Annotated in this window: 43 protein-coding genes (1 of these 43 running past the window's edge); 4 read left to right on the top strand and 39 right to left on the bottom strand. The window is 60.0% G+C overall.

The window, feature by feature from the left end:
• From FHT28_RS28150 to FHT28_RS28035, 24 genes are all read right to left on the bottom strand, one after another.
• The coding region (locus FHT28_RS28150) for a tetrahydrofolate dehydrogenase/cyclohydrolase catalytic domain-containing protein (protein WP_348645031.1) at positions 1-190 on the bottom strand (190 nt) is incomplete at its 3' end.
• Positions 191-307: 117 nt separating this feature from the next.
• Positions 308-2224, bottom strand: coding sequence for a succinoglycan biosynthesis transport protein (locus FHT28_RS28145; protein WP_168597992.1), 1917 nt, complete (start codon positions 2222-2224; stop codon positions 308-310).
• A 100-nt stretch (positions 2225-2324) separates the two neighbouring features.
• Complete coding sequence (locus tag FHT28_RS28140; RefSeq protein WP_037203344.1) at positions 2325-3164, bottom strand: WecB/TagA/CpsF family glycosyltransferase; 840 nt, start codon at positions 3162-3164, stop codon at positions 2325-2327.
• Positions 3165-3424: 260 nt separating this feature from the next.
• Positions 3425-3952 carry a hypothetical protein gene (locus tag FHT28_RS28135; RefSeq protein WP_037203301.1) on the bottom strand — a complete coding sequence of 176 codons (528 nt, stop codon included), beginning with the start codon at positions 3950-3952 and terminating at the stop codon, positions 3425-3427.
• Positions 3949-4317, bottom strand: a complete 369-nt coding sequence (locus tag FHT28_RS28130; protein ID WP_037203300.1) for a hypothetical protein — start codon at positions 4315-4317, stop codon at positions 3949-3951. The genes FHT28_RS28135 and FHT28_RS28130 overlap by 4 nt, the downstream gene beginning before the upstream one ends.
• Positions 4318-4330: 13 nt before the next feature.
• Positions 4331-4927, bottom strand: a complete 597-nt coding sequence (locus FHT28_RS28125) for a rod-binding protein (RefSeq protein WP_168597991.1) — start codon at positions 4925-4927, stop codon at positions 4331-4333.
• 132 nt (positions 4928-5059) lie between these two features.
• Positions 5060-5479, bottom strand: coding sequence for a hypothetical protein (locus tag FHT28_RS28120; protein WP_037203296.1), 420 nt, complete (start codon positions 5477-5479; stop codon positions 5060-5062).
• 72 nt (positions 5480-5551) lie between these two features.
• Entirely contained in the window at positions 5552-6304 is a 753-nt protein-coding gene (fliR, locus tag FHT28_RS28115) for a flagellar biosynthetic protein FliR (RefSeq protein ID WP_037203295.1), read from the bottom strand.
• Positions 6301-8388 (bottom strand): flagellar biosynthesis protein FlhA, encoded by a 2088-nt coding sequence (gene flhA / locus FHT28_RS28110; protein WP_037203293.1) that lies wholly within the window; start codon positions 8386-8388, stop codon positions 6301-6303. Before flhA ends, fliR begins: the two co-directional genes overlap by 4 nt.
• A 149-nt stretch (positions 8389-8537) precedes the next feature.
• Positions 8538-8804 (bottom strand): flagellar biosynthesis protein FliQ, encoded by a 267-nt coding sequence (gene fliQ, locus FHT28_RS28105; protein WP_037203292.1) that lies wholly within the window; start codon positions 8802-8804, stop codon positions 8538-8540.
• 45 nt (positions 8805-8849) lie between these two features.
• Positions 8850-9326, bottom strand: a complete 477-nt coding sequence (gene flgD / locus FHT28_RS28100; protein WP_037203290.1) for a flagellar hook assembly protein FlgD — start codon at positions 9324-9326, stop codon at positions 8850-8852.
• Positions 9314-9766, bottom strand: coding sequence for a flagellar biosynthesis repressor FlbT (gene flbT, locus FHT28_RS28095; RefSeq protein WP_037203289.1), 453 nt, complete (start codon positions 9764-9766; stop codon positions 9314-9316). The genes flgD and flbT overlap by 13 nt, the downstream gene beginning before the upstream one ends.
• Entirely contained in the window at positions 9763-10110 is a 348-nt protein-coding gene (flaF, locus tag FHT28_RS28090; protein ID WP_037203287.1) for a flagellar biosynthesis regulator FlaF, read from the bottom strand. Before flaF ends, flbT begins: the two co-directional genes overlap by 4 nt.
• Positions 10111-10147: 37 nt before the next feature.
• The gene (locus FHT28_RS28085; RefSeq protein WP_047555963.1) at positions 10148-11191 is read right to left on the bottom strand and encodes a flagellar hook-associated family protein; all 1044 of its coding nucleotides are present in this window, start codon (positions 11189-11191) and stop codon (positions 10148-10150) included.
• Between the two features lie 3 nt (positions 11192-11194).
• Positions 11195-12670, bottom strand: a complete 1476-nt coding sequence (gene flgK, locus FHT28_RS28080) for a flagellar hook-associated protein FlgK (RefSeq protein ID WP_047555967.1) — start codon at positions 12668-12670, stop codon at positions 11195-11197.
• A 37-nt stretch (positions 12671-12707) separates the two neighbouring features.
• The gene (locus FHT28_RS28075; protein ID WP_037203282.1) at positions 12708-13973 is read right to left on the bottom strand and encodes a flagellar hook protein FlgE; all 1266 of its coding nucleotides are present in this window, start codon (positions 13971-13973) and stop codon (positions 12708-12710) included.
• A gap of 272 nt (positions 13974-14245) precedes the next feature.
• Positions 14246-14917: a winged helix-turn-helix domain-containing protein gene (locus tag FHT28_RS28070; RefSeq protein ID WP_037203280.1), complete on the bottom strand. Its 672-nt coding sequence runs from the start codon at positions 14915-14917 to the stop codon at positions 14246-14248.
• A gap of 280 nt (positions 14918-15197) precedes the next feature.
• Positions 15198-15785 carry a transglycosylase SLT domain-containing protein gene (locus tag FHT28_RS28065; protein ID WP_210255893.1) on the bottom strand — a complete coding sequence of 196 codons (588 nt, stop codon included), beginning with the start codon at positions 15783-15785 and terminating at the stop codon, positions 15198-15200.
• Complete coding sequence (locus FHT28_RS28060) at positions 15733-17352, bottom strand: flagellar hook-length control protein FliK (protein WP_168597990.1); 1620 nt, start codon at positions 17350-17352, stop codon at positions 15733-15735. Before FHT28_RS28060 ends, FHT28_RS28065 begins: the two co-directional genes overlap by 53 nt.
• 2 nt (positions 17353-17354) lie before the next feature.
• Positions 17355-18659 (bottom strand): chemotaxis protein MotC, encoded by a 1305-nt coding sequence (gene motC / locus FHT28_RS28055; protein WP_168597989.1) that lies wholly within the window; start codon positions 18657-18659, stop codon positions 17355-17357.
• A 3-nt stretch (positions 18660-18662) separates the two neighbouring features.
• Entirely contained in the window at positions 18663-20099 is a 1437-nt protein-coding gene (locus tag FHT28_RS28050) for a MotB family protein (RefSeq protein ID WP_037203276.1), read from the bottom strand.
• Positions 20096-20728 carry a hypothetical protein gene (locus tag FHT28_RS28045; protein WP_168597988.1) on the bottom strand — a complete coding sequence of 211 codons (633 nt, stop codon included), beginning with the start codon at positions 20726-20728 and terminating at the stop codon, positions 20096-20098. Before FHT28_RS28045 ends, FHT28_RS28050 begins: the two co-directional genes overlap by 4 nt.
• A gap of 247 nt (positions 20729-20975) precedes the next feature.
• A complete protein-coding gene (locus tag FHT28_RS28040) occupies positions 20976-21956 on the bottom strand; it encodes a flagellin (RefSeq protein WP_113118245.1) in 981 nt (326 codons plus the stop codon).
• 257 nt (positions 21957-22213) lie between these two features.
• Complete coding sequence (locus FHT28_RS28035) at positions 22214-23134, bottom strand: flagellin (protein WP_047555981.1); 921 nt, start codon at positions 23132-23134, stop codon at positions 22214-22216.
• 438 nt (positions 23135-23572) lie between these two features.
• Here FHT28_RS28035 and FHT28_RS28030 point away from each other — a divergent pair, with 438 nt between their 5' ends.
• Together FHT28_RS28030 and FHT28_RS28025 are read left to right on the top strand one after the other, a co-directional pair.
• The gene (locus FHT28_RS28030) at positions 23573-25060 is read left to right on the top strand and encodes a pyridoxal-dependent decarboxylase (RefSeq protein ID WP_168597993.1); all 1488 of its coding nucleotides are present in this window, start codon (positions 23573-23575) and stop codon (positions 25058-25060) included.
• Complete coding sequence (locus FHT28_RS28025; protein ID WP_037203270.1) at positions 25054-26316, top strand: glutathione synthase; 1263 nt, start codon at positions 25054-25056, stop codon at positions 26314-26316. Before FHT28_RS28030 ends, FHT28_RS28025 begins: the two co-directional genes overlap by 7 nt.
• A gap of 107 nt (positions 26317-26423) precedes the next feature.
• On the opposite strand, the gene FHT28_RS28020 is transcribed toward FHT28_RS28025, so the two are convergent.
• Both FHT28_RS28020 and FHT28_RS28015 read right to left on the bottom strand, forming a co-directional pair.
• On the bottom strand, positions 26424-27332 hold the full coding sequence (locus FHT28_RS28020; protein ID WP_113118244.1) for a flagellin: 909 nt from the start codon (positions 27330-27332) through the stop codon (positions 26424-26426).
• Between the two features lie 254 nt (positions 27333-27586).
• A complete protein-coding gene (locus tag FHT28_RS28015) occupies positions 27587-28495 on the bottom strand; it encodes a flagellin (protein WP_145675919.1) in 909 nt (302 codons plus the stop codon).
• 333 nt (positions 28496-28828) lie between these two features.
• Here FHT28_RS28015 and FHT28_RS28010 point away from each other — a divergent pair, with 333 nt between their 5' ends.
• Positions 28829-30772 (top strand): glycosyl transferase, encoded by a 1944-nt coding sequence (locus FHT28_RS28010; RefSeq protein WP_168597987.1) that lies wholly within the window; start codon positions 28829-28831, stop codon positions 30770-30772.
• 53 nt (positions 30773-30825) lie between these two features.
• Here FHT28_RS28010 and fliP read toward each other — a convergent pair whose 3' ends face one another.
• The 13 genes from fliP to flgF all read right to left on the bottom strand — a co-directional run bounded on the left by fliP (position 30826) and on the right by flgF (position 39973).
• Positions 30826-31584 carry a flagellar type III secretion system pore protein FliP gene (gene fliP / locus FHT28_RS28005; protein WP_168597986.1) on the bottom strand — a complete coding sequence of 253 codons (759 nt, stop codon included), beginning with the start codon at positions 31582-31584 and terminating at the stop codon, positions 30826-30828.
• The gene (locus tag FHT28_RS28000; protein ID WP_037203263.1) at positions 31581-32075 is read right to left on the bottom strand and encodes a flagellar basal body-associated FliL family protein; all 495 of its coding nucleotides are present in this window, start codon (positions 32073-32075) and stop codon (positions 31581-31583) included. The genes fliP and FHT28_RS28000 overlap by 4 nt, the downstream gene beginning before the upstream one ends.
• 43 nt (positions 32076-32118) lie before the next feature.
• A complete protein-coding gene (gene flgH / locus FHT28_RS27995; RefSeq protein ID WP_037203261.1) occupies positions 32119-32832 on the bottom strand; it encodes a flagellar basal body L-ring protein FlgH in 714 nt (237 codons plus the stop codon).
• Complete coding sequence (locus FHT28_RS27990; RefSeq protein WP_244655112.1) at positions 32829-33356, bottom strand: MotE family protein; 528 nt, start codon at positions 33354-33356, stop codon at positions 32829-32831. Before FHT28_RS27990 ends, flgH begins: the two co-directional genes overlap by 4 nt.
• A 23-nt stretch (positions 33357-33379) precedes the next feature.
• On the bottom strand, positions 33380-34498 hold the full coding sequence (locus FHT28_RS27985; RefSeq protein ID WP_168597985.1) for a flagellar basal body P-ring protein FlgI: 1119 nt from the start codon (positions 34496-34498) through the stop codon (positions 33380-33382).
• Positions 34495-34995 (bottom strand): flagellar basal body P-ring formation chaperone FlgA, encoded by a 501-nt coding sequence (gene flgA, locus FHT28_RS27980; protein ID WP_037203255.1) that lies wholly within the window; start codon positions 34993-34995, stop codon positions 34495-34497. The genes FHT28_RS27985 and flgA overlap by 4 nt, the downstream gene beginning before the upstream one ends.
• A gap of 19 nt (positions 34996-35014) precedes the next feature.
• Positions 35015-35803 (bottom strand): flagellar basal-body rod protein FlgG, encoded by a 789-nt coding sequence (gene flgG / locus FHT28_RS27975; protein ID WP_037203253.1) that lies wholly within the window; start codon positions 35801-35803, stop codon positions 35015-35017.
• Between the two features lie 96 nt (positions 35804-35899).
• Positions 35900-36250, bottom strand: a complete 351-nt coding sequence (locus tag FHT28_RS27970) for a flagellar hook-basal body complex protein FliE (protein WP_037203251.1) — start codon at positions 36248-36250, stop codon at positions 35900-35902.
• Positions 36250-36666, bottom strand: coding sequence for a flagellar basal body rod protein FlgC (gene flgC / locus FHT28_RS27965; protein WP_037203249.1), 417 nt, complete (start codon positions 36664-36666; stop codon positions 36250-36252). The genes FHT28_RS27970 and flgC overlap by 1 nt, the downstream gene beginning before the upstream one ends.
• Before the next feature lie 16 nt (positions 36667-36682).
• Complete coding sequence (gene flgB / locus FHT28_RS27960) at positions 36683-37075, bottom strand: flagellar basal body rod protein FlgB (RefSeq protein WP_037203248.1); 393 nt, start codon at positions 37073-37075, stop codon at positions 36683-36685.
• 116 nt (positions 37076-37191) lie between these two features.
• Positions 37192-37737 (bottom strand): hypothetical protein, encoded by a 546-nt coding sequence (locus FHT28_RS27955; protein WP_037203247.1) that lies wholly within the window; start codon positions 37735-37737, stop codon positions 37192-37194.
• 100 nt (positions 37738-37837) lie between these two features.
• On the bottom strand, positions 37838-39226 hold the full coding sequence (fliI, locus tag FHT28_RS27950) for a flagellar protein export ATPase FliI (RefSeq protein WP_168597984.1): 1389 nt from the start codon (positions 39224-39226) through the stop codon (positions 37838-37840).
• Between the two features lie 12 nt (positions 39227-39238).
• Positions 39239-39973: a flagellar basal-body rod protein FlgF gene (gene flgF / locus FHT28_RS27945; RefSeq protein WP_168597983.1), complete on the bottom strand. Its 735-nt coding sequence runs from the start codon at positions 39971-39973 to the stop codon at positions 39239-39241.
• A gap of 223 nt (positions 39974-40196) precedes the next feature.
• Here flgF and motA point away from each other — a divergent pair, with 223 nt between their 5' ends.
• Positions 40197-40545, top strand: partial view of a flagellar motor stator protein MotA gene (gene motA, locus FHT28_RS27940; protein WP_037203242.1) — the 5' end (the start) only. 524 nt of this gene lie beyond the right edge of the window; the window shows 349 of its 873 coding nt (coding positions 1-349); it begins with the start codon at positions 40197-40199; its stop codon lies beyond the right edge, outside the window.

Raw genomic sequence — 40545 nt, 5'->3', positions numbered from 1 at the left:
AGTTGAAGCCGCATTCCTTGGCCATCTTGCTCTTGGAGTTCACATAGGCGTGGCTGGCCGGATCGTCGCCGACGATGACGACGGCAAGCCCGGTCCGAACACCGGTCTCCGTCTCTAGCCCGCCGGCGGCAACCTTCACCGCCTCGATCACCGAAGCCGCCGCAATCTTTCCGTCGATCACTGTCGTCACGCTCGTCTCCCGATATGAATTCGGCAGCAATCTACAAGCCGTCAGCCTGATCGAATTGCCTGCAAACGCCCTATGGTGTCTGAAAGTGGTAATTGCAAGGAGAAAACGGCGGGCCGATCAACCGCGGCCGACATGCCTGTGCGCGGCATAGGTTTGAACCTTGGCACGCAGGAACGCCAGTTCCTGACGGACACGCGTCCATTCATCGGCGCCGGCCGGTTGGCTTCCCATTTCCGGCATAGGGGCCGCAACAGGTTCGTCGGGAGCATCGTGCGTTGACGGAAACTCCAGCTCGATATCGTGCTGAAGAGCGGTGGTGGTATCGACGACCGTATCGTCCTCCGTCGGCGCGGCACCAGTAAGCCATTTACGCAGGAAAACCAGGCAAAGAGCCAGGCAGAGCCCTCCCAGGAAGCCGATCGCCTGATTGCCGACAAGACCGTCGTCCAGCGGCGCTGCGGCTGCGACGGCCTGCGACACCACGGTCAACGGCGCCCCGGCTTCTGGCGGAGCAATAACGGGATTTTGCTGATCGGCCTCGTAGCGGCTTTGCGCGGCGGCAACGGCATCCTGCAATTGCGCGAGACGGACGACGTCAATATCGACGCTCTTCTGGCTGAGAGCGGTCATACGCGCAGAAAGGGCCTGCTGGTCTTCAAGGGCGGTCTTCAAGGCTGCATCGCTGCTGACGACGAGCCGTTGCAGCTGGCTGCGGATGCCGGCCGTGAGATCATCGACGGTTGCCTGCTGCGCGAGCAGGCGGGGATGGCGGGGACCAAGCTGCGTCGAGAGCTGCGTAAGCTGCGCCTTGGCGGCGTTGTAACGGCTGCGCAGATCATCGAGGGCGGCCGATGCCAGATCGCCCGGCAATGCACCGCCGAGGACGGAAGCAGGTGTCGCGGATTTGACCGCCGAAACGCGCGCCTTGGCGCTACGCACCGCCAGACCGGCCGCTTTGATGTCGCCATCCAACTGCTGCCGCTGCTCCTGCAACGCCAGTGCCGCCGCGATCCTGTCTTCGCCATACTGCGCCTTGAAGCCGGCGAGTGCGGCCGAGGCACGCTCGAGCTCCTTGCGACTGTTATCGGCTGCCATATCGCCAACGGCTGGTGTTCCCGCCGCCTGCGCGACGGCGGCATCATGCGTGGTGGCCACAGCCAGCCGATTGGCGATCTCGGCGGACCTGACCGGATCGCCCGTGGTGACAGCCAAGCGCAGGAGGCCGGCCGAGCCATCGACGCTCACGGCGACGCCCTTGCGAAGAGCGGCTTGCGCGCGCGACGGCGCATCGGAGGCATTGCCGTTGCCGGAAAGGAGTTCGACGGCAACGCCAAGAGCGCCCGCCCGGCTGCCGGTAAATTCCGGATCGCGATCCAGCTTCAGCCTGGCGACGACGTCGGAAAGGGCTGAAGGGGCGACCGCGCGCTTTGCCGCTACATCCAGCAATGCCTGGCGCGCGCTGCCCTCCTTCCCTTCAACATGCAGGACGGTCTGCGACATATAGAGCGGCGGTGGCGCGAGCATCGTCGGAATGGCCGCTCCCGCCAGCGAAGCTGCGATGACAAAACCGATGGAGCCAACACCAAAAGTCCGAGGACGCGGGGGGATTTGCTCGCGCGAGACTGGTGTGGCGATCTGAGCCGACAGCCCGGTTCCGCCATCGAGCAGGTCGGGCACGAATTCCAGTAGATCGACGTCGGCCTCCGATGACGGATGACTGACCGGCTCGTCGATGTAGCGATGGCTCAGAATGCTGGTGATATGCTCGGTCAGGGACTGGGCCTGCTGCGCACCTTCCTCCACGAATGCCTTTCGACCCGAGACAGGATAGGGATCGCCGCGGAGCATTCTGCGCAGGATCGCGCGCAGCTCCGCATCGCGTGGATCGTCAGAGTTGGCCGCACGCAGATGGGAGGCAACAGAGGGTATATTGTCTTCCCGATCGGAGGCGACACGCCGGTGCGGCCGGCGCGAAACCTCGAAGGCTTCCGCATCGTCAGGGTAAAATCCGAGCCTTGCTTTGCTTTCCGACATGGCAGGTCATCTCGCGCGCATGGTCGGGGACCGATGCGAATGGTTAACCCACTCTAAATTTTCATGCCAAAGAAAAGGTTAACGCCACGTCAGCGCGTGATCAACTCGCGAGTTTATCTCGCGATACGAGCAGCGGCTGCGGCGCTTCCTGTGGTTCTGCGCGAAGGATACGCTCCTTGCGGCCGAACTGGTGCCGAATCACTTGGTAGAAGAACAGCGGCACGCCGAGGACATAGCGCCGCCACAGCCTGTTCGGTTCCAACAGCAGGCGGAACATCCATTCGCTGCGCAATGCGCGTACCAGCCCCGGAGCGCGCGGCACCGTTCCGGAAAAGAAATCGAACAGCGCGCCAACGGTCAGCACCAACCGCGCATGCTGCGGACCGACATTTTCGGCAACCCATTTTTCCTGCAGCGGCGTTCCCATGCCGACGATCAGCACATCGATCTTCTGTCGGCTGATTTCCCTGGTTACCGCGTCGCTTCTCGCCGGATCGAAGAAGCCGTCCGAGATGACGATGAATTCATGCCAAGGCGCGTGTCGCCGCATTCTCTCCGCGGCCTTCTCAACGATCGCGCGACGGCCACCCACGAGACCGATGCGCTTCGGCCGCTCCATGAAAGTCAGCAGCGCCGGTACAAAATCGGTGCCGTTCAAATTGGCGGGAAAGGGCTCTCCGTGGGCAACCCGGGAGGCGATATCGAGACCCACGCCATCAGGCAAAACGAGATTGCGCTCCAGAACCTCGCGATAGCTCTCGTCGCGCAGCATCACCAGCATGTTGTGGGCATTGACGAAGGAAATCGCGGTATGTCCGACCGGCAGGGACGCGAGCTCATCGATGAAGGTCAGCGCGTCTTCCCAATCAAGATCGCAGACCGGCAGATCGAAAATCATGCGGCGTGACGCGAGTACGGCAAAATCAGCGACCGGATTCAATCCAACAACCTCCTGCCGGCAGCGCTCAACCATATCCGGCGCCGGCGATACAAGGCACGCCTCCCCGGCCGTTCGTCGGCGCGGCAACTAGAGAGGCATGCACAGGAGGTGCTTATAGCAAGGCAATTCCAACCTTCCGTTAGAATAAATCCTTTAAATTGCTTGAAATTATCAGGGGTTTGTTAACTTTGTCGTCGGGCGGCAAATCGTTGTTGCCGCCGCTCGGATGGGGCGGCGCTATCGCCTTGGCAGGCTGATATCTAGTGAGCAGTCGCGCTGTCGGTCGTGGCATCCTTCACGATCTTCACCGGCTTGACCGTTTTCCTGCCGATGCTTTCGCCGCCATGAGTTTCCTCCTTGGAGAGGTAGTCGAGCTGTTCGATCAGCACGTCGGCAACATAGTCGCCGCCGAGCCGTTCGTTCATCCGCTTCTTCAGATCGCTGCGAAAAGCAGCGACATCGAAGCTCTCGACGTGGGCGATATCGATCGCCTTGTTGCCGATCAGCAGCGAAAAGAGCTCGTCGGTCGTCAGTTCCGGCAAGGGTATCTGCAGTGCGTTTACCTTGCCCTTCTCCATCATGAAGGAGATACGGGTCAGGAAATAGCCGGTCACCTGGCCGTTGGCGATGACGGGAACATTGATCGATTCGCCCTTGACCAATTCCTGCTGTGCCTTCTTGGCATCGTCAGGACTGGTCGCGGGCGCCGTCGCCGTCTGCACCGAAAAATAGACCGAGGCCAATGTTACGGCGCAGACCCACAGGCCGGTGAGAACGAGCTTGATCATCCAGCCTCACGGACGCGGAATTGCTCTTGCGAATAGGTGCCGTCCGCATCGGCGTTCTGCACCGCGTTCCGCAGAATGTCGGCGACCGCGCGCACGGCCTCGAGATGAGCCTCGACGCGACGCGCGTTCACAACCAGTTTCTTCTTCAGGCCATGAAGCTGCTCGATATGAGCGACGGCGAGTTCCGCCGGATCGGTATCCCGAAACAGCATCGACAATTCGTAGAGGCAGCGGCTCTTGTGAGCGTTCGACACCTTCAGATCGAACTCCGGGTCGGTGCCGATCCGATTGTTCTCGTTATCGATAATCATCTCCAGGCGGCCAAGGACCGATTTGATCCGATAGTCTTGCGACATCACTTCCATGGTATTACCTCGCTTATGCTTTCTGGGACGTCAGCGTGTTCTGATTGGTGATGCTGGTATCGCTATCGCTACTGTCGTCAGCGGCGGCCAGCGTCTTGCGCTGAAAATCCGTGACGGCGCTCAAGGCCATCTTCTTGTCGTTCTCATTGGTCGCGGAATTGATGGCGCCGGTATTGCGCATCTTGGTGACCTGTTCCTGATACATCTTTTCGGCGATGCCGACGCCGCCATTCTTGGCGATCGTGTTGCCCAGCTGCTCGGCCATCATGCCTTTCCAGATCTCGCCAGCCGAACCCTTGCCGTAGAGCGTCTCGCTGCTCGGCAGCATGTTCTTCACGAAATTCTGCAGCATCATGGCTTCGAACTTGCGATAGACCTGCGGTACCTTCGTCGGGCCAGTGTGGGTATTGGCGTTGCTGAGGCCGGCCTGGGTTGCAGCGCTATTAAGGGCATCGAATGCCGCGCCGAAGCCATTGCCGTTTTCGGCGAGGCTGGTGGCGGCGAAAGCGGCCTTGTTGGCGGCGAGCTTGGCCTGGGCGGCCTCGACATCGGTCGGATTGGCGGCCTTGACGACATCCAGAACCAAATCACTCGGAGGCGAAATAGCCACGTCACGTCTCCTTCTGCTATCGCATGCCCCGGAAACACACGATGCATCGATCGCGTGGAGGGCATGTCGAATCAAACGGTCAGAGCAGGCGGGCAACCCAACGATGCACATCCTGCTCCATGATCGCGGTGATTATGGTTTTTGAACCTTGCTGGAGGCTGGCGTTGCAGCGGCGAAGTGCTGATCGACGATGTCGTAGACCGCATTATCGTCAGCTTCGCGCGTTTCGAGCTCCCGAGCGTCCTTCATATGCTCTTCCAGCCGGTCAGCCTTGGTGCGTTCCTGCTGGACCTTCATCTGAATCAGCTCCTGAATGCCTTCAAGCTGCTGATCCCTGATCGTCAGGCGGCCATAGCGGTCGGCATACTGTATGGAGAACGCCATATGAATGGGGTCGGCGGAGCTGATCGCATCCATCACCCTTTCCATCGATGCGGTGACATCGTCGCGCTGACGCGTCGTATCGGCAAGCTCGTTTTCGGCTATCCGTTCCAGATGCCGCTGCACCGCGACGAGGCGCTTCAGTTTTTCAGAACGACTTCTTTCCGCCATGGCCTACCTGCCCACCGTCTGTGCGTTCCCGAGCCCGTCCAAGGTGCCATGCGCAGCCTTTCCGCTCATCCGCTAATGCCCGTTGAAAACAGTGAGGAACGCATTGGAGAACTGGCTGATCATCGTCGCCATACTGAGATAGAGCATGAACAAACCGCCCATCAGAAGATAGGGCGTGGAAATGAAATAGATCGGTATCTGCGGCGCCAGCTTGTTGATGAAGCCGATCGAGATCTGGAACATCAGGCCGTAAAGCAGAAAAGGGCTCGCCAGCCGCAGCATGATGAAGAAAGTTGCTTCCAGCGCGTCCGTAATGGAGATCAGCGCGGTCCGAGGCTCGATATGCCCGCCGAAGGGAATGAGGGAATAGGAATCGACCAACGCCTGCAGAACGTAGTGATGAAAATCCAGGATGAAGAGAATCATCAGCCCGCAAAAGCTGATGAGGCTGGTCATCGAGGTCTCGCTTGAATCCTCGATCATATCAGCGCCGGCCGGAGCGTTGAAGCCGATCATCATTGATATGACCGTACCGGCGAACTGCAGGCCCAGCGTATAGATCCGGGCCATCATGCCGTACATCAGACCGATGATCGCTTCGGTGAAGATCAACGCTATATAGCTCGCGCCGCTCTTCGACACTTCGGGATAGATCGTATTCCAGAGCAGCGGCAGGATCGCCATCGACAAGGCCACCGAGATAAGCAGCCGAATCTGCGTCGGCACCCGGCCCGACGAAAACCCCGGAAGCACCATCATGCAGCCGCCGATGCGGCAGAAGGCGACGAACAGCGCCAGAATGGTACCCTGGGGGTCAGATATCATGAAATGGAACCTAGAATCTTGATCTCGATCCCCTTGGCCAATTCCACATGCGACAGAACCGGAAGTGTCGCGAACAAGCGTTCGATGATCATGCGCACATAGGAGCGCGTTTCCGGCGACGTGACAAGAACGAAGGGCATGCCTCGGTCCATATATTCACGGATAACTTTGCCTGCCTGCTCGCTGAACTCCTCGAGGCTGCGCGGATCGATGTCAAACTCGACGACCTCGCCCTTCTGATCGCGCTTAAGCGCCTGGTGGAAGACCAGGTCCCATTTGCTGCCGAGGCGCAGCACTCGCAATACGCCGTTGTCGGCCAGATCGCCGCAGAGCTGCTGCGCCATGCGCACGCGGACATGCTCGACGATCTGCTCCGTCTTGCGCACGTGCGGCGCAAGTTCGGCCACGGCTTCAAGGATGAGATGCAGGTTGCGGATCGAGACGCGCTCGGCAAGCAGCAGCTTCAGCACCGCCTGCAAGCCCGAATAGGACATATGCGACGAGCAGATCTCGTCGGCGAGCTTCTTGTACTCGGGATCGAGACGTTCGATCAATATCTTCACGTCCTTGTAGGACAGAAGTGCGGGCAAGTTGTTGCGAATGACCTCGCTCATATGGGTGAGCACGACGGAAACATTGTCGATCGGCTGGAAGCCTTCGCGCTTCAGATCCTCCGTGAAGGCTTCGAGAACGGACACGGCCGGCATGCCGAAGGCGGGTTCGCGGATGTCATCGCCCGGAACGGTGGGTTTGCGGCCCGCGCCGGTGACGACAAGCACTTCGCCGACGCGCAGCACGTTGGAGGCGATCGTCGTGCCGTGGATGCGGATCTGATACGACTTGTCGGCGATGGCCATGTCGTCGATCACCTTGATCTCCGGCACGACGAAGCCGTATTGCGTCGCGAACTTCTTGCGCATCTTGCCGACGCGGAAGGCCAGTTCCTGATGGGCGCCGAGCAGGCGGGTGGAGACGATCTTGCCAAGCGCCAGCTCGATCTCGGCGGTCTTCAGAACCGACTTGACCGAATCCTTCTCCATCTCCTTCGTCTGCATCACCTTCTGCTCTTCGGCGTCGCGGCGAAGCTTGTTCTCGGCTTCGACCTGGCGCGGAATGAACCAGGCGCCGGCCGCCATCAGGCCGCCAAGGAACACGAAGGGCACGAATGGCATGCCAGGCATGATGGCCAGAATGCCCATCAGGACCGCCGAGACGGCGAGCGCGCGCGGATAGCCGCTCAACTGGTTGATGACGGCCTGATCGGTGGAGCCGGAGGTGCCGCCGCGCGAAACGAGGAGGCCGGCGGCCAGAGACACGATCAGCGCCGGCATCTGCGACACCAGACCATCGCCGACCGAAAGCTTGACGAAGACGTCCGCAGCCTGGCCGATCGGCATGCTGTGACGGAAATAGCCGATGATGATGCCGCCAAAGATATTGATGCAAGTGATCAAAAGGCCGGCAACCGCGTCACCGCGCACGAACTTCGAGGCACCGTCCATGGCGCCGAAAAAGGAGCTTTCCTCTTCCAGTTCCCGACGGCGTCGCTGCGCCTCCTTCTCATCGATCAGGCCCGCCGAAAGATCGGCGTCGATCGCCATCTGCTTGCCGGGGATGGCATCCAGGGTGAAGCGGGCGCCGACTTCGGCGATACGCGTCGCGCCCTTTGTGATGACGATGAAGTTGATGGTGATCAGGATCATGAAGACGATCAGACCGATGACGAAATCGCCCGACATCACCAGGCTGGCGAAGCCCGCAATGACGCCGCCCGCGGCGTCATGCCCCTCATAACCATGCGAGAGGATGACACGCGTCGTCGCGATGTTCAGCGCCAGACGCGTCATCGTGGCAATCAGAAGGATCGTCGGGAAGGACGAAAACTCCAGCGGCTTCTTGATCCACAATGCCACCATGAGGATCAGCACCGAAAGCGCGATCGAAAAGGCGAGCCCGAGATCGATCAGGAACGGCGGGATCGGCAGGAACAGCACGCAAAGAATGACCATGATACCGAGGGCGAACCCGATATCACGAACGCTTGGATTGGCTTTGGGGAGTGCTAATGCGGGTGGTTGTGCCATCGACCGGTTCCGTCTCTTCATGAGAGGGGGCAAACGGCTGATCCGCCTGCCCTATTCGAACCGATCTTTAAGAGGCGAAGCTTGTGCGAGAATGGCCTACAGCCAGCGAAACATATGAGCCGAAAGCCATTTCGGCCTTCGGCCCCGATCTAGAAGCCCGATTGGATTCGGGAAAAGACAAGATTGGTGAAGATCGAGATCTGCGAGCCGACGAAAGGGGCCGTGATGCCGATGGTCACCATGACGGCGACGATCTTCGGCACGAAGGTCAATGTCGCCTCCTGCACCTGGGTCAGCGCCTGAATCAAGGCGATCACCAGACCGACAATCATGGCCGCGAGAACCGCCGGGCCGGAAGCCACGAGCACCGTCCGGATCGCCGCCTGGAAGATATCCAATGCATCGGCTTCATTCATGACATCTTCACCTCAGGTTCAGCCAGCTCCTCATGAGCTGCTGCTCTAGTTCGTACTCGACGAATCGCCGGTGCCAGTATCGCTCGATGATGTCGTCGTATCAATGGCCGTGCCAGCCGGGGCAATCGTCACACCGGCCTGGATCAGGACCTTGTCGCCCGCCGTGGTCTGGGCGATGACACCGTCCGAATAGACGGTTACTTCCTTGATCGTGCCCGTGACCTTGCCGTCGGCGCTCTGGATTTGCTTGCCGATATAGTCGGACGCCTGCGAGATCCATTGGTTCTGCAACACCGTTTCGAGGTGTGAGTTCGTCTGGATCTGCTGCTCGACCTGAGAGAAGCTGGCAAGCTGTGAGATCTGCTGGGTGGCATCCATCGGAGAGGTCGGATCCTGGTTCTTCATCTGTGCGATGAGGAGCTGCAGGAAGTCGTTATAATTCAGGGTGGCGCTCGCCGAGGCTGCGGCAGCGGTTTTGGAGGAACCGCTCGTGCTGCTGTTGACGGCATCTACCGCTGCCATGGGGCAATCTCCCGGCGAATGTGTTCGATCGTGGCCGCGGGCATCTCCTGATTGTTCAGAATATTGTCCTCGACCGGATAGAGCCCGCGGATCGCCTTCAATGCATCGAAGGCGCGGCCGGTGGCCACGAGGCCGTCGATACGCTTCAACTCGGCCAGCACTTCCTCATTATGGAAGCAGGACAGCAGCATGACGATCGACTTGCGGAACATCGTCGTCGACTGTTCCTTGCCCTCGGGATTGATGAGGATCATCTGCGCGATGAAATAGAGCTGGCGCAGCGGGGTGTTGGCGTCCTCCGGCTGAAGCACGTGGTTTTCAAGGAGGAAGGTCACATCATTCAGGAATTCCAGGGCGACCTTGCGATCGACACGCAGAACAGCCCCATTGATAAAGATCTTTTCCCCGGCTTTAAGCGATATGCGAAGCGTACTTTTCATTTAAGTCCATCCCTGATGATGGTGGTGACATCGATGATGCCTTGATAGTTTTCCGACTGGCGCCGCCGGATCCGATCGCATTCCTTCAATATCCAGATGGCGATCGAAATTAAGTTGGCGCGCAGTTCGACATTGAGCTGGTTCTCCGGACTTTTCAGGTCCTCGACGAAGCTGACCCATACGCGCCGCGTATAGAACAGGGCTTCAATCGCTTCACGGCCATATTTCCCCGCATCACGGGCCGCAGAGAGAAGGGCAATCGACCGGTCCAGAACTTGTCGTTCTCGCTCTTTGGCGTCGGCCACTGCATCCTGCATGACTTCCGCATATGAGAACTGATACATTCATGCATCCTTCCTGGTCATTACTTCCCTTTGATCATCAAAGGTAATTTACAAGGCTTAACTGTTGGATCTTCGAGACGATGGTGTAAGCGGTCTGGAGCTGCGTCTCGAGGCTATTGACCTTGGTGGAAGCCTCGTAGGGATCCACTCCCGTCAGGTCGCCAATATTGGTATTGAGAATGGTCTTCTGGGCATTCAGAGCGGTGTTTGCATCCGTCAGGCGCGACTGAGAGAGGCCGAGCTGGCTCGCCTGGGTGTTAAGTCCGTCGATCGCCTGGCGCGCATAGCTGGTCGCCTGGTCGGTGACTGCATTCAATGCATCCTGACCAAGACTGGGCGTCGTACTCATCAGCGAATTGGCAACGGTCGTTGCGAGTGCCAGATAGCGCATACCCGACGAATTCGCATTTGTCGACGAATCGATGACTTCAGAGTTACTAATCCGGTTCGTCATGTTCTGATCCGACGCACTCGACCAGCTGGACCAACTACTGTCGGACGTGACCATCGGCTCGACAATGGTCGTGATGAAGTCCTTCATCTGGGCGCCGCTGAGCTGGTCAACGGTTGTGCCATTGTCCGTGGCATACTGCGTCAACGCTGTCTGGATCGCCGTGGTCGCCGCCGCGGAGTTGTCTGTCACTGGCTGCACGTCGGTGTTGGTGCCGGCAAAAAGATATTCGCCGTTGACCATGGTATTGGCGTCCGCAATGAAGCTGGACATGGTCGCCGTGGCCGTCTGCTGCGTCAGCGACACGCTACTACCGTCGGTATTGCCGCGCAGCGCCACCAGCTGATCCATGAACTTCTGGGCCTGGGAGCTCATGTCGCTCAAGGCAGTCTGCGACGACGTCATTCGCTGGTTTGCGATCGAGTTGCTGCTGAGGATCGAATCGATGCGCGTCACTTCCCTCGTCAGATTAACGTTCTGCGTCGTGCCGCTGCCCAACGAAACGCCAATATCCGCATAGGTACCTGTCGTGGCCTCAGTCGATGCATCCGTCATCTCGTTCTGCGCTTGACGGATCGTCTGACGCATGGAGTTCTGAATGGCTGTGCTCGAAATGAAAGAAAGTTTCATGGCTTAGCTCGCAATATCCAGTACCGATTGAAGCATCTCGTTGACTGCATTCAATATCTTGGTTCCAGCCTTGTAGGACTGTTCGATATCCATCATCAGCGTCAGCTCTTCGTCGAGATTGACACCGGTCGCGTTTGAATAGGCGCTTGAGGAGCGCGACAGTGCTGCAGACGTGTTTTCACCCGCCGTCGTCGCCGCGCTGCGCTGCCCCTCGAGCCAGCCGATAGAGCTGGACGAGTAATCCATAAGGCTGGCGCTGGTGTCGGAGCCCGCAGTGGAGTCGAAATCCATCTTCGTGTTCATGGCGGTGATGTAGGCATCCAGCTGGGTGGAATAACCGCTATCGCCGCTGGCGTTGACGACATAGTCCGTCCCGTTGATACCGCCGTCGCGCAGGAGGTTCGGATTGCCGCCCTGCGACGCGATCAATGCCGGGTTGACGGTGATCGAGCCGGCCATACCAGTGACGACGGATGCGCTGGTTGGAACAGTGCCGTCGCTCCAGGTAAACAAACCGGTCTGCGCCGCTGCGGTAGGATCCGTCTGGTTCTTCTCCGAGAAGACCGTTACCAGACCGCGCGCGATTTCATCGAGTTGTTTCTGGTAGGTCGGAGCGACGTCGTCTCGAACCTGCAACGACGCCTGGAGGCTACCCTGCGCCGTGGTGGCGGCGCCCTGACCCGCAGGCAATGCAACACCGTCGATGTAGACATTGTTGCCGGGAGTGCCTGCCGTGTAGGAATTCGTCGGCGTAAAGGTCACCGAGCGCGGAATGGTCTCGAAGAGGGTCGCACCGTTTGTGGTGTAGAGCGCCACGTCGTTGTTGGCGCGCGTCACCGTCGTCACACCGACAATCTGCGAGATCTGCTTCAAGACGGAATCGCGTTGATCGAGCGCATCGGCGACCGCGCTCGATGTAGGCCCGGCGGTTGCCGTCGCGGACTTGACCGCGTCGTTTGCCGTCTGGAACTGATTCAACAGACCGTTCAGCGTATCGACATCGGACGCGATCTGCTTGTCGGCATCGGCCCGGGTGCTCTGCACCACGGTCGTGGCGTCGTTGAGCCCTGTAGCAAGGCTTTGAGCTGCATTGATGGCGGATTGAGCCGCCGTGGTGCTGGACGGCGACCCCGCATAAGTCTGCATCGCAGTCTGAAAGGCAGACAGGTAGGTCGCAGGTGCGGTCTCGTTGTCGTTGCCGCCAATCGTCGCTGACTGAAGGCTGTTATAGGCCTTCAGAAGCAGCTGTTGCGCAGCGTCGGCCGACGCGTTGCCGAGATAGGCCTTCTGCAGCGCCGGCTCATCGGCGCGAGCGATCTTCACCACCTGCGCGCCAGACATGTCGGTCGTCAGCATCGCCTGGCGACGCGAATAATCCGCGTTGCTAGCATTGGAGATATTGTTCGATACGACGCTGCTCTGCGCGCCGGTATTGTTGAATATCGCCTGTGCGTTATTGAGTGCTGTTGTGAGCGACATGACTGACTCGATACCCTATCCGTTTTAACGTTGGAGTTTAACGTTGGAGGTTGACGAGAACGTCGAGAAGATCGGAACCGGCCTGGAAGACCTTCGAGTTCGCGGTGTAGCTCTTCTGCGATACGATCATATTCGTCAGCTCGGTTGCGAGGTCGACATTGGATTCCTCCAGTGCGTTGGACTGGATGTAACCGAACCCGCCGCTCTGAGGCCAACCGCTGACCGTTACGCCGGACACACCATTCGCCGAATAGACGTTTCCGGTTTCCACGGTCAGATTGTCCGGGCTTGACACGGTGGCGAGCGGAATGCGGTAGAGTGCCTTGGTCGAGCTGTCCTTGTAGACGGCGTTGACAGTGCCATCCTTACCGACGGTCACGCTCGTCACCGGGTTGGGAGCCTGACCGTTCATCTTGCCGGTGGCGCTGAAATCGGTGGCTACCTGGGAGAAGCCGGTCATATCCATGGCAATCGTCTGCGAGTTGGATCCGAAGGTGACGTCGAACGTCCCGCCCGATGTCAGCGCGCCATTGCTGTCGAACGTCAGGGTCGTGCTGCCGACGGGGCCTGAAGAATAGGGGAACGGCGTGTCGCCCGAAGCGGCGTCAGCCTTGTTGTAGATCGAGACATCCCAGGTGTTGTCCGCAGTCTTGGTGTAATAGACGTCGAAGGTGACGGCGTTGCCCTGACTGTCGTAGCCTGTGATCGACGCCTTGCTCGTGTCGGTGGTGACCGGCGCCTGGTTTTCGGACGGCAGATATCCGGTCGCGCTGCTGGTGGCGATCTTGGCATTGGAATTGAGATTGCCCGACATGGTGCCGGTCGTCGTTGCGACCGCTGTTACGCCACTCTGGGTGACATTGATCGGCACCATGCCACCAAAGCCGTTGACAACAACCGAGGGGGAGCCAGCGGCGGCGGAATAGCCCATCAGCGTAAAGCCGGCGGAATTGACCAGGTTGCCGCTGGCATCGGGCGAGAAGTCGCCGGCGCGGGTCAGAAACGTTTGTCCCGCCGCGCTCTGAACGACGAAAAAGCCGTTACCCTGGATTGCAAGGTCGGAGCTCGAAGTGGTGGCCGACACGTTGCCCTGTTGCGAAATCGCATAGTGAACCGAAGTCTCCACGCCGCCGGAATTGTAGCTGCCGCCGGAAGAAGGCAGCACGAGCGAGGAGAAGCTCGTCGACGCCTCTTTGTAACCTGTCGTGCTGGAGTTGGCGATGTTGTCCGAAACGGTCCCCAAACGATTCGCCTGTGCGTTCATCCCTGAAACCGCGGTTTTCATGCTACCGAAAATGCTCATCTGGAATCCTCGTTTTCCTTCTTGCGACTGAGAGTAGGTGGCGGGCCTTGCGTGAAGCTGTCTGAGAGGAGGAAAAGTCATTCGTCGCGAGGTGACTTTTCGAAGAGCGTCGCCTTGTGTCCGCCCGCGCATCAGCGAGACGCCAAATGGTAAGAGACGACGCACCTTAGAAAGAAAACACAGCCTGACGACTGCTCAAGCAAAAGCCCGAGAATCGCTGGATTCTCGGGCTTCTGCTTGAATTCAACTGACTGGAGGCAGGATCGGGAGCTTCAGCTCCAATCGATGCAGTAACCCAGGAAGCGCTTGGAATCGACCGGATCGAAACCGAGCTTCTTGCGCAGCTTCTTGCGCAGCTTCGAGATATGGCTCTCCACCACATTTTCTTCGACTTCCTCATCGAAGATGCCGTAGATCGCATTGAAGATTTGTGTCTTGGTCACCCGGCGGCCGCGATTGGCGATCAAGTATTCCAGGATGCGCCGCTCACGCCGCGGCAATGCAAAAACATCACCGTTGATTTCCGGGTCGCGACCATCGGCAAAGATGCGAATCGCGCCGATATCGGTATAGTTGGTGATCGCCTTGAGCCTACGGCGGATTGCCGCGGCCCGTGCCAGGATCTCCCGCGGATGCACCGGCTTGCGGACCACATCGTCGACGCCACAATCAAAAAGCGCAAGAGTCGATTCGAGCGAGGGATGATCGCTGACCGCGATGACGGGTGCCATCGTCCGATCACGGATCGCCCTGGGAAGCTCGTATACGTGCTGTCCCTGCCCGATCAGAAATGCTTCGACTGCCGCAATATCGCCCTCTGCCGCCGTCGTGACCCATTCGCCAAATTCGCGAGGATCAAATCCCGTGGATGGGATGCCTTCCCGTCCAAAAAGTGAAGTATATCCGTCTTTAACAAGCTCTCGCTCATCAACCACTACGATCATTCGTCCGCCTCCGAATCAGTGTGGTGTTTCGATGAACTATGGGTACGAATCGGGCGAATCACGAACAACTGTCGGAAATGAGTGACGGGAATTAATAATTGATTAACTTTCGAGGGGCGATTTGCACTAGATATAGTAGGTGCTCGGCAATTTACACCGATAAAAAAGTAGTTAGTTATTACATTATTAATATATGTAATTCAGGCCATCTCGCGGCTGTCAACTCCATCGAAAGAGTTAGTGACGGCTAACCGGAAGGGGTATGCAACCTATAGGTTGTCTAGTCCCGGCAGAAGGTCGCCGCGTTGGGCGTCCATTTTCCATAGCCGGTGGCAACCAGATTGGCGATCACGCGACAGACATAGACCTTCTGGGCGGGGTTATTGTTCGGACCGGCATGGTATCTAGCTACCGCCATCGTCCATGTCTCATGCTGGTCATGGAGATTGCGGAGAAACTTTGCGGCATACTCGACGTTACTGCGAGGATCGAACATAGCGGCAACAGAGGGAAAATTCTCGCCGTGGAAATACTGGTTTATCTGCATGCAGCCGATATCGATAAGCTTTGCGCCGTTCTGTCGCGCTGCGGCGAAAGCTTGCAGGGCGGCATTTTCGGACGGCGGGAAGACCGGCCGGCCTTCAATATTGAGGGCGTAAGGATAGAGCGAACCCTTTCGTCCCGTTTCCGTCAACCCGACCGAGTAAAGAATTCCTTCCGGTATTCCGTATTTCGCGGCGGCCGACTGAATTTCACGTTCGCAGAGGCCGGCGGCACCGTTATCGGGTGGCGTCGCGTTTCCGGATGCGAACGCCTCACAGGTAAACTGCGCCAGAGCGAGAACGCTGAGCGTTGCCAGCAGCGCCATCTTCCACGCCGCGCTCACCCGAGCTGCGATTGCCGTCATTGCCATTTGCCTGCTGTCCCGAATAGTTCTGGCCCTTCGGACGTGCATCGCCGCCTTGCCCCTGGTTCAAGAGGGATTGCTGTTGCGACTGCCCCGATCCGGATTGCCGGCTGCCGCTGTCGGACTGCTGATCCGCATTCGAAGCCATGGTCACCGTGATGCTGTCGACCTGATAGCCCTGGGCCCGCAGCGCATCGACCATGCGGCTCTGATCGGCATGGAGCTGTCTGTAGGCCTCGCCCGTCTGCACCTTCAGGTCGACGCTCAACTGGTCGCCGGAGAGCCGCATGGTGGCCGTGACATCTCCGAGATTGTCGGGGCGCAGCTGGATCTTGAGGGTGTTGACGACCTTGCCGGTGCTCGTCAAGCTTGCTGCGTTGGAGAGCGCCGAGCCCGGCTGCATCGCAGCCGACCATTCGCGATCGCCGGCAAGCGAACCGGCAACGAGCGCCGAGTTGGGGCTGGCGGTCAGGCCCAGATAGCGGCGACTTTCGAGCACTGTGACCGCCTGCCCATCGCCGTTCGCGGAGGCCGCCGCCACATTGACATCTGCCGCGTCGTGACCATTCTTGGTGATCGACATGTCGAGCGCGCCGCCTCGCCCGTCCGCGCGCGTCAGCCGAAAGGTCTGCGCTGCATCCGCTCCATTGCCGTCGCTAGGCAACGCCGCCGTATTGTCCGACGAGTCTTGCGTCAGCGCCGCATTGCCGAGCACAGCTCCCTGAACCTTCGTATCGCCGCCTGCAGCCTGACTATCTGGGACCGTTACGCCTTGCACCGCGGCAACGGTCTGCGGAGCGTTGAGGAGCGACAAGGCGTCAGAGATCGTGCCAGCCGCATGAGCGGATTGCGTTAGTGAAGACTTACCGTCATCCGTCGTCGAGGTGCCTTTGCCGCCCTTTACGACCGGTGCCTTGCCGTCACCTTCGGCTGGCACCGGCTGGTCAGCGGCTGCGGCCACCTCGACCAGCTGCTGCGCGATATCCGCAAACTGATCCAGGACCTTGGGCTGCGCCGGCACGTCACGCGCCTCGGGAGAAGGCATAGCTGGATCAGTCGTCGCTGCGGTCGGATCGGTCGTTGCCGCGGCCGGGTCGGTATCGGAACCGGCCGAGATGGCTTTTTGAAGCTCTATCAGAGATTTAGAGAGGGTCGCCGTCCCGGCACCCTGCCCGAGCTTGGCGCCCTTGGGAAGGCTGGGAAGATTGGCAAGATCGGCGGCGGAAGTATCGATCATTCCAGCCCCGGCATTGATGCTTTCATCGATAGCCGGAGTGCTGGGAGCCGGAGCGTCAGGCGCCTGATCGCCCGATGCCGCCTTCCCGGTGTCCGCATTCCCGTTCATATCGGCAGCGGCTTTCGCGTCCGTGCCGGCACTCGTCCCGGACGTGTTACGTCCGTTGCCGAGTGAGCCGGTCAGCGCATCCAGAAATCCCTTGCCGTCATCCTGTTTTCCCGGGCGCGCGCCCTTGGAGGAAGCAAGAACATCCACCCCTGAAGAGGCGCCGGATATACCGATGTCGTTCATGATCAGTGACTTTCCTGCTTCAACATGCCGTCGATCGCATCAAGCTTCGAACGGCTCGTCGTGACGAATGCGTTGAACGAAGGGTCGGCCTCCTGCCGCCCTCCCTCCGGGGTAAGAGCAGCGCTTGCCGCGGCTCCCTCCTCAACACCCGCCGTGCCGGGCAATTGGCCTCCCGGTTGATTCGTCACAGCAGCATCGTGTTCAGTACTCTGTTGGTTGGGCAGGTTAGGAACAGTGCCTTGCCCGAGGCTTGCGGGGTCGGGTGCGCGTAGAATCTCCTGCGCCACCGCCTTGGCGGCATCGCGCAACGCACGATCCTCCGCGTTCAGTTCACCCGCAGGCATCTGGTCGAGATTGTTGACCGCCGATTGCAAAGCTGGCGTGGATACGCCCGCAACCCCGCCGTAGAAGCCCGCCAATGCGCCGAAGGCATCGCTGCCGTCGTTTGATATCGCCTGGGCACGACCGGCCGCGAGCGTCGCGAGATCGGACTTGCCGGCGATCGCCGCACGGCGTGCCATACGCAGATAGATTTCCCGTTGCCTGGGGGGATCCATGAAGGAGAGGATATCGACGATATCCTGCTGTTTGACAGCGGAGTCGTGATCGACGACCAGCTGCACGAAAAGATCGGCGAACTGGCTTGCATAGGGCGAATGCAGAAAGCGCCTCGTGTAGCGTCGCGCATATTCGAGCCCTGATGGCACCAGCCCGGCATCGGTGCACAGGGCAAGCGAACGTCGAAGTGCCGATTCCTCCACGATCGTCCCTGGCGCGGTCAATCGCGCCCAGTCATAAAGCTTCAAGGCCGCCGTCGGGTTCTTTCCGGACATCACATTGCCGGCAACCAGTGCGAGGTAGGGGCCGATCGGCTTGTCACGATATTCCCTGGCAATGTCGGCGAGCGTGTTGACGACCAGAAGACCCTTGCCGTTCAGATACTTCCTGAGAACGTCGGCAACCCGGTTGTCGAAATTGCCGTTGACGTCACGCGACATCAGATATTCGAGCGTTGCCGGATTGCCACCGCTCATGGTGTAGATGAGGGCCGCATCGACGTTACGGTCGTCGTCGAAGACCGCCTTGTCCACATTGCGCAGGCGTTCATCGATGGTGGCCAGCATGAAACGCTGCATTTCACCGGCGGAGCTGTCGCCTGCGACGACGGAATCCTGGATGAATTCGAGCGAGCGCAGCATCTTGTAGAGGGGCAGGACGTCCTGCCCCTCGGCGCGAACACCACCCGGCAAGAGCATGCCGAAGGTCAGCGCGAGCACAAGGCTATGACGATGCTGTTTGCGCGCCATGGACTATCCCTGTTTGCCTTGACCTGACTTGCCCTTGCCCGGAATGGGCTTCACGGGGTTCTGGGTATCGGGAGGTGCCTGGTCTTTCGACGCCTGGCTCGACGGGTTCGCAATCAGGATCTCGATACGGCGATTGGCGTCGTTGAAGGGATCGTCGGGCAATTTCAGGCGCCGGTCTGCAAAGCCGGAGACCTGAACGATCCGCTTCTCATCCAGTCCGCCGCTGGTCAGCATATAGTAGGCACTCTGGGCGCGGTCGAGCGACAGCCGCCAGTTGTCGTTGCGGCCGCCAACCATATAGGGGCGGCCGTCGGTATGACCCCGGACCAGGATCGATCCCTTGCGCTCTGCCAGGATCTTGCCGATCTTCTCCATTGCCATCACCATTTCCCGGCGTGGCACGGCGGAGCCTATGTTGAACATCGGATCGTTGCTCTGGTCGGAGATCGTCACCAACAGACCGCCTTCGGTCGACGTAACCTGCAGACCCTCGGCCAGCTGGCCCGCGACACCGTTGATCTCAGACTGTATCGCCTGCTGCAGTTCCTTGGCTTCCTGCTGCTGCGCCTTAGTCGGCGTCGTGCTCTTGCCCTGCGCCACGGCGGCGTTGTCCTCGAAGGTCGAGGCATCGCTTTGCCCGGCGGCGCTCGCGGTCTGTGCCGACTTCCCTGCCCGATTGTTCTGCTGCTGCGCGCCGGATGCCTGCTGCTCGCTCACCGTCGGTTGCTGTTCGGGGGTCTGCAGCTGATTGGCCGGCTGGCCGGTATCGGCCGCGGTTGCCTTGGAAAGTGCGATGACTTCGCCCTTTGGCGACTGATCCGACTTGGCGGACTGTTCCTCGTTCGCATTCTTCGACGCGCTGGAAACCTTGACCTGCTTGGTCCAGAAATCCGGATCGAATGGATCGCGATAGGCTTGACCGCCGTCCGCGCCCGTGGCCGGACCCGACTGGGCGGCACCGCCCTCACCCTTGGCGCTGACATTGGCCTGCTGACCGACTTCCTGTGCGATTTCCGCCAGGACCGAATAAGGGTTCTCGAAGAAGTCGGCCTCCGAGTAGTTCGTCTGGTCGCCGGAGGTGGACGTCAGGTCTTCGCCAGTCTTGGCGGATTTGCCGTCGTTCGGTCTGTCCTGCGGCTGATTTGACTTCTGCTGATTCTTCTCGCCTTCAGCCTGGTCCACAGGCTTCTTGACGCCCTTCTCCGTCGGCTTCTCATCGGCAAGCTTGATCGGATTGAAATAGGATGCGACCGAGGCCTTCGTCTCCTCGTTTGCAGCGTTCACCAGCCACATCACCAGGAAGAATGCCATCATGGCCGTCATGAAGTCGGCATAGGCGATCTTCCATGCGCCGCCGTGGCCGCCTTCGTGATCGCCGCCGCCATGACGCTTGACGATGATGATCTCGTGCTTGCCCTGATTTTGATCGCCGTCGCTCATTTCAGAATCTCTCTCAGACTGGCGGCCCAGGCGGACATGCGCGTCACAAGAACGCTATCGCCGATGGTAACGGCGAGATCGACATCCGGCGCTTCGACGTGGCGCAGGAGAGCGCCATCGTCGCCGAGATGGTCTTGGAGGGCTTCAAAGAGATGATGCGGCCCACTGACCACCATCGGGCCGGCGCTGCCGTCGAGGATCGCTGCCTTGACCAGATCGGCAAGATCGGCGACGGCGCTGGCGGTCAGCGTTTCGGTCATGATCGGTGCGAGCGCCGCGGCGGCTTCCGCGCTGATCGCCTGGCCGAGCATCGCCGCCATACGCGTCATGTCTGCCGCAATCCTTTCCGCTGCCTGCTCCTCGTAGCGCGCTCGGAGGGCATCGATTTCACTGCGGAACGAGTCCGCCATGGCATCGAGCTCAGCCTGATGCTTCTCAGACAGTTCCTGCGTGGCCGCCTCGTGCCCTTCCGCATATGCCTCGCGGCGCTCCGCCTCGATATCAACCGGCGGCTCTACCGGACTATCCGGGACAAAGGCTGTCTCGCCGAATGGCATGTCCGCCACGTCGGAAGGTGGCGCCTGCTCGGCACTGAAATCCTTGAGGTATCGGGACAATACCAAGCTCACGCGTGTATCTCCCCGTTCGCATCGGCATGGCGTTGCGAGTGGATGCCATAAGAGGGCCGAACAATTCCCATGCTCAAAACGTCGATCATCACGCTTCCGGTTTCCGTCCTGTGGCTGCGCTGCCGGAAATGACGACTGATGTCATCGGCAAACTGCGCAACCATGCCACTGCGATGGACCGTAGGCAGTCAAACTTGTGCGAGGATGAAGACGGGACCGCTGCCGATCTGGCCGCGCCGCCCCACCATCATTTCCCCTGAAGGAGAATCAACACCTTGCTCGCCATGCTATTGGCGATCGACAACGACTGAACGCCCATCTGCTGCGCCGTCTGAAGGGCATTCTGCCGCACCGATGCCTCTTCCATGTTCGTATCGACAAGATCGCCGACACTGCTCTTGATGGCGTCACTGAGCTTTGAAATATAGCTGGACTGATCGTCGATGCGCGACTTCATCAGGCCAAGGGTCGAATCCGCCGCGGTTGCAGACGTCAGAAGCGAATTCGTGACATTGAGCATATCCGTCAATTCAGCGTCCGTCGTACTGCTCGAGATCGAGATCTCCGTCCCACCGGTCGGCGTCGTGCCGCTATCGGCGGCCAGAAGATAATAGTTGCGGGCCGTAGTGCTGCCGCCGCTCGAGGTGTCGAACGTGCTTGCATCGACATTCTTCGTCAGCAATCCGCGGCTCGGATCGGCAGTATCGATCATCAGGGTTTGCGAACTGTCGTAGTTGATCGACACGGGGCTTATCTGCCCGCTGGCACCGCGGGTGAAGTTGCTGATGACGGATTGCTGCGTCGTGGCCTGCTGATTGGCATTGTAGAGCCAGTTCTCGCCGGAGAAGGACGCCGACTGCGTGACCGATTGCAGCTGGCCCTTGAGCTGCTGAATATCGGCATTGACGGCATCCTTGTTCGTGCCGGGCTCCTTTGCAGAAACCAGCTTGGCCTGGATCTGGGTCAGCAGGCTTACGACTGAATCCATGGCCGTGGACGCCGTGTCGACCTTGGAGGAGCCGAGGCCGAGTGCGTCCGTAATCGTGGAAAGACTGCTCCGGTCCGAGCGCATCGTTGTCGCCATCGACCAATAGGTGGGATCGTCGCTTGCAGTTTGGACGCGAAAGCCGGATGAAACCTGCTGCTGCACGACACCCAGGTCTTTGTTGACTCCGCGTAACACGGTCAGTGCCGCGGACGTGGCACGATTCGTCGTCACATTGCTCATCTGAATATCCGTAATTCCATTGGAACTGGCAAACCGGGCCGATCCGGCAGCAACGATTGGCCTCATGCCCACCAGCGGGAGATATCCCAGCACGGCCCGTCGCTAAAACAAGGTGCCGAAATCGCTCCAAAGAGATCGAAAAACGGCCCTGCGCAGAAAACTGCAAATCAGTTACGCGGCAAGGTTAACAAAAGCTTATGCGCGGCGACAAGAGAGAAAAGCCGCCGCGCCATCTCAAGGTAAGCTCCAGTCAAGGCTCACTTGAAGAGCGCCAGGACGTTCTGCGCGCTGCTGTTGGCGATTTGCAGCGATTGGATCGCCAGTTGCTGCTGCGTCTGCAATGCGGAAAGCTTGCTCGACTCTTCTTCCATGTTCGCATCGACGAGCTTGCCGACGCCGGAGTCGATCGTGTCCCGCAGGGAGGAGACGAAGCTGGTCTGCAGATCGATGCGGGTCGAGAGCGAACCGAGCTGCGAAGCGGTGCTTGTCATGGCGTTGAGGGCGCCCTGTACAAGGTTCATCGATTTGGCGATATCACCGCCCGTCATGTTGGTGATATCGAGGCTGAAGACGGAATAGGCTGTCCCGTTGATATCCTGCTGGGTACCGAGGATGCCCGAACTGGTATCGATGGCGCCCGTGGCATCCGCGCCGAACATGACATTGCCCTGCGATCCGGTATCGAAGCTGTAGCTGGTGCTGTTGACGGCGACAGTACCGTCATTGTTGCGCACAAAGGAAGAAACGACGGAAGCCGACGCGCCATTGACGGCATACATCCAGTTCTGTCCGGAGAAGGAGGCGGATTGGGCAATGCTCTCCAATTGCTGCTGAAGCTGCGCGAGCTCCTCCTGCACATCGGCCTTGTCGACGCTGTTTTCGGTTGCTGCGACGAGCTTGTCCTTGATCTGCTGAACGACGGTGATGGAATTGTCCATGGCCGTATAGGCGGTATCGACCTTGGCGGCACCCAGCCCCAGCGCGTCGGAGACGGCGGAAAGCGCGCTATTGTCGGAACGCATGGTGGTTGCAATCGACCAATAGGCGGCGTTGTCGGATGCCTTGGCGACACGATAGCCGGAAGAAACCTGGCTTTGAGTATCTTCGAGGTTCGTATTGATGGAGCGCAGAGTCTGAAGAGCGGACATTGCCGCGTTATTGGTGAGAATGCTGGTCATCGAAGGGTGCCCCTTGTGGCTGAATTTGGAAGGGACATTCCGGTCTGCGGCCGGGAACGGCAATCAGCCTCATGCTTGTTAACCGGCTCTTAAGAGTGGTTAACCAACCGTTGCGTTAGCTGCAAATGACAGCATTAGCCTTAACAAAAGGTTAATGCCGCGCGTAAAAGTTAACGGAATCATACTTTCTGGAGAATAGCTGATCAAACTCTCGGGGATTCCATATGCACCACCTTGCATTGCGTATGCCCAGGAGCCTTTCGCAACACGTGCATGAAAGCGTCGATTTCGGGGTGATCTTGCCATTTTGGAGCGTTTGAACAATGCAAGTCAGCCTCGCGCCATCTTGGACGGCATAGCATTGCGCCGATCGGACGAATGTCGAGTAAGACGCGGCCGGACGGCAATGTCGGCACAACGGCCGAATACGAGGTGACGATGTTTAGCTTGCAGGAGGCCGGGCGGGTGGCGGATGATCGCCATCAGCGGACGAGCCTCGATCCCGACGACTGGCAGGCCTTGCGCAAGCAAGGTCATCAGATGCTGGACGACATGTTCGATCATCTGCAAACACTTGCTGCAAAGCCGGTCTGGCAACCCGCCCCGTCTTCCGGACGCGCGCTGTTCGATGCACCGTTGCCCATCGAAGCAAGCGACCTCGAAGATGTCCATGCGATTTTCCGCGACAACATCCTCCCCTATGGCAGTGGCAATATCCATCCAGGATTCATGGGCTGGGTCCAGGGCGGCGGCACGGTTACCGGCATGCTTGCCGAAATGCTCGCTGGAGGGCTGAACGCCAATCTCGGCGGGCGAGATCATATGCCGATCGAGGTCGAACGCCAGATCATCCGCTGGACACGCCAGATATTCTCGTTTCCGGATACGGCCGGCGGCATATTCCTGACCGGCGCATCTCAAGCCAATTTCGTAGCCGTGCAACTTGCAAGATGCCGCAAACTCGGCATCGATGTTCGTGCGACGGGGCTATCCGACGAAGCTCGGCTGGTCGCCTATGCGTCGCGTGAGGTGCATGGCTGCGTGCCGCGCGCCTTCGAGATGTCCGGGATCGGCAGCGATCAGCTGAGGCGCATCCCGGTCAACGCCGCCGGGCAGATCGATATCGAGGCCTTGGAGCAGGCGATTCTGCGCGACAGGCAGGATGGGCACACGCCGTTCCTCGTGATCGGAAGCGCGGGAACGGTGAATACCGGCGCCGTTGACGATCTGGCCGCCCTGCGCGGCATCGCCGACCGCTACGATCTTCATTTTCACGTCGACGGTGCATTGGGCGCGCTGGGTATCCTGAGCGAGGATCTCGCCGATCTGTTCACGGGCATCGAGACCTGCGATTCGCTGGCCTTCGATTTCCACAAATGGGGCCAGGTACCCTACGATGCCGGCTTCCTGCTCGTTCGAGACAGCGAGTGGCAGCGTCAAACCTTTGCGTCGGAAGCCGCCTATCTCAGCCGCGCAGCCACGGGCCTTGCCGGCGGCGACTGGTGGCCCTGCGATTACGGTCCGGATCTTTCCCGCGGCTTCCGCGCGCTGAAGACCTGGTTCACCCTGAAGACCTATGGCGTCAAGGCGCTGGGCAATGCGATGAGCGCGAATTGCATGCTGGCGCGCGGCCTTGCGCAAAAGGTCGAGCGAGAGCCGGCCCTGAAGCTGCTGGCGCCTGTCGCGCTCAATATCGTCTGCTTTGCCTATGTCGGCCCCGACGGCAAGGCGCCACCGGCCATCAACGCCGATATCGTCGAACACCTCCATGCCGAAGGCCGGGTTGCTCCGTCTCTGACCCATCTGAACGGACAGCCGGCAATCCGCGCCGCGATCGTGAACCATCGCACGCGACAGGCGGACATAGACGCGCTCGTTCAGGGCATTTTGACACTCGGTTCCCGACAGGATCTACGCGAATGCTGATGACCAAAGCCCCCATTGCCGCCCCGGTTTCTTCAGACACATGGGCTGGCGCCCGCATACTGGGCATGCAGAGGATCGTATCGCTCATCTATGCCGGCCGCGACGTAACGCCGCTCTGGAACGAGCTGATGCAGCGCGCGACGGCGGATCCTACCGATGCCGCAACACTCCTCGACATGGCGACGATCCTGCAAACACTGAGCCGCACCGAGGAGGCCCGCCAGATCCTGCACAATGCCGTGCAGCTGCGCCGCGATTTCTGTGTGGTCCATGGCAATGGAACCGGCCCCCGCCTTCTGGCCTTCGTCACGGAAGGCGATTTCATGGCGAACACGCCAGTGGACTTCCTGCTGGCGGGCAGCAATTGTGTGTTGTGGCTGCGCTACGTCGACCTCGAAACCACCGCGCTCGCAGATCTGCCGGAATACGACGTAGCCTTCATGGCAATCGGGGAATCGACCGAAAACGCGCCTCTCCTCGCCCATATGGAAAAGCTGCTTGCGGGTTTCGACGGCCCTGTCATGAACCGCAATCCCGAATTGATCAGCAGGCTGACACGTGACGGCGTGAGCGAAATGCTGGCCAACGAGCCATCAATCCTCTCGCCGACCACCTATCGCGTATCACGCCAGGATCTCGTCGCCGTGGGCGCGGGTGTCAAACGCCTGGAAGATTGCGTTCCGGGTCTCGCGTTCCCGCTCGTCATCCGGCCGATCAGCACCCATGCCGGCCACGGAATGGAGCGCATCGCCGATCTCGCGGGACTATCAGCCTGGCTGGAGATACAGCCGGCTGCCGAGCTTTACGTCGCGCCCTTCATCGATTTCCGCGGCCCGGACGGCTACTACAACAAGCAGCGCGTCGTGTTCATCAACGGCAGGGCTTTTGCGAGCCATATGGCGCTTTCCGATCATTGGATCGTGCACTATCTGAGCGCAGGCATGGGGCAAAGCGCGGCAAAGCGCGCCGTCGAGCAGGCCTGGATGGAGAACTTCGATACGGACTTCGCGGTTCGTCACAAGACCAGTTTTGCAGCTCTCCACCGCCACATCGGGCTCGATTATTTCGGCATCGACTGCGCCGAACTCCCCGACGGGCGCCTGCTGGTGTTCGAGCTCGATGTCGCGATGGTGGTCCACAATATGGATGATCCGGCCATCTATCCCTACAAGCAGGTCGCCATGCGCAAGCTGTTCGACGGCTTCGTCGATGCGGTTTGCGGCAAGGCTGGCGCCACGCTCGCGGCCGCTTCGTAGAGGCCACTGAAGCAGCAAGCGACAAAAAAGGAAAACCGCGCCTTTGGCAGGCGCGGTTGACTTCTTGTTCAGGAATTTCGACCGGCGCGCGGCGCCGACGCTTCCGATTAACGGAAGAGCGACAGGATCGACTGCGTCGAAGAGTTGGCGATCGACAGGGACTGGACGGCCAGCTGCTGCTGCGTCTGCAGAGCGGACAGCTTGCTCGATTCCTGTTCCATGTTGGCGTCAACCAGCTTGCCAACGCCCGATTCGATCGAGTCGGAGAGCGAAGAGGCGAAGCTCGTCTGCAGGTCGATGCGAGCCGAGATCGAGCCAAGCTTCGAACCCATGCTGGTCAGGGCGTTCAGAGCGGTCTGAACCATGTTGAGGGAGGTGGAGATCTGGCCGCCGGTCATGCCGGTGATGTCAAGGCTGAAGACCGAGTAAGTGCCGGTCACGGTGCCGAGAATGCCCGACGTCGTGTCGATAGAACCGGTCGCGGTTGCGCCGAACAGAACGTTGCCGGTTGCGCCGGAGTTGAACGCGTAGGACGTCGTGCTGACCGAAACGGTGCCGTTGGTGCCACGGATGAAGGAGGCAACAACCGAAGCGGAGTCGCCGCCCTTGGCTACGACCCAGTTTTCGCCGTTGAACGAAGCCGACTGGGCAACGCTCTGCAGCTGCTGCTGCAGCTGGCCGATTTCTTCCTGGATGGACGACTTGTCGACCGAGCCTTCCATGGCGGTGACGAGCTTGTCCTTGATCTGGCCGACGACGTCGATGGCGCTGGTGACGGCGGTGGTTGCGGTGTCAACCTTGGCGGCGCCGAGGCCGAGGGCGTCGGAAACGGCGCCAATGGCGCTGTCGTCGGACTTCATGCTGGTGGCGATCGACCAGTAAGCAGCGTTGTCGGAAGCCTTGGAGATGCGCAGGCCGGACGAAACGGCGCTCTGTGTGTTCTGCAGATCGGAGCCGATGCTGCGCAGCGTCTGGAGAGCAGCCATTGCGGCGTTGTTGGTAAGAATGCTCGTCATGATATTTTGCCCCTTTGGCAGTGGTTAAATAAGGGACATTCCGGACCAAAAACCGGTAACGGCATTCAGCATCATGCCTGTTAACCAAATCCGTTAAGGTTAACTCGCCGTTTCGATGGTCCTAAGAAACAGCAATATAGTTAAGAAAAGCTGAACCGTGTTAGGCCTGAAAATATAAAAAAAACCGCGCCTTAGATAGGCGCGGTTAACTTCCTGTTTAGGAATTTCGATCAGCGGGTAGCTGACGCTTCCGATTAACGGAAGAGCGACAGGATCGACTGCGTCGAAGAGTTGGCGATCGACAGGGACTGGATGGCCAGCTGCTGCTGCGTCTGCAGAGCGGACAGCTTGCTCGATTCCTGTTCCATGTTGGCGTCAACCAGCTTGCCAACGCCCGATTCGATGGAGCTGGAGAGCGAGGAAGCGAAGCTCGTCTGCAGGTCGATGCGGCTGGAGATCGAGCCAAGCTTCGAACCCATGCTGGTCAACGAGTTCAGAGCGGTCTGAACCATGTTGAGGGAGGTGGAGATCTGGCCGGAGGTCATGCCGGTGATGTCAAGGCTGAAGACCGAGTAGGAACCGGTCTTGGTGCCGAGAATGCCCGACGTCGTGTCGATCGAACCGGATGCGGTTGCACCGAACAGAACGTTGCCGGTTGCGCCGGAGTTGAACGCGTAGGACGTCGTGCTGACCGAAACGGTGCCGTTGGTGCCACGGATGAAGGAGGCAACAACCGAAGCGGAGTCGCCGCTTTTGGCCATGACCCAGTTTTCGCCGTTGAACGAAGCCGACTGGGCAACGCTCTGCAGCTGCTGCTGCAGCTGGCCGATTTCTTCCTGGATGGACGACTTGTCGACCGAGCCTTCCATGGCGCTGACGAGCTTGTCCTTGATCTGGCCGACGACGTCGATGGCGCTGGTGACGGCCGTCGATGCGGTGTCAACCTTGGCGGCGCCGAGGCCGAGAGCGTCGGAAACGGCGCCGAGGGCGCTGTCGTCGGACTTCATGCTGGTGGCGATCGACCAGTAAGCAGCGTTGTCGGAAGCCTTGGAGATGCGCAGGCCGGACGAAACGGCGCTCTGTGTGCTCTGCAGGCTGCTGCTGATGCCCTTCAGCGTCTGGAGGGCGGCCATTGCGGAATTGTTAGTAATAATGCTGGTCATTGAGGTTGTCCCCTGGAAACTGGATACAAAAAGGAGGACATACCGGACTGAAAACACCGGCGATGACGGAGCGGCTTCATGCACCTCGATCCATTTCCTAGCGGACCAAACCCGTCATGTCGCAAGGACACTCGCATCCATTGCTTGCGAATTCCTTAAACGCCGGCTGCCGGGAAATATCTCTCCGGAACGTGGCTAAGAAAGCATGAAGGCCTTTCGATAGATGCTTCGGTTTCAGGCAAGCTACGCGCGCGATGATGCGGCGAATCCATGATGCCGGTGCTCGGTCTTCGACCGGAGCCCAGTTCAACATTCCGCTCGGAGTTCTCGCTCGTGAATACGAAAAACGCCTTTGTGACAGCGTCCGGTTTCTATCAGAAGGGGCAATATACGCGCGCGCTGGAAACGCTGAACGAATTGCTTAACGTCGACAGGTCACCCAAGACCTACGCGCTGCTGGCGAAAACATTGCTGAAGCTCGGGTTCAAATCGGATGCGGCAAGCGCCTACGAACTGGCAGGCAGGCAAAAGCCCCATCGCGAGGAGTATCTTCGCGAAGCGCTGCTGTTGCACGGCGATTGCGGCAACGACGATCAGGCGCTGGCGATCGGAAGCATGATCCTGCCGATGGCATTCAAGGATCCTGACCTTGCCTTCATCCTCACCCGCATTTTCCTCAGCCGCCAGCAGAAAGAACTCCTCGTCGGCTTCAAGACCGTACTCGTCGAGGGACCCGAACTTAGACATCGGCTCATGGCAGCGAAACTGCTGACGGACGATCTCTATGACGAAGGCAACCGACACATCGTCGCGACGCTGTTCAAGAAGCACCCCGACAACATCATCTTTCGCACGCTCTATTTGATCTTCGCCCGCGAGGTGTCCGACCTTGCAGTCGTCGACAGGCACATGGCCCCCATCACCGCGTCGATCGCGCAAGGCAATCTCGATTACGTGATTCCGGACAATCCCTTCTTCCATCTGCACTGGTGCGGCGACGAGGCGATCAACAAGCTTGCGATCCACGATACCGTGCCGCTGCCAGCCGGCCATGCCGAGGCACGGCGCAACGCCCCGCATACATGGGGCAACAAGATACGCATCGGCTATCTGTCGTCCGACTTCTGGCCGGGACATGCGACCATGAAACTCATGCAGCGTACCCTGGAATTGCACGACAGGGATCGGTTCGAGATCACGCTCTTCGACCATTCGGATCTGTCTTCCCAGCGGGAGCAGGAATTCGATCACGCGAAATGGGGGGCGATGGTCGACGTCCGCAGCCTTTCCGACCAGGCTGCGGCGGAAATGATCCGCGCCCGCGGTATCGACATTCTGGTCGACCTCAAGGGACATACCAAGGAAAGCCGCGCCCGCATCCTCAATCACATGGCCGCCCCGATCCAGGCCGCCTGGCTCGGCTTCCCCGGCACGGCCGTCAATATCGATCTCGACTACATCGTCGGCGACCCCTACGTGCTGCCGGACCATTCGAAGCCGCATTTTCACGAGAAGTTCTGCCGCCTGCCCGAATGCTATCAGCCGAACGATCCGCTGTACCGCCCGAAGCCACGGCCGACGACGCGCGCGCAGCACGGGCTGCCCGAGGAGGCCTTCGTCTTCGCCTCCTTCAACGGCAACCGCAAGGTCACGTCGCAGATGGTCGACGTGTGGTGCAACATCCTCAAGCGCAGCAAGAACAGCGTGCTCTGGCTGCTGTGCAACGGCCCGCGCGCCGAAGCCAATCTCTGGTCACGCCTGGAAGCGCGCGGCATCAACCGCAAACGGGTCGTCTTCACCACCCGTATTCGCTACGAGGACCACATCGATCGTCAGCAGCTTGCCGATCTCGGCCTCGATACCTTCCCGGTCAATGGCCATACCACCACATCGGAACAGCTCTGGGGCGGCCTGCCGGTCCTCACCGTGAAGGGCACCAACTTCGCCTCCCGCGTCAGCGAAAGCCTGTTGAACGCGATAGGCTTGTCGGAGCTGGTGGCCGACGATATCCAGGCCTATGAAGACATGGCCGTGCAGCTCGCCGGCCAGCCGGAACGCATTGCGCAGTTCAAGGAAACACTGGCCGTCAATCGCTCCATTAAGCCGCTCTTCGACGCCGAACGCTTCACCCACCATCTGGAGACGGCCTTCGAGATGATGGTGGCACGCGCCAAGCAGGGCCTTGCACCCGACCACATGGATGTGCCGGCGCTGCCGCCGCGCATGGAGCCTTTTCTGACTTATGATCAGAACGCGGCGGCTATCGCCGCCGAGTAAGGCTTGCAGATCGTCGGGAACCAGGTTTCCGACGAGCGCCGGCGGCTGACCTGTCAGTGGAAGGAACGGACGAGGCTGCCGACCAGCAGGTTCCAGCCGTCGATCAGCACGAAGAAGAGAATTTTGAACGGCAGCGAGATCGACGTCGGCGGCAACATCATCATGCCCATGGCCATGACGATGGTCGATACGATCAGGTCGATGACGAGAAACGGCAGGACGACCAGAAAACCGATCTCGAAACCGCGACGAATCTCCGAGATCATGAAGGCCGGGATCAGAACACGGTAGTCGATCTTGTTGTCGAGCACCGGCGTCTGACCGCGCTCCTGCGCCAGATCGACGAAAAGCTTGATGTCCTTGTCGCGCGTATTGTTGGACATGAATGTGCGGAACGGCTCGGCGATGCGCTGCACGGCATCGGTCTCCGAAATCTGGTTGGCAAGCAGCGGCTGCACGCCATCCTTCCATGCCTGATCGAAGGTCGGCGACATGACGTAGAAGGTCATGAACAGGGCCAGGCTGAGCAGGATCATGTTCGACGGCGTGGTCGCCAGGCCCATGCCGGAACGCAGGATCGAGAAAGCAATGATGAAGCGCGGAAAGCTCGTCACCATGATCAGGATGCCGGGCGCGATCGACAGGATGGTCAACAGGCCGAACGTGCGGATGATCCAGGCCGCGACCGAGCCATTCACGGGGACGTTCAGAAGATCGGTGGGGAGCTGTTGCGGCAATTGCTGCGCCATCGCCAGTTCAGGCGACAATACAGCAATAGCTAATACAGATATGACAAGTATTAATCGAATCATTCGATCACGAAAGTTCTGAACATAACTTTCGATACGCGTCCTTCCGAGCGCAGGTCAACACGCTCTTGAATGTCATCCCGAAGATATTGCAGTCCCCGTGCGCCTTCGATCTGCTGCAGGGAGACCGTGCGGATATAGGCCATGATGTCCTGATGGATGCTCTGGGCGAGCTGCGCGTCGGGTTGACCCTTGAATACCAGCGCAAGTTCAAGCCTTATCCAGTTTTGCGAGGGATAGGCGAGATTGGCGGTGATCGGGTCAAGCGCGATGACGCCGTTCGCCTGCGCGGCCGCCGCAGCCTGCTTGCCGTTACCGGCGGCTTGCGCCGTTGCCTGCACGGCCGCCGTTGCGGTCTTGATCTTCGGGGCGACCACTGTGCCGAGCAGCCAGCCGCCGCCGCCGCCGAGCACGGTCAGCACCAGCAGCCCAACGATCGTCATGATCAGCGGCGATCCCTTGCCTTTAGCCGGTTCGTCTGTGGCTACTGCCATGTCCTTGTCCGTCCGTTTTCAAACTATCCGATGCCACCGGCCGTCAAAGCGGCGACAACAGGTCAACGGCCTGCTGTCCCCTGGGCGGCTGCTGTATTTCTGTCAGGCGACCGCGTCCGCCATAGGAGATGCGCGCCTCGGCGATCTTGTCGTAGGAAATCGTATTCTCCGCGGTAACGTCCTGTGGCCGCACGATACCGGCGACGTTAAGAATGCGAATTTCCTGGTTCATGCGGACTTCCTGCGAACCGCTGATCATCAGGTTGCCGTTTTCGAGAATGCCGGTCACGACCGCAGCGACCAGCAGGTTGATCTGCTCGGAACGCTGCATCTTGCCCTTGCTGTCGGTACTGGTATCAGAGCCGGAGGTTGCATCGGCGTTGGTGGCGGGCTTCCAGCCGAAGATCTTGGCGGAAATATCCCAGTTCATATCGCTCTTGTTCGTGCGATTGCGGTTCGTCTCGTTGTCCCAGTTCGCCTTATCGTTGATCTGGATCGTGACGGTCAGGATGTCGCCGACATTGAGCGCGCGCGCGTCCTTGAAGAGGGCCGCCTGCGAATCGTTCCAGAGCGAATAGCCCTGCGCGACCTGGTGGGGCCGCTTCGGATATTGCGACATCTGTGGCGTCTGTGCGTATTGCAGGCCGCTGCCGATCGGGCTCATGGCCGGCGCCCTGCCGATCTCCTTCAGAGCTTGAGAGTTGCAACCGGCGAGGAAGACGACGACCGCGCACGTGGCCGTAAGACGCATGTTCATGTGGGGTCCTTCGACTTCGATGTATTCGGGTCGGATGCGCTGGCGATGATGTTGGTGATGACAGCCGCCTTCTTTGCATCCATTTCCGCGAGAATGAGGCTCGACTGGCGCGCCGAAAGTTTCATGATGATCGCTGCCGCCACCGTGATCCTGACATCGTTGAGGCTCGCCGCCGCCGCATCCGGTTTCATGTTCTTGTAGATGTCGACCAGGCCGAGATCCGCGGTCTTCAGGAAGTCGTCGCGGCGTTTGAGCCAGTCCTCGTATTCCGCCTTGCGCTTGTCCATGGTGGCGATGCGCTGATCGACATCCGCCTGCAGCTTTTCCAATTCCTGCTTCTGCAGCAGGTAGCGCTGATCCCGGGCCGGATTGGCGATGTTGGTGCAGAATTGCCGGATCTCATCCTGGCTGGAAGCCGGGTCGACGACGACCGGCTTTGGCGCTTCCTGCGCCGTTGCGAAGCCGAGCGACAGCACCATGGTAACTGTTGCCAAGGTTGCCGCGAGGCCACAGGAGTTCAGCATTTTCCGGGCGATGGCGATCGATATCATTGCAATACGAGCTCCGCTTGCAGGGCGCCGGCCGATTTGATGCCTTGCAGGATGGCGATGATACCGTCCGGCTTGACGCCGATGTTGTTGAGGCCGGAGACCAGCGTTTTCAGGTCGGGCCCTTCCAGCACCGCGACACGGCCGCCGCTCTTGGTGGCGGTGATGTCGGTCTGATCCTGGACGGCCGTCTGGCCGTTCGAGAAGGGCTCCGGCTGGATGACCTGCGGGTTCTCGCTGACCTGTACCGTCAGCGTTCCATAGCTGACGGCGACCGGCGAGACGCGAACGTCGGCGCCGATGACGATCGTTCCGGTCCGCTCGTTGATGACGACCTTGGCCGGTGTGTCGGTCTGGACACTGAGGTTTTCGAGGTCGGCCATCAACCGCGTCAGATCCGCCATCTTGGGCTTGGCGATCGCGACTTCCTGCGAATCCTTGGCCTCGGCGATCGGCGCGCCGAAGCGCGAGGTCGCCCAGGTATTGACGGTGTCGGCAATGCGGATGGAGGTGGAAAAGTCCGGATTGCGCAGCTGCAGGACCAGATTGACCGAATCCTTGAAACGCGACGGCAGCTCGCGTTCGATGATGGCGCCGCCGGGTACGCGGCCGGCCGTCGTGACCCCTTCGGTGACCGTTGCGGCAGCGCCCTGGGCCTGGAAGCCCGAGACGATGACCGAGCCCTGCGCGACGGCATAGATCTGCCCGTCGGCACCGCTCAGCGAGGTCATGATGAGCGTACCGCCGCGAAGCGACGTCGCATCGCCGAGCGAGCTGACTGTCACGTCGATGCGGCTCCCGGGGCTTGCAAACGGCGGCAGGTTCGCCGTGACCATGACGGCGGCGGTGTTCCTGGCGGCAGATTGGCCGCCCTGGGTCGAGATACCGAGATTCTGCAGCATCGCGCGCATGGACTGCTCGGTGAAAGGCGAGGAACGCAAGCCGTCGCCGGTCCCCTGGAGACCGACGATCAAGCCGTAGCCGATGAGCTGGTTGTCACGGCCTGACTGCAGCGAGGCGATATCCTTGATGCGCGCTTGCATCGCCATGGCCGGATCGGCAACGATCAGGCTTGGCAATGCAAGCAGAACCGCGAGAAATTGACGAAGTCTCTTCATTTTGCGACCACGCGGATCGTGCCGTCTTCGAGAACCGTGCCGTTGACGATGATGCCGGAATCCATATTGCGGGCACGCACGCTGTCGCCGACGGCGCCGTCATCCAGCGGGGTCCCGGCCGCGGTAATCGTCATGCTGCCCATGGTCATCACCAGGCGGATATTAGAGCCGCGCGTTACCGCGTAGGGCTGGCGCAAAGCGGAGACGGAGATGGTCCGGCCAGGCAGAAGCGTCCGCTTCGACACCAGACCCGTCACCTCCCGGAGCCGCTTGGCATAATCGCCCGTCAGATTGGGGTTGGTGACTTCGACCTCCTCGAGCTGACCGCTGCTGATGATGTCGCCCGGATAGATCGTTTCGGTCGGCACCACCGCGGTACCCATGCCGGCCGCGTCGGCGCGTGCCGCGCCTACGGGCGCGATCGACACGAACACGACGGAGAGGCTCGCTGCGGCGAGCCAGGCCATTGCTAAGCTTTTCATCCGGCGAAACCTCATGTTCGGCCCGTCCTTCCCGCTACTTCAGGTTCTTGCTGACGATCTGCGCCATGTCGTCAGCCGTCGTGATGACCTTGGAATTCATCTCATAGGCGCGCTGTGCCGTGATCAGATCGGTGATTTCCTTGACCGGATCGACGTTCGACGATTCCAGATAACCCTGCTTCAGGTATGCGAAACCGTTCTCGTTCGGATCGGAGACGACCGGATTGCCGGAGGCGGGCGTCTGTGTGAAAAGGTTGCTGCCCATCGGCTGCAGGCCGGCTTCGTTGACGAAGTTGGCGATCTGCAGCTGGCCGAGAACGGTCGGCGTCGTCGCCGTGCCGATGGTGGCTGCGATCTGGCCGGCCGAGCTGATGGTAATGTTGCTGGCATTGTTCGGGATCGTGATGCCGGGCTCGAGCACGTTGCCGTCGGGCGTGACGATCTGGCCGGTGTCGCTCTTGTTGAACGATCCGGCGCGGGTATAGGCTGTCGTGCCATCCGGCATCTGAATCTGGAACCAGCCGCGGCCGACGAGCGCGACGTCGAGATCGTTCTGCGTCTGCGACAGTTCGCCCTGGATCTGGATGTTGCGCACAGCCACGGTCTGCACGCCGAGACCGATGTTGGCGCCTTCGGGAACCACGGCCTGGTTCGGCCGGTTGGCGATGCCCTTGGCGCGCTCGGTCTGATAGAGAAGGTCGGAGAATTCGGCGCGCGAACGCTTGTAACCCGTCGTATTGATGTTCGCGATGTTGTTCGCGATCACTTCCAGGTTGGTCTGCTGGGCGTCCATGCCCGTCGCGGCAATTGCGAGCGCTCTCATGCTTTCGTCCTTCGAGGTGGGGCGGGGCCTTCGAAACCGCGGCGCGGCCTGCGAATAATTCCCGCCAAATCAGTTAATTAGAGCGGTAACACCGCTCTAGATCTGCATTTTCGTAACATCGAGAAAGGCTGACACGAGCTTGTCACGCAGTGCGATCGCGGTCTGCAACGTCTGGTCCGCCTGCATGACCTTGTCGACGACTTCGCGTGTGCTCATCTGGCCCTTCATGCCGGCAAAGGAAGCATTTTCAGCTTCCTTCAGCGTGTTGACGGAGTCCTTCGCGACATTCGACATGACCGAAGCGAAGCTCATTCCGGCCGTGGTTCCCATCGCGACGGCCGGCGATGAGCCAAGCACTCCGGATGCGGCGGAGGTCAGGTCAGTGGCAATGCTGCCAAGGCCGCGGGTGGCTGAGAGAGAGGCGACATTCTTGATTGAATCGATCATTATTGGTTCTTCAACAGGTCAATAGTGGAAGAGATGAGATCGCGGGCCTGCCTGACCGTCTGCAGGTTGGCCTCATAGGAGCGGTTGGCTTCCCGCATATCGGCCATCTCGACGAGGACGTTGACATTAGGCATCTTGACGTAGCCCTTCTGGTCCGCTGCCGGATTGTCCGGATCGTATTCCTCGACGAACTTGCCAGTGTCTTCGCCCAGCTTCTTGACGCCGACCGTCGTCAACCCGTTGGCCCGGTCCAGTTCGGCGCCGAAAGTCACGGTCTTGCGCCGGTAGGGATCGGCGCCGGGTGTATCGCCCGTCGAGCGGGCGTTGGCGATATTTTCGGAAACGACACGCAAACGGGTCGATTGGGCCTCCAGGCCGGAGCCTGCAATCTTCAATGCGGCTGATAAGGGGTCCATGACATCTTCACTTCATCTATTGTTTTACGGTCATCAACATCATGCGATGAAAGGAGCTCACGAGCGCGGTGTTCAAGCTGTATTGCCGCTTGATATCGCCGGCTTTGGAGAGTTCGTCTTCCAGGCCGACGGTATTACCCGACTCCTGGACGCCTATTTCCTGGCTGAGCGACGCTTCTTCGACGTTGACGTCGCCGCTCGCGCTGAATTCATTGCCCGAAAGATGTGCAGGATTGGTTTTCACCATGCCGACGTTCTGGTTGTCCAGAACGGCCTGGAACGGCGTAACGTCCTTGGCGCGATATTTCGGGGTATTGGCATTGGCGATATTGCCGGCAACAACTTCCTGACGCGCCTGGAGCCACTCGGCTTGCCGCGAGGCCAGGTCAAAGAGCTGAATGGGTTGCATGGCTTCTCTCCGTTCTTACACTATCACCCTAGCGGGATAATCTTGCGTGGGACTTGCGGGAAATGCGTTCCTGCAAACTCTTCGAAACGCCTGAAACGCAGGCGATTCCGGGCTTTTCAATTGTGGCCGTAAACATCGCCCGTCGAGGTGACGATCACCCACTTTCCATCGCGCTGCTCGATGGTGGCCAGACGGCTGTTGTCGGGCAGAATCGATCCGACGCGTACGACGTACATGCCCGTGTCGTCCTCGATCAAAGCGCGGCCGTTTGCGACGTGCAGCAGATGGAACGGGGACTTGCCGGGGAGCGGCTGGTCCTCGGCGGGCTGTCCCTTATCGTCCTCGCGCCCGGCATTGCTGACAGTCGCGGTCGTCAAGGGATCGGGAATGAGGTCCTTCGGGCCGTTTGGGTTCTTGTTGACCATGGCAAGCGGCGACACGCTGACGATCTCGCGGCCCGGCCAGTTCGGCAAATCGCGCGAGCGGTCGCCTTCGGCCACGTGGATGCCGAACTTGTCCGGGTTCAGGAAGACGTACCAGGGGAAAAAGGCTGACGCGCCGGCAAGCGCCAGGCCCGCGCAGACCAAGGCCCTGTCCGTGACAGTTCGCTTCTTCGCCGGCTTCAGCGGAGCGACCGGTTCGTCTGCATCGGATTCTCTCACGTTTGGTCCCTCTTTCGGCACGAAGTTAGGAAATGTCGGCTAGCTGAGAACAGGATCTTTGAATTCAAAGGGATGGATGAGGTGATGCATCTTGCCACCGCTATCTTCCCTTGGCTGGAACCACTCCGGCCGAGGCATTCTTCAAAGCGGTCGCAAGGTCGGTAAACGCGTCGGCCGACGGCCGCTCGCCAGGGGTCTGCTTCAGTATCTCGTAGATGATCGGAACCTGGCGGACGGCGATATCGAGATCCGCGTCAGCCCCTTGGCGATACCCGCCGATGAGGCGCAGGTCCCGGGTTTCTTCATAGCGATGCACAAGCGCCTTCAGACGCGAAACCAATTTTTCCTGATCCGGTGTCCAGGCCTTGCGCGCCAGACGCGAGATCGACGCCAGCGGATCGATCGGTGGATAGCGGCCTTCCTCGGCAAGGCTGCGCTGCAGGACGATATGGCCGTCGAGAATACCGCGGGTGGAATCGGCGATCGGATCGTTGTGGTTATCGCCGTCGACGAGGATGGAAATGATGGCGGTGATCGTGCCGGTGCCCTCCGGTCCTGGGCCGGCGCGCTCCAGAAGACGCGGCAGTTCGGTGAAGACCGAGGCCGGATATCCGCGCGCGATCGGCGGTTCGCCCGACGCGGTCGCAACCTCGCGAATGGCATGGGCGAAGCGGGTGACGCTGTCGACGATCAACAGCACGTTATCGCCCTGATCGCGGAAATGTTCGGCGATGGCCATCGCCGACAGCGGCGCCATCTTGCGCAGCATCGGGCTCTCATCGCTGGTCGCAACGACGGCCACCGATTTCTGCATATCCGTGCCGAGCGTGTCCTCGATGAATTCGCGCACTTCGCGGCCGCGTTCGCCGACCAGTGCGATCACGACCTTGTCGAAGGCGTCGGCTCTGGCCAGCATCGACAGCAGCGTCGACTTGCCGACGCCGGAGCCGGCAAAGATGCCGAGGCGCTGGCCGAGGCACAGCGGCGAAAAGATATCGATGGCACGCACGCCCGTCTTGAAGCCGGTATCGACGCGCTTGCGCGTCATCGAGGGCGGCGCGGTGTTGGAGATGGCGCGCGATTCCAGCCCCATCGCCAGCGGTCCCAGCCCGTCGATCGGTTCACCCAGCGAATTGATCGTGCGACCGCACCAGCCGTCGCTCGGCGCGATGCGGAAGGCGCCCTTGCGGATGATGGTATCCTGAATGCCGATCGGTTCTCCCGGCTCGATCGGACAGACATAGGTCAGCTCGGGTTCGACGCGGACGACCTCGCCGAGATGGACGCCCGTTTGCGAACGATGCGCGACGAAATCGCCGAGACGCACCTGTCTGGAGAGACCGGCAACCGTGTAATGCCCGGCGGCGATCGTCCGCACGTGGCCGCCATGGGCCACGGCATTTTCCGCCACCGCATACTGGCCCGCCAGGACAGCCATGTGCGAAAGCTTCGGCGACAATGCACCATCCGGCAACCGATCCTCGAACATGATCCGCCCTCTTTACTGGCTGCCGCCGAGGGTCTTGATCGCGTCCGTGAGCGTGCCCTCACTGCTGCTCGTCAGCGTGCTGATACTGTCGAAGGCGCGATTGACCTCGATCAGCTGGGTCATTTCCCGCATGCCGTTGACGTTGGAGTTTTCGAGGTAACCCTGGGCGACGCCGACATTCGAGCGGTCGACAACCGGCTGGGGCGTGTCCGTCGGCAGAATGCCGCTGTTCTCGTAGCGCAGGAAGCCCTTGCCGACATCCGCATCATAGAGACCGATCTGGCCCATGCGCTTGCCGTTCTGCGCGACGGTACCATCCGACGAAACGGTCGGCGCGCCGCCCGCCGGGTCGAGCTGGATTGGTCCGCCGCCGGGATCAACCACCGGAAAGCCCCGCACGGACACCAGAGCACCGCTGTCGGTCATGGTGAAACGGCCGTCGCGCGTCAACACCAGACCCGCCGGTGTGTTGAGGCCGAACCAGGCGTCGCCCTTGACGGCGAAGTCGAATAGATTGCCGGTGTTCTGCAATTCGCCATTGTCGGTCGAGAGATAGTCGTTGCCTTGCGACACGAAGGCGACTTTGGCGTTCAGCTTGTTTTGGGTATTGCTGAGGACTTGATCGAACTTGACCTCGGTGCCCCGGAAGCCCGTCGTATTCACGTTTGCCAAGTTGTCGGCGATCGTGGTCAGACGCCGCTCAAGCGCCATCTGGGACGACAGCGCCACATAGATACCAGACTGCATTTTCAACGCCCTCCGGACATTGGAGAATAACGGGAAAGGAAACGCCGAACGGCGCTCCTACATTTCGTTAGCGGGGCATGGATGCCCTTGCACGTTACTCTGCCTGCACTGGCTTGTGCGAAGCTGACAAGGCAAAAGGCGGCCGCGCAACACGACGAACAGCCTCACGCAAGGCAGGTCTCCTAGTTCATCGTATGAAGCAACGTTCAGGTGTGGACCGACGATGAACATTATTATCGGATTTGTAGTGACCTGCGGCTGCATCATAGGCAGCTTCATGGCCATGGGCGGAGACGTAGGCGCGCTATTCCAGCCCTTCGAATTTGTCATTATCGCAGGCGCCGGTCTCGGCGGCTTCATCATGGCCAATCCAATGAAGGTCGTGAAGGACTCGGGCAAGGCACTGCTGGAAGCGTTCCGGCACGCAGTTCCGAAGGAGCGCGACTATCTCGACACGCTCGGCGTGCTCTACGCCCTGATGCGGGACCTGCGCACCAAGTCGCGCAACGAAATCGAAGCCCATATCGACAACCCCGATGAATCGGTGATCTTCAAGGCGGCGCCGACCGTGC

It is taken from the genome of Rhizobium sp. SG570 (genome assembly GCF_012275345.1).
Taxonomy (GTDB): domain Bacteria; phylum Pseudomonadota; class Alphaproteobacteria; order Rhizobiales; family Rhizobiaceae; genus Rhizobium; species Rhizobium lusitanum.
This window is presented reverse-complemented; position numbering and strand designations above follow the sequence as displayed.

Excerpts from the sequence above, each read along its gene's own strand:
- FHT28_RS28145 (WP_168597992.1), bottom strand. The coding sequence starts at position 2,224 with ATGTCGGAAAGCAAAGCAAGGCTCGGATTTTACCCTGACGATGCGGAA.
- FHT28_RS28135 (WP_037203301.1), bottom strand. The coding sequence starts at position 3,952 with ATGATCAAGCTCGTTCTCACCGGCCTGTGGGTCTGCGCCGTAACATTG.
- FHT28_RS28130 (WP_037203300.1), bottom strand. The coding sequence starts at position 4,317 with ATGGAAGTGATGTCGCAAGACTATCGGATCAAATCGGTCCTTGGCCGC.
- FHT28_RS28120 (WP_037203296.1), bottom strand. The coding sequence starts at position 5,479 with ATGGCGGAAAGAAGTCGTTCTGAAAAACTGAAGCGCCTCGTCGCGGTG.
- fliR (WP_037203295.1), bottom strand. The coding sequence starts at position 6,304 with ATGATATCTGACCCCCAGGGTACCATTCTGGCGCTGTTCGTCGCCTTC.
- flhA (WP_037203293.1), bottom strand. The coding sequence starts at position 8,388 with ATGGCACAACCACCCGCATTAGCACTCCCCAAAGCCAATCCAAGCGTT.
- fliQ (WP_037203292.1), bottom strand. The coding sequence starts at position 8,804 with ATGAATGAAGCCGATGCATTGGATATCTTCCAGGCGGCGATCCGGACG.
- flgD (WP_037203290.1), bottom strand. The coding sequence starts at position 9,326 with ATGGCAGCGGTAGATGCCGTCAACAGCAGCACGAGCGGTTCCTCCAAA.
- flbT (WP_037203289.1), bottom strand. The coding sequence starts at position 9,766 with ATGAAAAGTACGCTTCGCATATCGCTTAAAGCCGGGGAAAAGATCTTT.
- flaF (WP_037203287.1), bottom strand. The coding sequence starts at position 10,110 with ATGTATCAGTTCTCATATGCGGAAGTCATGCAGGATGCAGTGGCCGAC.
- FHT28_RS28085 (WP_047555963.1), bottom strand. The coding sequence starts at position 11,191 with ATGAAACTTTCTTTCATTTCGAGCACAGCCATTCAGAACTCCATGCGT.
- flgK (WP_047555967.1), bottom strand. The coding sequence starts at position 12,670 with ATGTCGCTCACAACAGCACTCAATAACGCACAGGCGATATTCAACAAT.
- FHT28_RS28075 (WP_037203282.1), bottom strand. The coding sequence starts at position 13,973 with ATGAGCATTTTCGGTAGCATGAAAACCGCGGTTTCAGGGATGAACGCA.
- FHT28_RS28070 (WP_037203280.1), bottom strand. The coding sequence starts at position 14,917 with ATGATCGTAGTGGTTGATGAGCGAGAGCTTGTTAAAGACGGATATACT.
- FHT28_RS28065 (WP_210255893.1), bottom strand. The coding sequence starts at position 15,785 with ATGGCGCTGCTGGCAACGCTCAGCGTTCTCGCTCTGGCGCAGTTTACC.
- FHT28_RS28060 (WP_168597990.1), bottom strand. The coding sequence starts at position 17,352 with ATGAACGACATCGGTATATCCGGCGCCTCTTCAGGGGTGGATGTTCTT.
- motC (WP_168597989.1), bottom strand. The coding sequence starts at position 18,659 with ATGGCGCGCAAACAGCATCGTCATAGCCTTGTGCTCGCGCTGACCTTC.
- FHT28_RS28050 (WP_037203276.1), bottom strand. The coding sequence starts at position 20,099 with ATGAGCGACGGCGATCAAAATCAGGGCAAGCACGAGATCATCATCGTC.
- FHT28_RS28040 (WP_113118245.1), bottom strand. The coding sequence starts at position 21,956 with ATGAGCAATGTGACGACGAATCGTGCCACGTCCGCGGCACTGACCGTG.
- FHT28_RS28035 (WP_047555981.1), bottom strand. The coding sequence starts at position 23,134 with ATGACCAGCATTCTCACCAATAACGCGGCAATGTCCGCTCTTCAGACT.
- FHT28_RS28030 (WP_168597993.1), top strand. The coding sequence starts at position 23,573 with ATGTTTAGCTTGCAGGAGGCCGGGCGGGTGGCGGATGATCGCCATCAG.
- FHT28_RS28025 (WP_037203270.1), top strand. The coding sequence starts at position 25,054 with ATGCTGATGACCAAAGCCCCCATTGCCGCCCCGGTTTCTTCAGACACA.
- FHT28_RS28020 (WP_113118244.1), bottom strand. The coding sequence starts at position 27,332 with ATGACGAGCATTCTTACCAACAACGCCGCAATGGCTGCTCTCCAGACG.
- FHT28_RS28015 (WP_145675919.1), bottom strand. The coding sequence starts at position 28,495 with ATGACCAGCATTATTACTAACAATTCCGCAATGGCCGCCCTCCAGACG.
- fliP (WP_168597986.1), bottom strand. The coding sequence starts at position 31,584 with ATGATTCGATTAATACTTGTCATATCTGTATTAGCTATTGCTGTATTG.
- FHT28_RS28000 (WP_037203263.1), bottom strand. The coding sequence starts at position 32,075 with ATGGCAGTAGCCACAGACGAACCGGCTAAAGGCAAGGGATCGCCGCTG.
- flgH (WP_037203261.1), bottom strand. The coding sequence starts at position 32,832 with ATGAACATGCGTCTTACGGCCACGTGCGCGGTCGTCGTCTTCCTCGCC.
- FHT28_RS27990 (WP_244655112.1), bottom strand. The coding sequence starts at position 33,356 with ATGCTGAACTCCTGTGGCCTCGCGGCAACCTTGGCAACAGTTACCATG.
- FHT28_RS27985 (WP_168597985.1), bottom strand. The coding sequence starts at position 34,498 with ATGAAGAGACTTCGTCAATTTCTCGCGGTTCTGCTTGCATTGCCAAGC.
- flgA (WP_037203255.1), bottom strand. The coding sequence starts at position 34,995 with ATGAGGTTTCGCCGGATGAAAAGCTTAGCAATGGCCTGGCTCGCCGCA.
- flgG (WP_037203253.1), bottom strand. The coding sequence starts at position 35,803 with ATGAGAGCGCTCGCAATTGCCGCGACGGGCATGGACGCCCAGCAGACC.
- FHT28_RS27970 (WP_037203251.1), bottom strand. The coding sequence starts at position 36,250 with ATGATCGATTCAATCAAGAATGTCGCCTCTCTCTCAGCCACCCGCGGC.
- flgC (WP_037203249.1), bottom strand. The coding sequence starts at position 36,666 with ATGGACCCCTTATCAGCCGCATTGAAGATTGCAGGCTCCGGCCTGGAG.
- flgB (WP_037203248.1), bottom strand. The coding sequence starts at position 37,075 with ATGCAACCCATTCAGCTCTTTGACCTGGCCTCGCGGCAAGCCGAGTGG.
- fliI (WP_168597984.1), bottom strand. The coding sequence starts at position 39,226 with ATGTTCGAGGATCGGTTGCCGGATGGTGCATTGTCGCCGAAGCTTTCG.
- flgF (WP_168597983.1), bottom strand. The coding sequence starts at position 39,973 with ATGCAGTCTGGTATCTATGTGGCGCTGTCGTCCCAGATGGCGCTTGAG.